50 protein-coding genes (1 of these 50 running past the window's edge) are annotated in these 56,504 nt (G+C 70.4%); 11 read left to right on the forward strand and 39 right to left on the reverse strand.

The window, feature by feature from the left end; all coding sequences use genetic code 11:
* Nucleotides 1–1,396 precede the first annotated feature (1,396 nt).
* On the reverse strand, nt 1,397–1,840 hold the full coding sequence (locus AB0B64_RS44505; RefSeq protein WP_357955476.1) for a MarR family transcriptional regulator: 444 nt from the start codon (nt 1,838–1,840) through the stop codon (nt 1,397–1,399).
* Between the two features lie 89 nt (nt 1,841–1,929).
* Between AB0B64_RS44505 and AB0B64_RS44510 the strand changes: the two genes are divergently transcribed.
* Nucleotides 1,930–2,313: a PPOX class F420-dependent oxidoreductase gene (locus AB0B64_RS44510; RefSeq protein WP_358187081.1), complete on the forward strand. Its 384-nt coding sequence runs from the start codon at nt 1,930–1,932 to the stop codon at nt 2,311–2,313.
* A 561-nt stretch (nt 2,314–2,874) separates the two neighbouring features.
* On the opposite strand, the gene AB0B64_RS44515 is transcribed toward AB0B64_RS44510, so the two are convergent.
* Complete coding sequence (locus AB0B64_RS44515; RefSeq protein WP_358187085.1) at nt 2,875–3,474, reverse strand: HAD family phosphatase; 600 nt, start codon at nt 3,472–3,474, stop codon at nt 2,875–2,877.
* 31 nt (nt 3,475–3,505) lie between these two features.
* Here AB0B64_RS44515 and AB0B64_RS44520 point away from each other — a divergent pair, with 31 nt between their 5' ends.
* Nucleotides 3,506–4,990: a glycosyltransferase family 39 protein gene (locus AB0B64_RS44520; RefSeq protein ID WP_357955482.1), complete on the forward strand. Its 1,485-nt coding sequence runs from the start codon at nt 3,506–3,508 to the stop codon at nt 4,988–4,990.
* A 91-nt stretch (nt 4,991–5,081) separates the two neighbouring features.
* Here AB0B64_RS44520 and tyrS read toward each other — a convergent pair whose 3' ends face one another.
* Nucleotides 5,082–6,347, reverse strand: coding sequence for a tyrosine--tRNA ligase (tyrS, locus tag AB0B64_RS44525; RefSeq protein ID WP_358187090.1), 1,266 nt, complete (start codon nt 6,345–6,347; stop codon nt 5,082–5,084).
* Between the two features lie 84 nt (nt 6,348–6,431).
* Here tyrS and AB0B64_RS44530 point away from each other — a divergent pair, with 84 nt between their 5' ends.
* On the forward strand, nt 6,432–6,833 hold the full coding sequence (locus AB0B64_RS44530; RefSeq protein WP_357955485.1) for a PH domain-containing protein: 402 nt from the start codon (nt 6,432–6,434) through the stop codon (nt 6,831–6,833).
* Here the strand turns inward: AB0B64_RS44530 and AB0B64_RS44535 are convergent.
* From AB0B64_RS44535 to argC, 9 genes are read right to left on the reverse strand one after another with little or no spacing between them, the layout of a single operon-like run.
* Nucleotides 6,773–7,552, reverse strand: coding sequence for a DNA-3-methyladenine glycosylase (locus AB0B64_RS44535; RefSeq protein ID WP_357955487.1), 780 nt, complete (start codon nt 7,550–7,552; stop codon nt 6,773–6,775). The genes AB0B64_RS44530 and AB0B64_RS44535 overlap by 61 nt on opposite strands.
* Before the next feature lie 8 nt (nt 7,553–7,560).
* Complete coding sequence (argH, locus tag AB0B64_RS44540) at nt 7,561–8,982, reverse strand: argininosuccinate lyase (protein ID WP_358187101.1); 1,422 nt, start codon at nt 8,980–8,982, stop codon at nt 7,561–7,563.
* A 32-nt stretch (nt 8,983–9,014) separates the two neighbouring features.
* Entirely contained in the window at nt 9,015–10,214 is a 1,200-nt protein-coding gene (locus AB0B64_RS44545; RefSeq protein WP_357955489.1) for an argininosuccinate synthase, read from the reverse strand.
* A 29-nt stretch (nt 10,215–10,243) separates the two neighbouring features.
* Nucleotides 10,244–10,750, reverse strand: a complete 507-nt coding sequence (locus AB0B64_RS44550; RefSeq protein ID WP_357955491.1) for an arginine repressor — start codon at nt 10,748–10,750, stop codon at nt 10,244–10,246.
* Nucleotides 10,747–11,718, reverse strand: coding sequence for an ornithine carbamoyltransferase (gene argF, locus AB0B64_RS44555; RefSeq protein ID WP_357955493.1), 972 nt, complete (start codon nt 11,716–11,718; stop codon nt 10,747–10,749). Before argF ends, AB0B64_RS44550 begins: the two co-directional genes overlap by 4 nt.
* Nucleotides 11,715–12,881 carry an acetylornithine transaminase gene (locus AB0B64_RS44560; protein WP_357955495.1) on the reverse strand — a complete coding sequence of 389 codons (1,167 nt, stop codon included), beginning with the start codon at nt 12,879–12,881 and terminating at the stop codon, nt 11,715–11,717. The genes argF and AB0B64_RS44560 overlap by 4 nt, the downstream gene beginning before the upstream one ends.
* Nucleotides 12,881–13,753, reverse strand: a complete 873-nt coding sequence (gene argB, locus AB0B64_RS44565) for an acetylglutamate kinase (RefSeq protein ID WP_357955497.1) — start codon at nt 13,751–13,753, stop codon at nt 12,881–12,883. Before argB ends, AB0B64_RS44560 begins: the two co-directional genes overlap by 1 nt.
* Entirely contained in the window at nt 13,750–14,901 is a 1,152-nt protein-coding gene (argJ, locus tag AB0B64_RS44570) for a bifunctional glutamate N-acetyltransferase/amino-acid acetyltransferase ArgJ (protein WP_357955499.1), read from the reverse strand. The genes argB and argJ overlap by 4 nt, the downstream gene beginning before the upstream one ends.
* Nucleotides 14,902–14,956: 55 nt before the next feature.
* A complete protein-coding gene (argC, locus tag AB0B64_RS44575) occupies nt 14,957–15,985 on the reverse strand; it encodes an N-acetyl-gamma-glutamyl-phosphate reductase (RefSeq protein ID WP_357955501.1) in 1,029 nt (342 codons plus the stop codon).
* A gap of 211 nt (nt 15,986–16,196) precedes the next feature.
* On the opposite strand from argC, the gene AB0B64_RS44580 reads away from it, so the two are divergent.
* Nucleotides 16,197–17,858 (forward strand): class I adenylate-forming enzyme family protein, encoded by a 1,662-nt coding sequence (locus AB0B64_RS44580; RefSeq protein WP_358187118.1) that lies wholly within the window; start codon nt 16,197–16,199, stop codon nt 17,856–17,858.
* A gap of 46 nt (nt 17,859–17,904) precedes the next feature.
* Here the strand turns inward: AB0B64_RS44580 and AB0B64_RS44585 are convergent, their stop codons facing one another.
* The 6 genes from AB0B64_RS44585 to nuoB are packed head-to-tail and all read right to left on the reverse strand — an operon-like array spanning nt 17,905 to nt 24,862.
* Nucleotides 17,905–19,368, reverse strand: a complete 1,464-nt coding sequence (locus AB0B64_RS44585; protein ID WP_358187123.1) for an NADH-quinone oxidoreductase subunit C — start codon at nt 19,366–19,368, stop codon at nt 17,905–17,907.
* Entirely contained in the window at nt 19,365–20,849 is a 1,485-nt protein-coding gene (locus AB0B64_RS44590) for a proton-conducting transporter membrane subunit (RefSeq protein ID WP_358187127.1), read from the reverse strand. Before AB0B64_RS44590 ends, AB0B64_RS44585 begins: the two co-directional genes overlap by 4 nt.
* The gene (locus AB0B64_RS44595) at nt 20,849–21,508 is read right to left on the reverse strand and encodes a hypothetical protein (protein ID WP_357654682.1); all 660 of its coding nucleotides are present in this window, start codon (nt 21,506–21,508) and stop codon (nt 20,849–20,851) included. The genes AB0B64_RS44590 and AB0B64_RS44595 overlap by 1 nt, the downstream gene beginning before the upstream one ends.
* 5 nt (nt 21,509–21,513) lie before the next feature.
* On the reverse strand, nt 21,514–22,440 hold the full coding sequence (locus AB0B64_RS44600; protein ID WP_357955510.1) for an NADH-quinone oxidoreductase subunit H: 927 nt from the start codon (nt 22,438–22,440) through the stop codon (nt 21,514–21,516).
* A 5-nt stretch (nt 22,441–22,445) separates the two neighbouring features.
* On the reverse strand, nt 22,446–24,428 hold the full coding sequence (locus AB0B64_RS44605) for a proton-conducting transporter membrane subunit (RefSeq protein WP_358187136.1): 1,983 nt from the start codon (nt 24,426–24,428) through the stop codon (nt 22,446–22,448).
* Entirely contained in the window at nt 24,425–24,862 is a 438-nt protein-coding gene (gene nuoB / locus AB0B64_RS44610) for an NADH-quinone oxidoreductase subunit NuoB (protein WP_357955514.1), read from the reverse strand. Before nuoB ends, AB0B64_RS44605 begins: the two co-directional genes overlap by 4 nt.
* A gap of 280 nt (nt 24,863–25,142) precedes the next feature.
* Here nuoB and AB0B64_RS44615 point away from each other — a divergent pair, with 280 nt between their 5' ends.
* The 3 genes from AB0B64_RS44615 to AB0B64_RS44625 all read left to right on the forward strand — a co-directional run bounded on the left by AB0B64_RS44615 (nt 25,143) and on the right by AB0B64_RS44625 (nt 27,455).
* On the forward strand, nt 25,143–25,541 hold the full coding sequence (locus tag AB0B64_RS44615; protein WP_358187142.1) for a hypothetical protein: 399 nt from the start codon (nt 25,143–25,145) through the stop codon (nt 25,539–25,541).
* An 82-nt stretch (nt 25,542–25,623) separates the two neighbouring features.
* Nucleotides 25,624–25,983 (forward strand): nuclear transport factor 2 family protein, encoded by a 360-nt coding sequence (locus AB0B64_RS44620; RefSeq protein ID WP_358187146.1) that lies wholly within the window; start codon nt 25,624–25,626, stop codon nt 25,981–25,983.
* Between the two features lie 176 nt (nt 25,984–26,159).
* Complete coding sequence (locus AB0B64_RS44625; protein ID WP_358187149.1) at nt 26,160–27,455, forward strand: MFS transporter; 1,296 nt, start codon at nt 26,160–26,162, stop codon at nt 27,453–27,455.
* Between the two features lie 102 nt (nt 27,456–27,557).
* Here the strand turns inward: AB0B64_RS44625 and AB0B64_RS44630 are convergent, their stop codons facing one another.
* The 17 genes from AB0B64_RS44630 to AB0B64_RS44710 all read right to left on the reverse strand — a co-directional run bounded on the left by AB0B64_RS44630 (nt 27,558) and on the right by AB0B64_RS44710 (nt 46,134).
* Nucleotides 27,558–27,791: a hypothetical protein gene (locus tag AB0B64_RS44630; protein WP_357654690.1), complete on the reverse strand. Its 234-nt coding sequence runs from the start codon at nt 27,789–27,791 to the stop codon at nt 27,558–27,560.
* A gap of 144 nt (nt 27,792–27,935) precedes the next feature.
* Entirely contained in the window at nt 27,936–30,491 is a 2,556-nt protein-coding gene (locus tag AB0B64_RS44635; RefSeq protein WP_358187158.1) for a phenylalanine--tRNA ligase subunit beta, read from the reverse strand.
* Nucleotides 30,491–31,531 carry a phenylalanine--tRNA ligase subunit alpha gene (pheS, locus tag AB0B64_RS44640; protein ID WP_357955858.1) on the reverse strand — a complete coding sequence of 347 codons (1,041 nt, stop codon included), beginning with the start codon at nt 31,529–31,531 and terminating at the stop codon, nt 30,491–30,493. The genes AB0B64_RS44635 and pheS overlap by 1 nt, the downstream gene beginning before the upstream one ends.
* Before the next feature lie 169 nt (nt 31,532–31,700).
* Nucleotides 31,701–32,789, reverse strand: a complete 1,089-nt coding sequence (locus AB0B64_RS44645; RefSeq protein WP_357955524.1) for a PAS domain-containing sensor histidine kinase — start codon at nt 32,787–32,789, stop codon at nt 31,701–31,703.
* Nucleotides 32,790–32,839: 50 nt separating this feature from the next.
* Nucleotides 32,840–33,643: an RNA methyltransferase gene (locus AB0B64_RS44650; RefSeq protein ID WP_357955526.1), complete on the reverse strand. Its 804-nt coding sequence runs from the start codon at nt 33,641–33,643 to the stop codon at nt 32,840–32,842.
* A gap of 199 nt (nt 33,644–33,842) precedes the next feature.
* Entirely contained in the window at nt 33,843–34,226 is a 384-nt protein-coding gene (gene rplT, locus AB0B64_RS44655) for a 50S ribosomal protein L20 (protein WP_219538506.1), read from the reverse strand.
* A gap of 23 nt (nt 34,227–34,249) precedes the next feature.
* On the reverse strand, nt 34,250–34,444 hold the full coding sequence (rpmI, locus tag AB0B64_RS44660; RefSeq protein ID WP_225298242.1) for a 50S ribosomal protein L35: 195 nt from the start codon (nt 34,442–34,444) through the stop codon (nt 34,250–34,252).
* A 124-nt stretch (nt 34,445–34,568) separates the two neighbouring features.
* Entirely contained in the window at nt 34,569–35,186 is a 618-nt protein-coding gene (gene infC, locus AB0B64_RS44665; RefSeq protein ID WP_357955860.1) for a translation initiation factor IF-3, read from the reverse strand.
* Nucleotides 35,187–35,686: 500 nt separating this feature from the next.
* Nucleotides 35,687–36,544 carry a shikimate dehydrogenase gene (locus tag AB0B64_RS44670; RefSeq protein WP_358187169.1) on the reverse strand — a complete coding sequence of 286 codons (858 nt, stop codon included), beginning with the start codon at nt 36,542–36,544 and terminating at the stop codon, nt 35,687–35,689.
* Nucleotides 36,545–36,875: 331 nt separating this feature from the next.
* Nucleotides 36,876–38,030: an endolytic transglycosylase MltG gene (gene mltG, locus AB0B64_RS44675; protein WP_357955529.1), complete on the reverse strand. Its 1,155-nt coding sequence runs from the start codon at nt 38,028–38,030 to the stop codon at nt 36,876–36,878.
* Nucleotides 38,031–38,256: 226 nt separating this feature from the next.
* Nucleotides 38,257–39,279: an endolytic transglycosylase MltG gene (gene mltG / locus AB0B64_RS44680; protein ID WP_358187176.1), complete on the reverse strand. Its 1,023-nt coding sequence runs from the start codon at nt 39,277–39,279 to the stop codon at nt 38,257–38,259.
* Between the two features lie 859 nt (nt 39,280–40,138).
* Entirely contained in the window at nt 40,139–40,621 is a 483-nt protein-coding gene (ruvX, locus tag AB0B64_RS44685; RefSeq protein WP_357955534.1) for a Holliday junction resolvase RuvX, read from the reverse strand.
* 1 nt (nt 40,622) lies between these two features.
* Entirely contained in the window at nt 40,623–43,295 is a 2,673-nt protein-coding gene (gene alaS, locus AB0B64_RS44690; protein ID WP_357955536.1) for an alanine--tRNA ligase, read from the reverse strand.
* A gap of 17 nt (nt 43,296–43,312) precedes the next feature.
* On the reverse strand, nt 43,313–43,543 hold the full coding sequence (locus tag AB0B64_RS44695) for a hypothetical protein (RefSeq protein ID WP_225298225.1): 231 nt from the start codon (nt 43,541–43,543) through the stop codon (nt 43,313–43,315).
* Complete coding sequence (locus AB0B64_RS44700) at nt 43,540–43,914, reverse strand: DUF948 domain-containing protein (protein WP_357955538.1); 375 nt, start codon at nt 43,912–43,914, stop codon at nt 43,540–43,542. Before AB0B64_RS44700 ends, AB0B64_RS44695 begins: the two co-directional genes overlap by 4 nt.
* A gap of 259 nt (nt 43,915–44,173) precedes the next feature.
* Complete coding sequence (locus AB0B64_RS44705) at nt 44,174–45,475, reverse strand: replication-associated recombination protein A (protein WP_357955540.1); 1,302 nt, start codon at nt 45,473–45,475, stop codon at nt 44,174–44,176.
* 179 nt (nt 45,476–45,654) lie between these two features.
* Nucleotides 45,655–46,134, reverse strand: coding sequence for a hypothetical protein (locus tag AB0B64_RS44710; protein WP_358187188.1), 480 nt, complete (start codon nt 46,132–46,134; stop codon nt 45,655–45,657).
* Between the two features lie 152 nt (nt 46,135–46,286).
* On the opposite strand from AB0B64_RS44710, the gene AB0B64_RS44715 reads away from it, so the two are divergent.
* Nucleotides 46,287–47,204, forward strand: a complete 918-nt coding sequence (locus AB0B64_RS44715; protein WP_357955544.1) for a peptidylprolyl isomerase — start codon at nt 46,287–46,289, stop codon at nt 47,202–47,204.
* Between the two features lie 67 nt (nt 47,205–47,271).
* Here AB0B64_RS44715 and aspS read toward each other — a convergent pair whose 3' ends face one another.
* From aspS to AB0B64_RS44730, 3 genes are read right to left on the reverse strand one after another with little or no spacing between them, the layout of a single operon-like run.
* Nucleotides 47,272–49,008: an aspartate--tRNA ligase gene (gene aspS / locus AB0B64_RS44720; protein WP_358187193.1), complete on the reverse strand. Its 1,737-nt coding sequence runs from the start codon at nt 49,006–49,008 to the stop codon at nt 47,272–47,274.
* On the reverse strand, nt 49,005–50,264 hold the full coding sequence (gene hisS, locus AB0B64_RS44725; protein WP_357955548.1) for a histidine--tRNA ligase: 1,260 nt from the start codon (nt 50,262–50,264) through the stop codon (nt 49,005–49,007). The genes aspS and hisS overlap by 4 nt, the downstream gene beginning before the upstream one ends.
* 10 nt (nt 50,265–50,274) lie before the next feature.
* Nucleotides 50,275–50,955: an MBL fold metallo-hydrolase gene (locus AB0B64_RS44730; RefSeq protein WP_358187198.1), complete on the reverse strand. Its 681-nt coding sequence runs from the start codon at nt 50,953–50,955 to the stop codon at nt 50,275–50,277.
* Between the two features lie 139 nt (nt 50,956–51,094).
* Here AB0B64_RS44730 and AB0B64_RS44735 point away from each other — a divergent pair, with 139 nt between their 5' ends.
* The 3 genes from AB0B64_RS44735 (at nt 51,095) to AB0B64_RS44745 (ending at nt 54,567) form a co-directional block, all read left to right on the forward strand.
* On the forward strand, nt 51,095–51,988 hold the full coding sequence (locus AB0B64_RS44735) for a peptidylprolyl isomerase (protein ID WP_357955552.1): 894 nt from the start codon (nt 51,095–51,097) through the stop codon (nt 51,986–51,988).
* A 60-nt stretch (nt 51,989–52,048) separates the two neighbouring features.
* Nucleotides 52,049–53,278: a DUF349 domain-containing protein gene (locus AB0B64_RS44740; protein WP_357955554.1), complete on the forward strand. Its 1,230-nt coding sequence runs from the start codon at nt 52,049–52,051 to the stop codon at nt 53,276–53,278.
* Between the two features lie 173 nt (nt 53,279–53,451).
* Entirely contained in the window at nt 53,452–54,567 is a 1,116-nt protein-coding gene (locus AB0B64_RS44745; RefSeq protein ID WP_358187205.1) for a cupin domain-containing protein, read from the forward strand.
* Between the two features lie 13 nt (nt 54,568–54,580).
* On the opposite strand, the gene AB0B64_RS44750 is transcribed toward AB0B64_RS44745, so the two are convergent.
* On the reverse strand, nt 54,581–56,504 hold the 3' portion of the coding sequence (locus AB0B64_RS44750; protein ID WP_357955558.1) for a bifunctional (p)ppGpp synthetase/guanosine-3',5'-bis(diphosphate) 3'-pyrophosphohydrolase. The gene runs 266 nt beyond the window's last position; the window shows 1,924 of its 2,190 coding nt (coding positions 267–2,190); the start codon falls outside the window, past its right edge; the stop codon is at nt 54,581–54,583.

Consider the following 56,504-nt stretch of genomic DNA (forward strand, 5'->3'; position numbering starts at 1 on the left):
CGCAGACATGACGGGGTTGTGCATCATGCACTGGCTTTTAACACACTGTTGAGTTCTCAAGAAACGGACGCGTACTCCCCAACCTGCGAGAGGCGTTCATTTCGTTGTGTCCTAAGCTTATCCAGCTTGTCAGCTTCGCGTCAAATCGGAGACTTGCTGGAAGCTGCGCAAACCGTCTAAGATTGTGCACCCTGTCTCCAGGGCAACCCTCATAACTTACCGTGCCATCCTGGGCTTGTCGAATCAACCGATTTTCCGGTGATCTGAGCGCACCCGAGACGACTCGTGCCAGCGAGCGCATGTAAGCGCCTGGCCGAGTGGCTCGTTTCTCAAGGGGTTCGCCCTGGGGGCCCGTCCGCCTGATCGGCGTCCGGCTCACTCCCGGGGCGAAGAGAAGATTAGGTCGCCGTTCGCCCCACGTCAAATCGGCGTTCACGCCCGCTCTCTAGGTGTCCACGGGACCTCCAGCAAGGCCGGTTCTGATCTGCGCAAACGCCGAGCAGATCGGAGACACGAAGCGTCCAAGCCGCGGCAACTAGCGACATGGCGGGACATATCCCTAGTTTCCTGGAGGGAGATGGCGGGACATGACGAGGCTCGGAACCCATTGCCGATATGCGGATGAGCAAGATGAGCAAGATGAGCTTTGGGGCGGGGCGGGCAACCCTGAGTCCGGTGCACCGTCCGGACCGACAGCGGTCCGGACCGACAGCGGACCGGATAGAGGGCGGGCCGAGCAGAGCTCGCACCGGACAGAACGCGGACCAGATAGAGGGCGAGCTGAGCAGAGGGCGAGCCGGACCGACCACGAAGCGGGCAGAAGGCAGAGAGCGCGGACCGGGAGAGCGGGCGGGGCCTAACGGAGGTGATGTCCCACCCAGGGGTGGGTCAACGATCTCGCCGTGCGTTTCCTACGCGGAGCCACAGGGCTGAGCGGGTGAGAAACGACGCCGCTCTGCGGGACGTCATCCGAACGGCTCGCGGGACAGGCCTCGTGCATGGCTGGGGTGAACAAGTAGACACCCATCAGCGTCAGGTCGCTCTTGCGTGCTGCGGTTTCTCCTCCACGAACGGATCCAGGACCCGACGGATCACGACCGGACGGACCCAGGACCGGACGGACCCAGGACCAGAGGGATGGCGACCGGACGGCGGCCGGACGGATCGCGACTGGACGGACCGGACGGACCGGACGGATCGGACGGATGGCGAGCCGAACAGGAGCGCGGACCGAACAGGTGAACGTGGTACCGCGGGGATGACATCCCACTAAGTGATGATCCACGATCTCGTTACATGGCTTCTACCAGGGATGATCGGGGTCGAGCGGCCGAGAATCCACACCGCGGGACGTCATCACTGCGGAACGCCCGGTGTAGGCGCCGAGGGCAAACCTTCACAGTTGCGAGGATGCCCGGTCGATCGCCGTTCCGCAGCGTCGGAGGAGGGAGCGCAGGGTGTCACGCTCCTCTGCGGTGAGTTCGTCCGCTATCGCCTGCTCTATCCGCACCGCCCGCTCGTCCGCCTCCTCCAGCGCAAGGCGGCCGGCGTCCGTGAGTCGGGTCTCCAGGACATTGCCATGCCATGGGTGCGGCGTACGTTCGACCAGGCCACGTGCCTCGAGGTTTTTCAGCACCACGGTCATCGCCTGCGGGGTCACCAAGCAGGCTCGGGCGAGAGCGGCGGCCGAGATGCCGGGGTTGGCCGCTAATACGTAGAGCGTCGCGTACTGCGGCACCGTCAGCCCCGCGGGCCTGACCGCGACCTGCTTGGCGGCGATCAGTTCCTGCTCGGCTCGCTTGATGTCGAGGCCGAGGCGCTCCTCCGCGGGCATGCCCATGACACGAGATGCTACAAGCAATCTAGCATTGACGACTATCAAAGCTTTGATAATGTGCAGAGCCGTACACACGAATGAGGAGGCGTCACGTGATTCCTGAGAGCCATCTGGACCTGTTGACCAGGCCGCTGTTCGCGCATCTGGCCACCATCGCGCCAGACGGGAAGCCACATGTGAACCCGGTCTGGACGGTGTGGGACGGCGAGTTCCTGCGCTTCACGACGACCACGGACCGTCAGAAATACCGAAATGTCGCGGCAAATGGGAACCTGGCGGTCTCCATCAACGACCCCGACAAGCCGTACCGGTACCTGGAGATCCGGGCCGTGGTGGAGCGGATCGACCCCGACCCGTCGGGCGACTTCTTCGACGTGCTCGCCACCCGCTACGGCCTGCAGTACGACCGGCCGGTGGGCGACGCGGAGCGGCGGGTGGTCATCGTCGCCCGGCCGACACGTACGACCAGCCAGTGACGACAACACATACGACCAACCAGTGAAACGATCAGCGACCAGCCCGTGAAGACCGGGGGCGGCCACCATGGCCCGAGCCGCCGCCGCCCGAGCGGGCCTGGAAGCGCGAGACCGCTGCGGGAAGACAAGACCGCCGCGAGTGAGTGGCGAGAGCTGCGGGGGTGCAAGACGGCTGCGGATGGGCGAGAACCGCGAGTGGGCGAGATGGCCGAGGGTGGGCGAGATGGCCGAAGCTGGGCGAAACCTGCGAGTGGGCGAGACCGCTGCGGGTGAGCGGTGCTGGTCAGGCTCGCCCGCGACCGCCCAGGGCGGGTGCCGGCTTGGCCAAGGCCCACGCGAGAGGCAAGCCCGGCGTCCCGCAGACCGGCGCCGCGGCTGTTACTACGCGAACGACGCTGCTCGAACGAATCAAGTGATGTCCCCCCAGCGGTGGGTCAACGATCTTGTTGTTCGTTTCCTACGTGGACGCACAGGGCTGACCGGGTGAGAAACTACACCGCTCTGCGGGACGTCACGCTCAGCGCCGACGGATCGAGACCCACCCGAAGACCCGGTGGACGGTCAAGACCCACCGGAAAGCGTGAGCGCGCGTACCTGCGCCGGCGAGACGAACAGTTCCGCCGCCATCCCCGCCTCCCGAGCCGCGACCACATTGACCTCGTTGTCGTCGAAGAACAGCGCCTCCCCCGGCTCCACTCCCAACCGCTGCGCGCAGATCTCGTACGCGCGCCGGTCCGGCTTCGCCACCCCGATCCGGCACGAGTACGTCAGCGACGCGAACCGGCCCAGCCAGTCACCGTGCCGCGCCTCCCACAGCGGCACCAGGTCCGGAACGATGTTCGACAGCAGCCCGAGCGTCCGTCCCTGATCGGCCAGTTCGTGCACCACTGCGACCATCTCGTCGTCCACGTGGCACCAGCTCTCCAGGTCGGCCGCCATCAGCGCGTCCACGTCGGCGAACCGCGTGCCCAGCCGTCCGGCGACCGCCGCCCAGTAGGCCACGGCGTCCTGACCGGCGTCATAGTCGGGCCGGCACCCCCAGTACGCCTCCCAGAAGCTCTCCCCCGGCACTCCGGCGAGGTCGACGAGGCCCTGTTTGGCGTCAGCGGTCTGAACGCGGGCGATAACTCCGTAAAGGTCAAACACGATCACTTCAGGCATAAATCTGAGCCTATGCGCGTATTCTGCCCCGGTGACCACCGCCTCCACCCTCGCCCCTCCAGCCCGGCCAGTCATACGTTCGCGCACGTCAAGCCCGTGGTGGGTGGCCGGAATCGCCGGAGTCGTGGCGTTCAGCGGCTCGGGATCCGCCTCTCTCAACGGTGACGAGCTGGCCACGATCAGCGCCGCGTCCCGGTCGCTGCCGGGGTTGTGGGAGCTGGCGAGGCACATCGACGGTCATTTCCTGCCGTACTACCTGTTCATGCAGCTCTGGGCGAAGGCCGGGACCGCGGAGCTGTGGCTGCGGCTGCCATCGGCGCTGGCCATCGGAGTCGCCGCGTGGTTCCTGGTGGACCTGGGGCGGCGGGTGCACAGTACGTGGGCGGGGGTGACGGCCGGCCTGCTGTTCGCGGCGCTGCCGTCGGTGTCGTACTACGGCGCCTTCGCCCGCTCGTACGCGCCCGCGGCCGCCGCGGTGGTCTTCTCGTTCTGGGCCCTTCACCGCGCCACGCGAGCCCAGGAACAGGAACAGACCACGCGAGCCCAGGAGCAGGCCGAGCGCGCGCCCTGGGTGGTCTATGCGGCGGCGGTGGCGTTGGTGTGCTGCACGCACCTGTTCGCGGTGCTCGTGCTGCCCGCTCAATTGGTCACCGCCGTAGCGCTGCTCCCCCGCCGCGCCGTGCTCCTGAGGTGGGCGCCCGCGGTCGCCGTCGGCTGCCTGCCCGCGCTCGTTCTCGGTCTGGTCGGGTACGGCGAGCGGCATGCGATCAGCTGGATCCCGCAGCGCGGGCCGGAGGTGCTGCTGAAGTTCCCGAAGATGGCGGCGGGGAGCACCGAGGTGGGGGTGGTGCTGTTCGTGGTGGCGCTGGCCGGTGTGGTGCTGCTGCGCAACAGGGCGTGGGCGGGGACGCTGTTGGGCTGGCTGGTGCTGCCGCCCGTCCTGCTGCTGGCCGTGTCGCATCTGGTGACGCCGGTCTATGTGGATCGGTACCTGTTCGTCGCCGCGCCCGCTCTGGCGTTGCTGGCGGGGATCGCGGTTGCGAGTGTTCCGCGTGGAGGGGTGGTGGCCTGCTGCGGGCTGGTGGTGGTCGCCGTGGCGGTGGGCGTACCGCAGCAGGTGGAGGTACGGGAGGCCAACGGGCGCTTCGAGGACTTTCCGTGGGCCGTGCGGAAGGTGGAGGCGCGGCCGGGGGACGCGGTCGTGTTCGGGCAGAGCTCGGTGCGTGCGGGGTTCGACTACTACCGTGACGGGTCGATGCCGGACGACGTGCTGCGGCTGGGGGCCGCTCCGGAGGCGGAGGGGTTCGGCTTTCCTGAGCGCGATGACGTCGCCGCCGCGCTGGCCGATCGAGAGCGGGTCTGGGTCGTGTGGCGCGGGGTCAAGTCCGCCGGGCAGAAGCTGCCGCGGGTTAAGGCCGTACTGGAGGCGGGTTACAAGCAGACCGGGGCCTGGCACTCGGCGGAGACGCCCGGCCTCACCGTGGCCGTGTTCGCCCACAAACAGGCCAGCAAATAGGCCCACAGATAGACCGGGCCCTTCCCACACAACCTGGGAAGGGCCCGCACAACTCACGCGAAAAGCGAAAGGCGAAAAGCGAAAGGCGCGGTCAGCCGACCTCGACGCCGCCGACCGCCTTCTTGCCGCGCCGGAGCACCATGAACCGCCCGTGGAGCAGGTCCGAAGCCTCAGGCACGTACGACTCGTCGGTGATCTTGACGTTGTTGAGGTACGCGCCGCCCTCCTTCACCGCCCGCCTGGCCGCCGACTTCGACTCCACCAGCCCGCTGTCCGCCAGCAGGTCCACGAACGGCGCCCCGAGAGCCGGAACCGTCGCCTTCGGCACCTCGGCCAGCGCCGCGGCCAGCGTCGAGCCCGGCAGCTCCTCGAGCGACCCCTGACCGAACAGCGCCTTGGACGCCGCCACGACCGCCGCCAGTTCGTCGGCGCCGTGGACGAGCGTGGTCAGGTCCTCGGCCAGCGTCCGCTGCGCCTCGCGGGCGAACGGGCGGTCGGCCACCGCCTTCTCCAGCGCCTCGATCTCCTCGCGCTCGCGGAAGGTGAACACCTTCAGGAAGCGCACCACGTCGCGGTCGTCGGCGTTGAGGAAGTACTGGTAGAAGGCGTAGGGCGAGGTCAGCGCGCCGTCGAGCCAGACCGACCCGCCCGCGGTCTTGCCGAACTTGGTGCCGTCGGCCTTGGTGATCAGCTTGCCGGTCAGGGCGTGCACGTGGCCGCCCTCGACGCGCCTGACCAGGTCGACGCCGGCCGTGATGTTGCCCCACTGGTCGCTGCCGCCGACCTGGAGCGTGCAGCCGTTGCGCCGGTAGAGCTCCAGGTAGTCGTTGGCCTGCAGGATCTGGTAGCTGAACTCGGTGTAGCTGAGGCCCTCACCGCCGAGCCGGGCCGCCACCGACTCGCGGGCGAGCATCCGGTTGACGGGGAAGTGCTTGCCGATGTCGCGCAGGAAGCCGATGGCCGACATCTCGGCGGTCCAGTCCAGGTTGCTGACCAGCGCGGCCGAGGTGGGGCTGTCGTCGAAGGTCAGGAACTTCTCCACCTGCACCCGGATCCGGGAGACCCATTCCTCCACGACCTCGGTGGTGTTGAGTACGCGTTCGGTGCTGCGGCCGCTGGGGTCGCCAATCAGGCCGGTGGCGCCGCCGACCAGGCCGATCGGCTTGTGGCCCGCCCGCTGGAAGCGGGTCAGGATCAGCAGCGTGGCCAGGTTGCCCATGTGCAGGGACGGCGCGGTCGGGTCGAAGCCCGCATAGACCGTGATCGGACCTTTCGACAGCGCCGCGCGCAGGGCGTCGATGTCGGTGGTCTGCGCGAGGACGTCGCGCCATTCGAGCTCATCGAGAATGTCGGTCACGGTGCTGGCTTTCCAGGAGACGTCGAGTGGTTACAGAGTGCCCGATCGCGCCGGATGACCGCTACTTGGATAATCTCGGTCGCCATGTGGAAGGTCCGTCGCGAGCTGGCCGTTTTCAAGATCCTAGGGGCTGTGGCGTGTGCCGGTCTCGCCCTGTTCTGGTATGTCCAGGGTGATGTACGCGGGGTGGTGCTGGCGGTGCCGGCCGCCCTGCTGGTGGGGGCCATGGGGCTGCGTGACGTCCTGGTCCCGGTACGGCTGGCGGCCGACGAGAGCGGCGTCACCGTGGTGCACGGCTTCGCCGGGCGGCGGCACGTCCCGTGGGAGGCGATCGAGGACATCCAGGTGGACGTACGCAGGAGGTACGGCCTGCGCAGCGAGATGCTGGAGATCGACACCGGCGACCAGCTGCACATCTTCAGCGCTCACGAGCTGGGTGCCTCCCCGACCGAGGTGGCCGCGGTGTTGCGGCGGCGCGGCGTGTGAGGCCGGAAGGGTGAGACGGTCGGGTCACCGTCGATCCAGAACCGCCACGGGGTGTCCTTGGCGGTCGAGATCCCGGTGCGCGGCCCCGACCTGATCCTGTCCGCCTCTGCGGGCCGCCCGCCGAGCATGGCCACGGTCCCCTTGGGGAGCCCGGTGAGCCACGCCGCGTGTTCGGGCTCATCGCCGCGAGAAGCGTCATGGAAGTGCGGCAGCACAGCCGGTGAGCCCTCCCATACGGCGTCGAGCCCATTGTGCTCGCGCGCCAGCCCGAGGGCGACCGCCAGCCGGGCGGGGCCGCGAGCGAGGTCCCGGTCCGCGATCGGCTTGCGCCCGGAGACGGGCGGGCCGTCGCCGTCTCCTGAGCGGCGCGAGCGGGCCAGGTCGGCCCGCGCCACCACCTCACCGGCCCGCAGCAGCACCGCCGACCCGTGATCCTCGGGCAGGCACACCAGGTTCGCGCAGAAGTGCATGCCGTAGGTGAAGTACACGTACAGATGCCCAGGTGGCCCGAACATGACCGCGTTCCTGGGGGTCCGTCCCCGGTAGGTGTGGGCCGCCGGATCCTCGCCGGGGCCGCCGTACGCCTCGACCTCGGTGAGCCGGACCGCGACCGGGCCGTGCACGAGCACGCGCCCGAGCAGGTCGGGCGCGACCTCGTGCGACGGCCGGTCGAAGAAGCTGCGCGGCAGGGGCGCCGAATCCAGGGTCCCGGAGTCCATGCCGGAGACTAGGCCCCCGCGGCCCACGCCGCCTGGGCGTCGACCGTCTCGCGCAGCGCGGCGAGCTGGTCGCGGACCCGGTCGGGCGCCGTGCCGCCGTGGGCCTTGCGGGCGGCGAGGGCGCCGGGGACGTTGAGCACGTCGCGGACGTCGGGGGTGAGGTGCGGCGAGACCTTGCCCAGCTCGTCGTCGGTCAGTTCGCCCAGGTCCTTGTCGTTGACCTGGCACCACACCACCAGGTGGCCGACCGCCTCGTGCGCGTCGCGGAACGGCACGCCGCGGCGTACGAGCAGCTCGGCGAGGTCGGTGGCCAGCGCGAAGCCGTCGGGAGCCGACGCCTCCAGGCGCGCGGTGTTGACCCGCATGGTGGCGACCAGGCCGGCCATCGCGGGCAGGACGAGCAGCAGCGTGTCGACCGAGTCGAACACCGGCTCCTTGTCCTCCTGCAGGTCGCGGTTGTAGGTGAGCGGCAGGCCCTTGAGCGTCGTGAGCATCGCCATGAGGTTGCCGATGAGCCGCCCGGACTTGCCGCGGGCGAGCTCGGCGACGTCGGGGTTCTTCTTCTGCGGCATGATCGACGAGCCGGTGGAGTAGGCGTCGTCCATCTCGATCCAGCGGAACTCCTGCGAGGCCCAGAGCACGATCTCCTCGCCGAGCCGCGACAGGTGCACGCCGATCAGGGCCGCGGTGAACAGGAACTCCGCCGCGAAGTCACGGTCGGACACCGCGTCCATGGAGTTGAGCGAGGCGAAGGAGAAGCCCAGCTCTACGGCCACGGCCTCCGGGTCCAGCGGCAGCGACGAGCCGGCCAGCGCGCCGGCGCCGAGCGGCGAGACGGCCGCGCGGCGGTCCCAGTCGGTGACCCGGTCGATGTCGCGGGCAAAGGCGTGCACGTGCGCGAGCAGCTGGTGTCCGAAGGAGACCGGCTGCGCGTGCTGCAGGTGGGTCATGCCGGGCGCGGCCGTGTCGGCGTGCTGCTCGGCCTGGGCCATCAGCGCCGTCTCCAGCTCGACCAGCCGGGAGACGATCGTGCGGGCGTGGTCACGCAGATAGAGGCGCAGATCGGTGGCGATCTGGTCGTTGCGGCTGCGGCCGGCGCGCAGCTTGCCGCCGAGCGAGCCGAGCCGCTCCAGCAGGCCGCGTTCGAGCGCGGTGTGCACGTCCTCGTCGGCGACCGTCGGCCGGAACTCGCCCGCCTTGCAGGCCCGCTCCAGGTCATCGATCGCGCCGATCATGCGTTCGAGCTCGTCGTCGCTCAGCAACCCCGCCTTGTGCAGCACCCGGGCGTGCGCCCTGGACGCCGCCAGGTCGTACGGCACCAGCCGCCAGTCGAAGTGCACGCTCACCGACAGCCGGGTCAGCGCGTCGGCGGGACCCCCTTCGAATCGCCCGCCCCACAGCCGCATCGGCTTGCCATCACTCAACGTCATCTCCTTCTCGTCCCCCGCGACCATAGTGCACATCATCCTTTCTTCGCGTCGCGCGCGGCGGCGATCTTGGAGGGCAGACTGAACAGCTGGACGAAGCCCTTGGCCAGCGACTGGTCGAAAGTGTCGCCGGTGTCGTAGGTGGCCAGCGAGAAGTCGTACAGCGACTGCTCGGAGCGGCGGCCGCTGACGGTGGCCTTGCCGCCGTGCAGAGTCATCCGGATGTCGCCGGTGACGTGCTTCTGGGCCTCGGCGATGAGCGCGTCGAGGGCGTCCTTGAGCGGCGAGAACCACAGGCCGTCGTAGACGAGCTCGCTCCAGCGCTGGTCGACGCCGCGCTTGAAGCGGGCCAGGTCCCGTTCGACGGTGACGTTCTCCAGCTCCATGTGCGCGGTGATCAGCGCGATCGCGCCGGGCGCCTCGTACACCTCGCGCGACTTGATGCCGACGAGCCGGTCCTCGACCATGTCGATCCGGCCGACGCCCTGCGCGCCCGCGCGGGTGTTCAGCTCGTCGATCACCTGGTACGGCGTGAGCGGACGCCCGTCGAGCTTGACCGGGACGCCCTGCTCGAAGGTGATGACCACCTCGTCGGCGTCACGGGGGACGGCCGGGTCGGCGGTGTAGGCGTAGACGTCCTCGGTGGGGCCGTTCCAGATGTCCTCGAGGAAGCCGGTCTCGACGGCCCTGCCCCACAGGTTCTGGTCGATGGAGAACGGGTTCTTCTTGGAGGTCTCGATCGGCAGGCCCCGCTGCTCGGCGTACTCGATCGCCTTGTCGCGGGTCCAGGCGAAGTCGCGGGCCGGGGCGACAACCTGCAGGTCGGGGGCGAGCGCGGCCAGGCCGGCCTCGAACCGTACCTGGTCGTTGCCCTTGCCGGTGCAGCCGTGGGAGACGATCGTGCCGCCGAACTGCTTGGCCGCGCTCACCAGGTGCTTGACGATGAGCGGGCGCGACAGCGACGACAGGAGCGGATAGCGGTCCATGTAGAGGGCGTTGGCCTGCAGCGCGGGAACGCAGAAGTCGGCCGCGAACTCCTCCTTGGCGTCCACGACGACGGATTCGACCGCGCCGCAGTCCATGGCCCGCTTCTGGATCACCTCCATGTCCTCGCCGCCTTGTCCGAGGTCCACGGCGACGGCGATCACCTCGGCGTCCATCTTCTCGGCCAGGAACGGGATCGCGACGGAGGTGTCCAGACCTCCGGAGAAGGCGAGTACCACTCTCTGAGTCATCGGTACCTCCAAAATCTTGGTAAAACGGGCTAAGTACGCCGGGCGGCGACCCTCAGCAAGGCCTCTGCCACGACGCTCCCGCCCTGGGGATCGCGGCTGATCACGAGGATCGTGTCGTCGCCCGCCACCGTGCCGAGGATGGACTCCCAGTCGGCGTGGTCGATGGCCGAGGCCATGAACTGGGCGGCGCCCGGCGGAGTCCTGACGATGACCAGGTTGGCCGACGCCTCGGCGGAGACCAGCAGTTCCTCGGCGATCCGGTGCAGCCGGGCGGCCGGGGACTCGCCGGTGCCCAGCCTGGCCACCCGGATGCGGCCGCCGCCCTCACCGGGCAGCGCGTAGACCAGCGAGCCGTCCTCGGCGCGCAGCTTGAGCGCGCCGAGTTCGTCCAGATCGCGCGAGAGCGTGGCCTGGGTGACCTCCACGCCGCTCTCGGCCAGCAGCTTGGCCAGCTCGGGCTGGGAGCGGACGGCCTGCCGCTGCAGCAGGTCGGTGATCTTCGCCTGCCGCGCGACCTTGGTCATCGGAATGGTCATGCGGGGCTCACCAGCCAGTGGAGCAGCGCCTTCTGGGCGTGCAGGCGGTTCTCGGCCTGGTCCCACACGGCGCTGCGCGGGCCGTCGATCACTTCGGAGGTGATCTCGTAGCCGCGGTAGGCGGGCAGGCAGTGCAGCACGATCGCGTCGTGCGCGGCGTGCTCCATGAGCTCGGAGTTGACCTGGTACGGCATGAGCGCGCGCACCCGCTCGTCCTTGCCGTCCTGGCCCATCGACACCCAGGTGTCGGTGGCGACGATGTGCGAGCCCTGGATCGCGGCGGCCGGATCGGTCAGCGAGATCACCGAGCCGCCGGTCGTCGCGGCGATGGCGGCGGCCTGGTCGAGGATGACGGCGTCCGGCTGGTAGCCGACGGGGGCGCCGATCCGTACGTGCATCCCGGCCGTGGCGCCGCCCAGCAGGTAGGAGTGGGCCATGTTGTTGGCGCCGTCGCCCAGGTAGGTCAGGGTCAGCCCGGCCGTCCTGCCGAACCGTTCGCGGACGGTCAGCAGGTCGGCGAGGATCTGGCAGGGGTGGAACTCGTCGGTCAGCGCGTTGACCACCGGCACGGCGGTGCCCGCGGCCATGCCGTCGAGGCCCGTCTGGGCGCCGGTGCGCCAGACGATCGCGGCGACCTGCCGTTCGAGCACCCTGGCGGTGTCCTCGATCGGCTCGCCCCGGCCCATCTGGGAGCTGCCGCCGTCGATGACCAGCGGGAGCCCGCCCAGCTCGCCGATGCCGACGGCGAAGGAGACTCGGGTCCTGGTCGAGGGCTTGTCGAACAGGACGGCGACGGTCTGCGGCCCTTCGAAGGGGCGGTATCCGTAGCGGTCCTTCTTCATCGCGGCGGCCAGGTCGAGAACGTCGGCCTGCTCGGCGGGCGACAGGTCATCGTCTCTCAGGAAATGCCGGACACGCGCCGCGGCCGCGCCCTGCTCGATCGGCCCCGAGCCCGCACGCGCCGTCATTTCGCCGCCTCGGCGAGGATCCCGGGGAACGCGGCGACGAGCGCGTCGACCTGCTCGGCCGTCACGACCAGCGGCGGCGCGATCCGTACGGCGTCCGGCTGCAGCGCGTTGACCAGGAAGCCCGCCTCGGCCGCCGCCTGCTGCACCTTGCCGGAGACCGGCTCGGCCAGCACGGCGGCCAGCCACAGCCCGCGTCCGCGCACGCCTTTCAGCAGCGGATGAGCGACCGTTTCGAGCCCGGCCCGCAGCCGGGCTCCGGTCGTCCGCACGTGGTCGAGGTCGAGGTTGTCGAGCACGGCCAGCGCCGCGGCGCACGAGACCGGGTTGCCGCCGAAGGTGGAGCCGTGGTCGCCCTTGTCGAACAGCCGGCCCGCGTCGCCGAAGCCGACACACGCCCCGATCGGCAGGCCGCCGCCCAGGCCCTTGGCCAGGGTCAGGATGTCGGGGGTGACGCCGTCGGCCTGGTGGGCGAACCAGTGCCCGGTGCGGCCGATCGCGGACTGGATCTCGTCGGCGACCAGCAGCGCGCCGGTCGAGTCGCAGATCTCGCGGGCCGCCGCGAAGTAGCCGTCGGGCGGCGGGACCACGCCTGCCTCGCCCTGAGTGGGCTCCAGGAACACCGCGATGCAGTCGCCGGTCACGGCCTCCTTGAGGGCGGTGGCGTCGCCGTACGGGACGAACTGGACCTCTACCGGGAACGGGCCGAACTGGTCGCGGATCGACTTCTTGCCCGTCAGCGAGAGGGCGCCGATCGTGCGGCCGTGGAAACCGTTCTCGGCGGCGACGAAGTAGGTGCGGCCGTCGCGCCTGCCGTACTTGAGCGCGAGCTTGTAGGCGGCCTCGTTGGCCTCGGTGCCGGAGTTGGCGAAGAAGACGCGGCCGGGGGCGTTCAGCAGGCCGAGGAGCCGCTCGGCGAGCAGCACCTCCGGCTCGTGCAGGTAGAGGTTGCTGGTGTGCGCGAGCGTCGCGACCTGCTTGGAGACCGCCTCGACCAGGGCCGGGTGGGCGTGGCCGAGCGAGCTGACGGCGATGCCGCCGACGAAGTCGAGGTATTCCCTGCCGTCGACGTCCCACACGCGGGTGCCCTCGCCTCGTGCCAGGGCGATCGGCGGGACGCCGTAGTTGGGCATGAAGGCTTGTTCGAACCTGTCGCGAAGGTTCATCAGGGCATCACCATGGTTCCGATTCCTTGGTCGGTGAAGATCTCCAGCAGCAGCGAGTGGGAGACCCGGCCGTCGAGAATGTGCGCTTGGGGGACGCCGCCCTGGACCGCCGTCAGGCAGGCCTCCATCTTCGGCTTCATGCCGCTGGACAGTGAGGGCAGCATGGCCTCCAGCTCGGCGCCGTCGAGCTTGTCGATCACGTCGGTGTCGTCGGGCCAGCCGGCGTACAGGCCCTCGACGTCGGTCAGGACGATGAGCTTCTGCGCCTTGAGGGAGACGGCCAGCGCGGCGGCGGCGGTGTCGGCGTTGACGTTGTAGATCTCGCCGTCCTCGCCGCGGGCGACGCTGGAGACGACGGGGACGCGGCCGTTGTCGATCATGGCCTGGACGGCGCCCGGGTCGACCTTGACGATCTCGCCCACCTGGCCGATGTCGACGTGCTCGCCGTCGACGAGCGCGTGCTTGCGCTCGGCGGTGAACAGGTGGGCATCCTCGCCCGACATGCCGACCGCGAGCGGGCCGTGCCTGTTGATCAGGCCGACGACGTCGCGGTTGACCTGGCCGACCAGGACCATCCTGACCACCTGCATGGCCTCGGGCGTGGTGACCCGCAGCCCGGCCGTGAACGTCGACTCGATGCCGAGCCGGTCGAGGTGCTTGCTGATCTGCGGGCCGCCGCCGTGCACCACGACCGGCCGCAGACCGGCGTAGTGCAGGAAGCCGATGTCCTCGGCGAAGCCCTCCATGAGCGATTCCTCGATCATCGCGTTGCCGCCGTACTTGATGACGACGGTCGCGCCGTGGAAGCGGGCCAGCCAGGGCAGGGCCTCGATGAGGGTGTCCGCCTTGGTGTGGGCGGTGATGGTCCTCATGAGGAGTACGCCGAGTTCTCGTGGACGTAGTCCGCGGTCAGGTCGGTGGTGTGGACGGTGGCCGAGTGGGTGCCGGCCGACAGGTCGATGGTGATCGTCACGTCGCGCGGGCGCATGTCCACCTTGTTCCGATCGTCGCCGACGGCGCCGCCGCGGCAGATCCAGATGCCGTTGATGGCCACGTTCAGCCGGTCGGGCTCGAAGACGGCGTCGGTGGTGCCGACGGCGGCCAGCACGCGGCCCCAGTTGGGGTCCTCGCCGTGGATGGCGCACTTGAGCAGGTTCGAGCGGGAGACGGTGCGGCCGACCTTGACCGCGTCGTCCTCCGACGCCGCGCCGACCACCTCGATGGCGATGGCCTTGGACGCGCCTTCGGCGTCGACCAGCAGCTGCCTGGCCAGGTCGGCGCAGACCTCGGTGACCTTCTGCCCGAACTCCGCCAGGTCCGGCTTGACCCCGGCGGCACCGCTGGCCAGCAGCAGGACGGTGTCGTTGGTGGACATGCAGCCGTCGGCGTCGAGGCGGTCGAAGGTCTTGGAGGTGGCCTCGCGGAGCACGGCGTCGAGCTCTTCCGCGGTCAGGTCGGCGTCGGTGGTGATCACGCAGAGCATGGTGGCCAGGGCCGGGGCGAGCATGCCCGCGCCCTTGGCCATGCCCCCCACCATGTAGCCGTCGGCGCGCTTGAAGGAGATCTTGGAGACGGTGTCGGTGGTGCGGATGGCGTCGGCCGCGGCCAGCCCGCCGTCGCGCGACAGCTGAGCGGCGGCGCGCTCCACCCCGGCCAGCAGCGCGTCCATGGGCAGCCGCTCACCGATCAGGCCGGTGGAGCAGACCGCGATCTCGCCCGCCGAGTCCTGGAGCACCTCGGCCGCCTTCTCGGCGGTGGCGTGCGTGTCCTGGAAGCCCTCGGGGCCGGTGCAGGCGTTGGCGCCGCCCGAGTTGAGGACGACCGCACGGACCCGGCCGCCGCGCAGGACCTGCTGCGACCACAGGACCGGGGCCGCCTTGACGCGGTTGGCGGTGAAGACACCGGCCGCGGCGTGGTTGGGTCCGTCGTTGATGACCAGGGCCAGGTCACGGGCGTCGCCGGACTTGATGCCCGCGGCGACGCCCGCGGCTCTGAAACCGAGGGGAGCGGTCACGCTCATGCGTTCTCCTCTGCCGGCCGCTGGACTGCTGTGTCGGTTGGTACGCTGCGCTCTCTCACGGAGCAACTCCTGTCAGGGGGAGGCCGAGCTCTTCCGGCAGGCCGAGTGCGAGGTTGACGCTCTGGATCGCGCCTCCGGCCGTGCCCTTGGTGAGGTTGTCGATGGCGATGACGGCGACCACGCGGCCCGCGCGCTCGTCGAGCGTCACCTGCAGGGCGGCGGTGTTGGCGCCGTAGGTCATCGCGGTGGCGGGCCAGGTGCCCTCGGGCAGCAGGTTGACGAACGGCTCCTTGGCCAGCGCGTTCTCGTACGCCTCGCGCACAGCGGCCTTGGTCAGCCCGGGCGCGGCGGGGGCGGAGCAGGTGGCCAGGATGCCGCGGCTCATCGGGGCCAGTGTGGGGGTGAATGACACCCGGACCGGCGTGCCCGCGACGGCGCCGAGCGCCTGCTCCATCTCCGGCGTGTGCCGGTGGACGCCGCCCACGCCGTAGGCGCTGACCGAGCCCATGACCTCGCTGCCGAGCAGGCTGGGCTTGAGCGACCTGCCCGCGCCGCTGGTGCCGCTGGCCGCGACGACGACCACGTCGGGCTCGGCCAGGCCGGCGGCGAAGGCGGGCAGCAGGGCGAGGATGACGGAGGTCGGGTAGCAGCCGGGCACCGCGATGCGCTTGGCGCTCTTGAGCACCTCGCGCTGGCCGGGCAGCTCGGGCAGGCCGTAGGGCCAGGTGCCGGCGTGCTCGCCGCCGTAGAACTCCTGCCAGGCGGCCGGGTCGGCGAGCCGGTGGTCGGCGCCGCAGTCGACGACGACCGTGCTCTCGGGGAGCTGGGCGGCGACGGCGGCGGAGTGGCCGTGCGGCAGGGCCAGGAAGACCACGTCGTGCCCGGCCAGCGTTTCCGGGGTGGTGTCCTCGATGATCCGGTCGGCCAGTTGCGGGAGGTGTGGCTGGTGGGCGCCGAGCGCGCTGCCCGCGCTGGCGGCCGCGGTGAGCGTGCCGATCTCGAGCTCCGGATGCCCGAGCAGCAGGCGCAGAAGCTCACCGCCCGCGTAGCCGCTGGCTCCCGCGATCGCCGCTCTCATTCCCAACCCCCTGCATAATCATGCACCTAAACTCATGTCCTTACTATGACGATGATGCACTCCAGGGCATGAACACGCAAGCTGGGCGCGCCATTGCGCTCACATAGCGAGACGGTTAACCCCCCGTTTCAGCCGGATTTCGCGCTCTAGCGCGACGTACCTACCGGTCGGTACTGTGATTTATCCGATAGCGCCGTCCACCGCGGGAGTACTTCGCATGACTCTTTCTCATGCCCAGGTCCAAGCCCAGCTCACCGGTCCTGGCCAGCTTTTCGAGATGGAGGAGATCGGCGATACGGGGGTGCGGACCTGGAAACACGCTCCGGCCCACTTCCGCGCCCTGCTGGAGATGAGCAGATACCACGGCGAGAAGGAGTTCCTCGTCTACGAGGACGAGCACATCACCTTCGAGGAGCACTTCAGGCGGGCGGCGACGCTGGCCAACCGCCTGGTGACCGACTACGGCGTGGCCAAGGGCGACCGGGTGGTCGTGGCCATGCGCAACTATCCGGAGTGGGCGGTGGCCTTCTCCGCCGCTCTCGCCGCCGGGGCTATCGCCGTGCCGCTCAACGCCTGGTGGACCGAGTCGGAGCTGGCCTACGGCGTACGTGACTGTGACGCCAAGGTGCTGATCGTGGACGGTGAGCGGGCCGTCCGGCTCGCCGGCACGGGCGTGCCGATGATCGTGGCCAGAGGCGAGGTGCCCGAGGGCGCGCGCTCGTTCGCCGACGTGCTGGGCGAGGTCAGCGGGGATGTGACGCTGCCGGACGTCCAGCTCTCCCCCGAGGATCCGGCCACGATCTTCTACACCTCCGGTACGACCGGGCAGCCCAAGGGCGCGCTGGGCAGCCACCGCAACCTGGGCCAGTCGCCGATGACCCTCGCCTACGGGCTGATCCGGGGGGTCGCGCTGGCGGGCAAGGACGTCGCCGCGGCGACGGGCACGCGCCGGGTGACGCTGCTGACCGTGCCGCTGTTCCACGTCACCGGCTGCTTCTCCGCGCTGACCACCACCATGTTCGCAGGCGGCGGGCTGGTCCTGATGTACAAGTGGGACCCTGGGCAGGCGCTGCGGCTCATCGAGCGGGAGCGGATCACCGCGATGATCGGCGTGCCGACCAACGCGTGGCAGCTGATGTCGCATCCCGACTTCGTCAAGTACGACCTGTCGTCGCTGACCACCCTCGGCTACGGCGGGGCACCGGCTCCGCCGAAGCTGCTGGAGCGCATCGGCGAGAACCTGCCCGACCGCGCCGCCTCCAACGGCTACGGCATGACGGAGACGACCGGCCTGGCCATCGGCAACGCCGGCCCCGACTACCTGGCCAGGCCCGACAGCATCGGCCTGCCCACGGCCGTGGTCGACGTCCGGGTGTCCGGCCCGCTGGGCGAGGAGCTGCCGCCCGGCCAGGTGGGTGAGCTGTGCGTACGCGGCGCGAACGTCATCATGGGCTACTGGAACAAGCCGGAGGCGACGGCGCAGACCTTCGTCGACGGCTGGCTGCACACCGGTGACCTGGCCAAGATCGACGAGGACGGCTTCGTCTACATCGTGGACCGGGCCAAGGACATGGTCATCAGGGCCGGCGAGAACGTCTACTGCGCCGAGGTGGAGGCGGCCCTGTTCGAGCACCCGGCGGTGGACGACGCCGCGGTGATCGGCGTCCCGCACGACGAGCTGGGCGAGGAGGTGGGCGCGGTGATCCGGCTCAAGCCGGGCACCTCGACCACCGCCGAGGAGCTCCAGTCCTTCCTGGCGGAACGCATCGCCAAGTTCAAGATCCCCGCGCACATCTGGTTCAGGGACGCGGAGCTGCCGCGCAACCCGGGCGGCAAGATCCTCAAGACCCACCTGCGTCGCGAGGTGCTGGGCGGCTAGAAGGCGCGAGGTGCCGGGCGGCTAGGGGCCGTGAGGTGCTGGGCGGCTAGAGATCGTTTCCCGCGTAGGACAGGTTGAAGCTCTTGTTGACCAACGGGAAGTCGGGCACGATCGCTCCGCCCAGCGCGACCGGCAGGGCGGGCCAGTTGAAGAACGACGGATCGGCGATCTTCACTCTGGCCAGCCGGCCGTCCGCGCCCAGCTCGACGCGGTGGACGATCGTGCCCCGCCAGCCCTCGACGATGCCCACGCCCGAGCCGCGCCGGCCGTCCGGCAGGCTCCAGTCACCCGAGGTGTGCGCCAGCCTCTCGATCAGCCCGATCGAGGCGGCGATCTCGTCGGCCCTGACCTGGAAGCGGGCCAGCACGTCTCCCCCGGCCCGCACCGCCACCGGGAACGGCCCCAGGTCGATGAACGGATGGTCGCGGCGGGCGTCGACGTCCAGCCCGCTGGCCCTGGCCACGTAGCCGAGCGTGCCCAGGTCCGCGGCGGCCCGCTCGGTGAGCACGGCGGTGCCGGTGAACCGGTCCGACACCACGCCGTGGCCGAGCGCGAGCCCGACGATCTCGGCCACCTCGGCGCCGAGCGCCGCGAGCCTGGCGGTGTCGGGCAGGGCCAGCGGCTCGGCGCCGCCGAGCCGGATCGCGCCGCGCAGCAGGCGGTGGCCGGTGACCTCCGCGTTGACGCGCAGCAGCTGCTCGCGGACGGTGCCGCAGTGGGCCTGCAGCACGCTGTGGGCGACGTCGTTGCAGAGCGCGCCCAGGTCGGTGACGTGGTTGTAGAGGCGTTCGAGCTCCAGCAGCACGGCCCTGGCGCGCTGCGAGTCGGGGTCGACGGCCGTGCCGGTGGCCTCTTCGACGGCCAGGCAGTAGGCCAGGGCGTGGCCGACCGAGGTGTCGCCGCTGACCCGCTCGGCCAGGGCCAGCCCCTCTTCCGGCCGGCGGCCCTCGAAGAGCTGCTCCAGGCCTTTGTGCACGAACCACAGGCGGGCCTTGAGCTTGAGTATCGTCTCGCCGACCACCGAGAAGCGGAAGTGGCCCGGCTCGATGCAGCCCGCGTGCACGGGGCCGACCGGGATCTCGTAGACGCCGTCGCCCTCCACGTCGCCGAACGGGTACGGGCCCTCGGGGTCGCCGAACGACGGGGGCGGGCCCGCGTCGGGGAGCATCGGGTACCAGCCTCTGGGCCAGTGGTGGTGGCGGACCAGGCGGCTGGGCAGCGGGTGGTCTTCGGGGGTGATGCCGTACAGGTCGCGGATCTCCCGCTCGAAGCGCCCGGCCGGGAAGGAGAGGGTGGCCAGGCTGGGTACGGCGGGTTCGGTCAGGCGTACGTGGAGCTCGGCCCGCCTCGCCGGACGGGCGGCGGTGAACAGGTAGACCAGCCGGAAGCCGTCGTCCTCGGCGTGCGCGGCCACGAGCGCGACGCGGTGTCCCAGAGCCAGCAGCTCGGCGGCGCACCCGGCGAGCTCGCCTGGGCCGATCTCGGCGACCAGCGGGAGCGTGGCCGTCATCGCGCACCTCCCATAGCGCTCAGCGGCGGTCCGGCGGTCGCGATGGTCACAGCGGACTCCAGGAGCGGCCGGAGCGGCCCCAGCGTCACTCCGAGCACCGCGCACGCCACCAGCCCGACGACCAGCGCCACACCCGCGCCACGCGACCGCCCGCCAGACCCCTCTTCCAAGCCCGGTGGCGCGGTGCCGAGCAGCATGCGGCCCGCCACCCTGCCCACCCCGGCGACGATCACCAGCATGAGCACCAGCGCGGGCGCCACCGCCCAGCCGAGCCCGGCCGCGAACCCCGCCCGCACGATCCCCAGCTCACTGGCGAACAGGCTGAACGGCGGCAACCCCAGCAGCGCCAGCAGCCCGAGCCCGAAGGCCGCGGCCAGTCCGGGCGCCCGCCCGCCGAGCCCGCGCACCGCGTCGACGCTGCTGCTCCCGGCCGCCTGCTGGATCCGTCCCGAGCCGATGAACAGTACCGACTTGCCCAGCCCGTGCCCGAGGATGTGCAGCAACACCGCGCCCAGCGCCAGCCCGTTGCCGATGGCCGCGCCGAGCGCGATCAGCCCCATGTGCTCGATGCTCGAATAGGCCAGCATCCGCTTGAAGTCGCGCTGCCCGATCAGCAGTGCCGCCGCCACGGCCAGCGACGCCAGCGCCACCACGATCAGCAGCATCCGGCAGAACCCCGCCCCGAGCGCCACGTCGGAGACCACCTTGACCCGCAGGATCGCGTAGAACGCCACCGACAGCAGCACCCCGGACATCAGCGCCGACACCGGCGCGGGCGCCTGGCTGTGGGCGTCTGGCAGCCAGGCGTGCAGCGGCGCGAGCCCGGCCTTGGCGCCGAAGCCGAGTACGAGCAGCACCACCGCGATCCGCGTCACCCCCGGGTCCAGCCGCCCGGCGTGCCCGGCGAGCGAGACCCAGTCGAGCCCTTCGCGCGAGGACAGCCCGGCGTGTACGGCCGCGTAGTGCACCATCACCAGGCCGAGCAGCGCGAGCGCGATGCCGACCGAGCAGATCACCACGTACTTCCAGGCCGCCTCGGTGGCCTTCCTGGTGCGGCGCTGCCCGACCAGGAACGCGGTCAGGATCGTGGTCGCCTCGACCGCCACCCAGAGCATCCCGAGGCTCGCGGCCAGCACGGCCGTCGCCATCGCCGCGACGAAGCACTGGGTGAAGATCCCGTAGCTACGGGCGGCCCGCGGCCCCGTATGGCCGGCGGCCGCCTCGGCCCGCAGGTAGCCGGGGCTGGCCAGCATCGCCAGCAGCGCCACGACGCCGATCACGATCAGCATGTACGCGCTGAGCGCGTCCACCCGCAGCAACCCCCACAGCCCGCTCCCCTCACCGGCCCGCGCGAGCAGGACGGCGGCGGCGAGCAGCCCGCCCGCGGACAGGGCGCCGAGCCACTCCGTCACGCGATTCCAGCCGAACACGGCATACAGACAGGCGGCCGCGAGCGGCAGCGCCACCGGGACGATCACCATCAGTCGTGCAGCTCCCGTAGCTCGTCGAGGTCGGTGCCGCCGAACGCGGCCCGCATCCGGGTGGTCAGAACCTGCAGCGCCAGTACGGCCAGCAGCACGTCGAGGGAGACGCCCAGCTCCACCACCAGCGGCACCCCGGTGGTGGTGAGGAAGGCGGCGGCGGTGATGGCGTTGTCCATCAGCAGGAACCCGACCACCTGCGACAGCGCCCGCCTCCTGGTGACGAGGACGAAGAAGCCCACCAGCAGCACGGTCAGCGCGATCGGCACGGCCTGGGTGGCGGGCGTGGGCGCCAGGCGTACGAGGGGCTGGGAGACCGCGTACGCGAGCATCGTCAGGACGGCCGTGACCAGCAGCGACGCGGCGACGCTGACGTGCGGCCGGGCCTCGCGCCCCTCCTCGCCGGCCGCCAGCGCGCGCCGCATGAGGTAGGGCAGGAGCACCGCGCGCAGCAGCCCCACCCCGAGCCCGAGCACGGTCAGCTCGACGTCGGCCTCGTGCAGCCCCCTGACCGCGATCAGGGCGCCCAGCGCCACCCCCTGCAGCCCGAACAGCCAGATGATCGCGGCCAGGTCGCGCCGCCACAGGACCAGCACCCCCGTCAGCAGGAAGGCGCCGCAGGCCAGGTCGAGCGCCTGCACGTACACGGGATCAGTCATCTCACTCACGCCAGGAAGAAGGAGGCGGCGACCGCCAGCAGGGCCATCAGGAACGAGCCGGCCAGCAGCTCGGGGATGCGGAACAGGCGCAGCTTGGCCATGAACACCTCACCGGCCGCCAGCGTGCCGCCCAACAGCGCCACCTTCAGGGCGAACGCCACCACGGCGACCAGCAGCATGATCGGCCCGGCGCCCGCGGTGGCGATGCCGACCGGCGCGAACAGCGCGGCGAACAGCCCGAGCATGACCGTGAGCCGCATCGCCGAGGCCCACTCGATGAGCGCCAGGTCGGGGCCGGCGTACTCCAGGATCATCGCCTCGTGGATCATCGTCAGCTCCAGGTGGGTCGACGGGTTGTCCACCGGGATCCGGCCCGACTCGGCGATCGTGACCACCGCGAGCGCGACGGCGGCCAGCAGGCTCACCGGGGAGATGACCGACAGCGGGCTGCTCGCGGTCTCGGTGACGATCGCGCCGAGGTCGGTGGTGCCCACGCGGATCGACAGCGCGAAGACGGCCAGCAGGATCGTCGGCTCGACCAGGGCGAGCACGGTCATCTCCCGGCTGGCGCCCATCCCGCCGAACGCGGTGCCCGTGTCGAGCCCGCCCAGGGCCAGCGCCACCGAGCCGAGCGCGAGCAGCGCGGCGACCGCGAACAGGTCGGCGACGCCGTCGAGCGGCGAGGCGGCGGTGACCAGCGGCACCGCCGCCGCGACCACCAGCGTGGTTCCGGCCAGCAGCGGCGGCGCCGCCCTGAACAGGTAGCCGGTGCCGCGCGGGGCGATGGGCTCCTTGCGGGCCAGCTTGCGCAGGTCGCGCCACGGCTGCCGCACCCCGGCGCCCGCGCGCCCCTCCAGGCGGGCCCTGACCTGGCGCATCAGGCCGGCCAGCAGCGGCGCTCCGGCGGCCACCACGAGTACTTGCAGCACCATGGCGATCACGAGATCACCGCCAGCACGATCAGCACGCCGGTCAGCGCGTAGAAGCCGTAGGACAGGTAGCGGTGGACGCTGCCGTCGGCCAGCCGCCGCGCCCGCGCGCCGAGCCTGACGGCGGCGGCCAGTACCGGCTCGTACAGCCGCCGTTCGACCCGGTCGGGCACCCTGGCCCGGAACCGTACCCGCTGGACCAGGTAGGCCGACTCTTTGACGGCCGTCACGTCGATGGCGCTCTCCGGTTGCAGGGCGTCGACGAAGACCCGTTGGAGTGGTTCGGCGAAGGAGGTGGCGGTGTACTCCATGCGGGCCGAGACCGGTCCCGCGCCGCAGTCCCACAGGCGGGCCGGCCGGCGTGGGCGCCGGGCGGCCACCGCGCGGACCAGCGACAGTACCGCCGTCACGGCCCCGGCCAGCGCCAGCGCGATGAGGACCGGCGAGATCGAGCCGGTGATCGCGCTCAGCCGGAGCGTCACCTCCCCGGTGACCGGCCGGCTCGCGGGGATCACACCCGTGACGGCCTCGGTGAGCGCGGGCAGGACCAGCGCGGGGTCGAGGGCGAGCAGCAGGCAGGCCGCCGCCGCCAGCGCCGTCCCGCAGATCGCCGTACGCGGGCTCTCCACCGCCCGTTCGGCGCCCGGGCTGCGCGGCCGGGCCAGGAACCCGACGCCGAACGCCTTCACGAACGTGGCCACCGCCAGCCCCGCCGTCAGCGCGATGGCGCCCACGGCCAGCGGCATCGTGACCGCGCCCGCCACCCCCGAGGCGGGCAGCGCGTGGATGAGGCTCTGCAGCAGCAGCCATTCGCTGACGAAGCCGTTGCCGGGCGGCAGCGCCGACGCGCACAGGGCGCCGACGGCGAACAGGGCCGTGGTGTACGGCATGCGGGTGCGCAGGCCGCCGAGCGCGTCGAGATCCCTGGTGCCCGTGGCCCGATGGACCGAGCCGGCCGCCTGGAACAGCAGCGTCTTGAACGCGGCGTGGTTGACGACGTGCAGCAGGGCCGCGGTGAGGGCGAGGGCGGCCAGCGGGCCGGCGCCGTCGGCCGCGAAAAAGCCGGCCGCGCCGACGCCGATGAGCACCAGGCCCATGTTCTCGGTGGAGGAGTAGCCGAGCAGCCGCTTCAGGTCGGTGGCCATGGCCGCGTGGAGCACTCCGTACAGCGCCGAGAGGGCGCCGAGCGCCAGGACGATCCACCACCACCAGACGGGGCCGCCGCGCAGCAGGTCGAGGCCGACCCTGACCACGCCGTAGACGCCCATGTTGACCATGGCGCCGCTCATCAGCGGCGACACGTGACCGGGCGCGGCCGGGTAGGCCCTGGGCAGCCACACGTGCAGCGGCACGATCCCGGCCTTGGCCGCGAACCCGGCCAGGGTGGTCAGGAAGATCACGTCCTTGGCGACGGGCGACAGCTCGGCGGCGCGCAGCTGGTCGAAGCCGTCGCCCGTGGCTCCGGCCGCCAGGTAGCAGAGGCCGCACATGATCGTCACCAGGCCGAGGTGGGTCATGACGGCGTACCAGAGCGCGGCCTTCCTGACCGACGGCCGGTCGCGGTGCTCGGCCGCCACGAGCAGGAGCGAGGTCATCGCCATCAGCTCCCAGCCGAACAGGAACGTGCTCACGCTGTCAGCCGCCGGCACCAGCAGCAGCGCGGCCACGAACAGCGGCGTGACCGCCCGCGTCGGTCTGGCCGCGCCGGAGCCGATGCCGTGGATCGCCGCGCACACCGTAACCGCGCCCGTGATGGCGGTGAACAGGCCGCCGAGCGGGTCGAGCGCCAGGCGCAGGCCGCTCAGAGGCAGCAGGTCGGGCAGCCAGGCCGACCAGCCGTGGCCGAGCGTCGCCCGCACCCCCGCCACGGCCGCCACCACGCCGGCCAGCGCGGTGATCGCTTCCGCCGCGACGGTGATCGCGCGTGGGCGCGGCAGGGCGAGGAGGGCGGCGGCCAGGCAGAGGCCCAGGGCGCACGCGTAGAGGATCATCGCCCGGTCATCCCGCGCAGCGCCTCGATGATCGCCTCGGGCGGCGGCGGGCACCCGGTCACCTCGATGTCGACCGGGACCACGTCACCCACCGCCCCCACGACGCCGTACGCGCCCGCGAACACCCCGCAGTCACGCGCGCAGTCGCCCAGCGCGATCACCATGCGCGGCTCCGGCACGGCCTCGTAGGTGCGGCGCAGCGCCATCTCCATGTTGCGCGTGACCGGCCCGGTGACCAGCAGCGCGTCGGCGTGCCGCGGTGAGGCGACCAGCCGGGCGCCGTAGCGCTCCGCGTCGTAGACCGGCCCGAACACCGAGGCGATCTCCACCTCGCAGCCGTTGCACGAGCCCGCGTCCACGTGGCGGATCTGCACCGATCCCGACAGCTCGGACGTTTCGCAATCTTTCCCGCGTTCCAGCGGCGGCTCGGCCATCCGCCCCGTCTTCCGGATTTTTCCCCACAGACCCACTGCGACCCCCCATCGCCCCGACCTGGGAGAACACCGTCCCGCGCCGGGCTGACCACTATGCCGCGCACGCGGGCGGCTCGGAGTGCGCACCGCTAAAGATCTCCCTCGGGACAGTCTTTTGAGAGCCGCGGCCCAGGTGGAGCCGGAGATAAGCGCGCGCATTACCTCTGGCGTAATCGCGGCGCCCGCACCCCCGCTGACATGGTTCTCATGTCCGAACGAACCGCTCGAAGGGAGCGCCGAAATGACCGCCCTCACTCTGACCGACCGGGCCAGGTTCCTGCGCCTGGCGCTGGCCTCCGACGCCGTCGTCACCGGTGTCAACGGGCTCGTCTACCTCGCCGCCGCCGGCCCCGCGAGCGACCTGCTCGGCCCGGACGCGGGCCTGCTCAGGGCAATCGGCGTCTTCCTTCTCGCGTACGGCGCCGCGGTCGGCCTGCTGGCGAGCCGCCACGTGATCAGCCCGGCGGCGACCAAGGCCGTGATCGCGCTCAACGCCGTCTGGACCGTGGGCAGCGTGGCCGCCGTGGTCACCGGGATGACGGAGTTCACCACGCCCGGCGCGGTGTGGGCGATCGGCCAGGCTCTCGTGGTCGGCGTCTTCGCCGAGCTGCAGATCATGGGCCTCCGCCGGCTCCGCTGACCCACTCTCAATATCACCTGAGCCTCCGCCGGCCCCGCTGACCCCCTCCTTCTCTCCATAACACCCGAAAGGTAGAAAGATCATGAGCAACGAACTGGTCGACCGCTACATCGCCGCCTGGAACGAGACCGACGCCGACGCCCGCGCCAAGGCCGTGGCCGAGGTCTGGACCGAGGACGCGACCTACACCGATCCGCTGGCCGAGGTCTCGGGGCACGCCGGGCTCGCCGCGCTGATCGAGGGCGCGCAGGGCATGTTCCCGGGCTTCGTGTTCAGCCCCGGTGAGGTGTACGACGCCCACCACGACATCGCCCGGTTCACCTGGCACCTGGGCCCGGCGGGTGAGGAGCCGGTGGTGGTCGGGTTCGACGTGGTGCAGTTGGCCGCGGACGGCCGGATCGCCAGGGTCCTGGGCTTCCTGGACAAGGTGCCCGCCGCCTGAAGACTGCTTCACCAGGCAACATCGCTTCGCCGGGCCCCTGGAGACTCTCCGGGGGCCCGGCCTTGTGCCGGAGCTTGCCCGTGCCATGGGCCACGGCATGAACCGCTTGCCCGTGCCATGGGCCATGGCATAAACCGTTTGCCCGTGCCGAGGGCCGCGACGCAGAATCAGATCTCGTGGCCGATCAACTGAAACGCCTGCTCCGCGGGCTGGCACCCGACCTGGGCCCGCTGCGCGACTCGCGTGACTATCGGCTGCTCATGGCATCCGGTGTCATCACGATGTTCGGCACGTTCATCACCATGGTCGCGGTGCCGTACCAGATGAAGGAGCTCACCGGCTCCTACGTGGCGGTCGGTCTGGTGAGCCTGGCCGAGTTCGTGCCGATGGTGGTGTGCGGGCTGTGGGGCGGCGCCATCGCCGACGCGCTCGACCGGCGCACGGTCATCCTGCTCAGCGAGCTGGGGCTGATGGTGACCTCGGGGCTGCTCATGGTCAACTCGCTGCTCCCCCACCCGCAGGTCTGGGTGCTCTATGTGGTCGGCGCCCTGGCGATGGGCGTGGGCTGCCTGCAGCGGCCCAGTCTGGAGGCGCTGATCCCGCAGGTGGTCAGGCACGACCAGCTCGCCGCGGCCGCGGTGCTGGCCAACCTGCGCTGGAACCTCGGCGCGATCGTCGCCCCGGCGCTCGGTGGGCTGCTGGTGTCGGCGTTCGGCACGGCCGTCGCCTACGGCCTCGACACGGTGAGCTTCGTCCTTTCCCTGATACTGCTGTGGCGGATCAAGGCCGTGCCGCCCGCCGAGGACGCCACGCCCGCGTCGCTGAGTTCGCTGGTGGAGGGTGTGCGCTACGCGGCCGGGCGGAGCGACCTGGTCGGCACCTACCTGGTCGACATCGCCGCCATGCTGTTCGCGATGTCGACGGCGCTGTTCCCGTTCCTGGCCGACCAGCTCGGCGCGCCTCAGGCGCTCGGGCTGCTCTATTCGGCGGGTGCGGTGGGCTCCCTCGTGGCCTCGCTCACCGGCGGCTGGACGGCGCGCGTCCACCGCCAGGGCATGGGCGTGATCATCGCCGCGACGCTCTGGGGTGCCGCGATGGCACTGGCGGCGGTGATCCCGAACGTCTGGGCGATCTTCCTCTGCCTCGCGCTGGCCGGGGCGGCCGACATGATCAGCGGCATCTTCCGCATGACGATGTGGAACCAGACGATCCCCAACGAGCTGCGGGGCAGACTGGCCGGCATCGAGCTGCTGTCCTACGCCAGTGGCCCGATGCTCGGCAACGCCCGGGCCGGGCTGATGGCGAAGTGGGGCGGCGCCCGGTTCTCCCTGGGCGCGGGCGGCGTGCTGTGCGTCGCGGCGGTGGCCGGGCTGGCGGCGGTGCTGCCGAAGTTCCGCGGGTACGACTCGCGCACCGACGAGCACGCGCTGACCGAGAAGGCGCGCCGAGAGAGCCGCCTCACCGCCTCCTAGGCGGGGCTGCCCGCCTGGAGCCACGGCTGTGGCCGGCCCGCCGCACCGCCTGGAGCCGCTGTCTGTGGCCGGCCCGCTCCACCGCCTTGAGGCACGCTGTGGTCAGCCCGGCTCGCGCCAGCCGTCGTGGTCTTCCACGAGGGCGTCGACCTCCGGCAGGCCGCCCTCGTCGAGCCCTTCCAGGACGACCAGCCACTGCGCGTCCTCGGCGTCGTCCTCTCCGGCGAGCGTCTCCCGCACCACCTGGGGTGTCCCCAGCGCGGGGAACCGCTCGCCCAGCGCCTCCGCCACCTCCTCGGCGTCGTCACGCTCGGCGAACACCAGCAGATGCCTCATCTCCGGCCTTTCATGCGTGCGGCCCGATACGCCGGGCTCCTGCGCGAGGTCGCGTACACCGGACTCATGCGCGAGTCTGTTTGGGGGACTCATGCGTGAGGTCCGGTACGGCGGACCGTACCGGACCTCGTGGCGACTGGACGGTCAGGCGCTGCGGAGCTGGGCGCCGACGCGGTCGGCGGCCATGGCCACGGCGGCGTCACGAGCCGCCGTCGTCTCCTCCACCGTCAGCGTCCGGTCGGCGGCGCGGAAGCGCAGGGTGTAGGCGAGCGACTTGTTGCCCTCCCCCACCTGCTCCCCCGCGTAGACGTCGAACAGCCGGATCGACTCCAGCAGCTCGCCCGCCCCGTCACGCAGCGCCGCCTCCACGTCGGCGACCGGCGTGAAGTCGGGCACGATCAGCGCCACGTCCTGGGTCGCGACCGGGTAGGACGAGACGGCCGGCGCGTCGACCGGGCCCGGCATGGCCGAGTCCAGCTTGGACAGCTCCAGCTCCATCGCCGAGGTGCGCGGCGGCAGTCCGTAGGCCTCGGCGACGCGCGGGTGCAGCTCGCCGGCGTGGCCGACGAGCGTGTCGCCGACGTAGAGGGCGGCGCACCTGCCGGGGTGCCACGGTTCGTGCTGGTCGGCGATGACCGACAGCTCGACTCCCGCCTCGGCCGCCACCAGCCGGGCCGCTTGTACGGCGTCTGCCCAGCACTCCTGGCGGCCCTGGCCCCACCAGCCGGACCGCTCGAACTCGCCGGCCAGCACGACCGCGACCCGGTGCGGCTGGTCGGGCAGAGCCGTGGCGATCGAGGCCAGCTCGTCGTCGCTGGGCCGGCGCTCGACACCCAGCACCGGCGCGGTGTCCGGCGCTCCCTCGCGCGGCCGGTAGACCAGCCCCGACTCGAACAGGGCCACGTCGGAGAAGCCCCGCCCGGCGTTGCGTACCAGGGTCTTGAGCAGCCCCGGCAGCAGCGTCGTGCGCAGCAGCGGCTCGTCCTCGGCCAGCGGGTTGGCCAGCCGCAGAGCGCGGCGGCGCGCGTCGTCGGCGGGCAGTTGCAGCGCGTCGAAGTCGCCCTCGCTGATGAACGGGTAGGCGAGCACCTCGACGTAACCGGCGGCGGCCAGGGTCCGGCCGACCCGCCTGCGCAGCCGCTGCCCCTCGGTCAGCCCGGCGCCGGCCGGAGCCTTGGGCAGCACGGAGGGCAGCCGCTCGTAGCCTTCGAGGCGGATGACCTCTTCGGCCAGGTCGTTGGGGTCGGTGAGGTCCGGCCGCCAGGACGGCGGGGTGACCGTGAGCATGTCGTCGCCGGTGACGGCCAGCTTGGCCGCCAGCTCGCCGCCGGTCACGACCCCGGTCGGGTCGACGCCGCCCCTGCGCACGGCCGGGTCGTCGCCATCGGTCACGACGCAGCCGACCTGCTCCAGGCGGCGTACGACGGTCTCCTTGGAGTAGGGCACGCCGGCCACGTCGCCCGGGTGGCTCGCCGGAATGGCGATGCGCGCCGGCTCGACGTCGACCTCGGCGTGCGTCAGACCCGGCCGTACGGTGGCGCCGCCCAGCTCGGCCAGCAGGCTCACCGCCCGCCACGAGGCCACCAGCGGCAGCTCGCGGTCGACGCCGCGCTCGAACCGCTTGGACGCCTCGGACACGAGGTTGTGCCTGCGCGACTCCCGGGAGATGCCGGTCGCCGAGAAGTGCGCGGCCTCGATGACGATGTCGGTCGACTCGCCGGAGATCTCGGTCTCCAGTCCGCCCATCGTGCCCGCCATCGAGATCGGGCCCGACTGGTCGGTGATCAGGATGTCGTCGGGGTCGAGCTCGCGGGTGACATGGTCGAGTGTTTCGAGCCGCTCGCCCTGCCCGGCCCGGCGTACGACGATCTCGCCGCTGAGCTTGGCCCGGTCGAAGGCGTGCAGCGGCTGGCCGAGCTCCAGCATCAGGTAGTTGGTGATGTCGACGGCCAGCGACACCGGCCGCATGCCGGCCCGCGTCAGGCGTACGCGCATCCAGAGCGGGCTCTGGGCGGCCGGGTCGAAGCCGGTGACCTCGCGCAGCACGAACCTGTCGCAGGCGGTCGGGTCGCCGATCGAGGCGGGCCATGCCTGCTCGTCGGCGGCGGGCAGCTCGACGTCGGCGGGGTCGTGGAAGGGCACCTCGAAGGCGGTCGCGGCCTCGCGGGCCACGCCCCTGACCGACAGGGCGTAGCCGATGTCGGGGGTGATCTCCAGCTCGATCACGTCGTCGCGGAGCCCGAGCAGCTCGACCACGTCGGCGCCGATCGGGGTGCCGGCGGGCAGGACCATGATGCCGCCGTGGTCGTCGCCGAGACCGAGCTCGCGCTCGGAGCAGATCATGCCCTCGGACAGCCGCCCGTAGGTCTTGCGCGCGCCGACCTCGAAGCCGCCCGGCAGCACGCCGCCCGGCAGCACGACCGGCACGCGGTCACCGACGGCGAAGTTGGTGGCGCCGCAGACGATCTCGCGCGGCATCGCCTCGCCGACCTCGACCTTGCAGTGCCTGATCGGCTTCTTGAAACCGGTCAGCTCCTCGATCTCGAGCACCTCGCCGACCACGACGTTCTTCACGTCGTGGCCGTGGGAGGTGATCGACTCGAGCTTGAGCCCGGCCGCGGTGAGCTTGTCGGCCACCTCTTGTGCGGTGACCGCCGGGAGATCGGCGTGCTCCCGCAGCCAGGAGAGCGGGACCTTCATCAGATCTCCAATCCGAACGGAAGCGTGAAGCGCACGTCTCCCTCGACCATGTCGCGCATGTCCTCAGCGTTGTGGCGGAACATCAGCGTGCGTTCGATGCCCATGCCGAACGCGAAACCCGAGTATCTCGACGGGTCGACGCCGCAGGCGATCAGCACGCGCGGGTTGACCATGCCGCAGCCGCCCCACTCGATCCAGCCCTCGGACTTGCAGGTGCGGCACGGCGGGTTGCCGGGGATCGCCGAGGCGCCGCGGCAGACGAAGCACTTGAGGTCCATCTCGGCCGACGGCTCGGTGAACGGGAAGTAGTTGGGCCGGAACCTGGTGGTGATCCCCTCGCCGAACATGACCTCGGCGAACCGGTCGAGCGTGCCCTTGAGGTGGGCCATCGTCAGCCCCTCGTCGATCGCCAGGCCCTCGACCTGGTGGAAGACGGGGGTGTGGGTGGCGTCGAGCTCGTCGGTGCGGAACACCTTGCCCGGCGAGATGACGTAGCACGGCGCGCCCCGCTGCAGCAGCGCGCGGATCTGCACCGGCGAGGTCTGGGTGCGCAGGACCATGCCCGACTCGGTGGACTCCACGAAGAAAGTGTCGTGGTCGGAGCGGGCCGGGTGGTCCTTGGCGATGTTGAGGGCGTCGAAGTTGAACCACTCACCTTCGAGCTCGGGGCCCTCGGCCACCTCGTAGCCCATCGCGACGAAGGTGTCGGCGATGCGCTCCTGCATGGTGGTCAGCGGGTGGCGGGCGCCGCGCGGCTGCCGGTCCCACGGCAGGGTGACGTCGACGGCCTCCTCGACGAGCACCCGGGCGTCGCGCTCGGCCTCCAGCTCGGCCTGCCGGGCGGCGAGCGCCTCGTTGATCGCCTTGCGGGCGCCGCCGACGCGCTTGCCGGCCTCGGCGCGGGCCGCGGGCGGCAGAGCGCCGATCTCGCGGTTGGCCAGCGCGATGGGCGAGCGGTCGCCCGCGTGGGCCAGCCGCGCCTGCTTGAGTGCGTCGAGGTCGCCGGCCGTCTTGATCGCCGCCAGGGCGTCGGCCTCCATGCGGGACACCTCGTCGGCATGCAACGGTGTCACCTCGACGGGGTCGTAGTCAGACAAGAGTGAGCTCCGTATCCAGGGCTTGAGCGTGACAGAGTCTAGTGGGATCCGCCCACCGGGCCCGACTCCCGCCGCTTCCCGTAATCGGGCCGCGCGGACCGCACCTGGCTAACTACACCGTGGCGAAGTCGGGTGTGCCGGTAGGCACGGTAAATCGGAACTCCGCCCCACCCTCGGGCGCGCGCTGCACGGTGATCGTGCCACCATGCGCCTCGACCAGGCCCTTCACGATGAACAGGCCGAGCCCGGTGCCGCCGCGCCGGCGGCTGTTGCCGCGCCAGAACTGCCGGAAGACGCGCGGAGCCAGCTCGGGCGCGATGCCCTCGCCCTCGTCGCGCACCGACACGGCAACTCCCCATCCGACGGACTCGATGTCTATGGTGACGGTGCCGCGTCCGTGGCGCACCGCGTTTTCCATCAGGTTACCGAGGATTTGGTCGACCTTGTCCTGGTCCAACCACATTTCGGGGAGGTGGTCGCCGACGACGAGGCGGAAGCGGTCCTCGGCCTCCCCCGCCGCGACGCGGCCCGCGATGATGCGCCGCGCTCTGGCGGGCACGTCGACGACCTGGCGGTGCAGCTCCAGCCGGCCCGACTCGATGCGGGAGACGTCGAGCAGCTCCGTGATCAGCCTGGTCACGCGGTCGGCGTCGTTGTTGACGGTCTCGAGCATGACGCGCTTCTGCTCGTCGGTGAAGCGGGTCCACTTGGCCAGCAGCGTCGCGGTGAAGCCCTTGACGCTGGTCAGCGGCGAGCGCAGCTCGTGGGCGACCGTGGAGACCAGGTCGGCGCGGCTGCGCTCCAGCCGGGCGCGGGCGCCGCCGTCACGCAGGGTGATCGTCACCCGGTCGACGTCGCCGCACCGCTCGGGCTCGCGGGACAGCCGGGCCGCGACGTAGAGCTCCTGCCCGCCGGGCAGGTGGATGGGGCGCTCGGGCACCCTGCTGCGAGTGCGCAGGCCGCCCTCGGGGTCGAGGGCCTTCCACCACTCGCGGCCGTCGTGGTCGCGGAAGGGGAAGACCTCGTTCATGTCCCTGCCGACCGCCCGCTCGACGGTGACGCCGGTGAGCCGCGCGGCGGCCCGGTTGACGGCCAGCACGCAACCGAATCTGTCGGTCACGATGAGGCCGTCTGGAAGATCGTCAATGGCTATCGTGCACGCGGAGGCGACCACTCGACCATCGGTGTCTGCGCCGTGCACGAACTCGCCTCCTCCGCCTACAAGGCCGACAATAGCGGGTTTCCAGCCGCCTAGGGCACTCGCTGAGCCCTGGCGGAGGAGTAAAGGCATACCGCGGCCGCGGTGGCCAGGTTGAGGCTTTCGGCCTGTCCGTAGATGGGCACTCTGACCACATCGTCGGCTTCGGCGAGAACCTCCTCGGGCAGACCCCATGCCTCATTTCCGAAGATCCACGCGGTGGGGCCCGACAGGTCGACGTCGTCGAGCGTGTGCTTGCCCGCGCCGTCGGCCGCCAGCACGCGAAGTCCGCGCTCTCTGAGCTGACGCACGGCCCCTGCCACCGGAGTACCGATGGTGACGGGCAGGTGGAACAAGCTGCCCGCGCTGGCACGTACACACTTGCCGTTGTACGGGTCGACGGAGGCGTCGGTGAGGATCACGGAGTCGGCGCCCGCGGCGTCGGCGGCGCGCATGACGGTGCCCGCGTTGCCGGGGTCGCGCACGTGCGCCAGGACCGCGACCAGGCGCGGGTCGCCGGACAGGGCTTCGTCGAGCGGCACGTGCACCAGCCGGCAGACGGCCAGCAGCCCCTGCGGGGTGACGGTCTGGGAGAGCTCGGCCATGACCTCGCCGCTGGCCCGGTGGATCGGGATGCCCTTGAGCGTCGCGTCGGTGATCAGCTCGGGGTGGCGCAGCTCGGCTTCGGCGGTGGCGAACAGCTCCAGCGTCACCCCTTCGAGCTTGAGCGCCTCGCGTACGGCCTGGGGCCCCTCGGCCAGGAACTTGCGGTCCTGCTCCCTGAAGGCGCGCTTGGCGAGCCGTCTGGCGGCCTTAACGCGCGGCGACTTCACGTTGGTCAGCTCGGATCCGGCCATGCTCTCCCCTGATGATCTGTACGGCCGGTCGCACCGGCCGCGTGCCCGGTCGTGGCGCCCGCGCGTACAGCGGTCGTGCCCGTACACACAGCAGTCGTGCCCACGCGCGCAGCGGTCGTGGCTCCTGTGCACACAGCAAAGGGCCCACCATCAGGTGGGCCCTCGGCTAGAGCCTCGCCGGGCTCCTTTGTCAAGCGCCTCAGCTCGCGGCCGGGGCGTTCACGTTCGCCGGCAGCGCCTTCTTGGCGGCCTCGACGAGCGTGGCGAAGGTCTGGCTGTCGTTGACCGCGAGGTCAGCGAGGATCTTACGGTCGACCTCGATGTTGGCCAGCCGCAGACCCTGGATCAGACGGTTGTACGTCATGCCGTTCTGGCGGGCAGCGGCGTTGATCCGCTGGATCCACAGACGACGGAACGCACCCTTACGGTCCTTGCGGTCCCGATAGGCGTACGTCATCGAGTGGAGCATCTGCTCCTTGGCCTTGCGGTACAGACGTGACCGCTGGCCACGGTAACCGGAAGCCCGCTCGAGAACGACCTTGCGCTTCTTCTTGGCGTTGAGCGCCCGCTTCACGCGTGCCATGTTCTATCTCCCCGGGGGTCGCGCTACTTGGCGAGCAGCTTCTTGATTTTCTTGGAGTCAGCGTCGGACAGGACGACTTCGTTCTTGAGACGGCGCGTCAGCGTGGACGACTTCCACTCGTTGTAGTGCGCGCGATTGGCCCGGCGGCGCACGACCTTGCCGGTGCCGGTGAGCCGGAACCGCTTCTTCGCACCGCTGTGCGTCTTCATCTTCGGCATTCGCCGTCTCTCCTCAATTCGTCCGTGCCGGTGGCCGGGCCGGTGCTGGCCGACCCGGTCGCGGCGTCTTCGTCTGGCGGGGTGGCTGTCGGGGTGTGCTGTTAAGGCTAACCCCAACCGCGGGTCACGCTTCCTGTATGGGAGCTTCCTGCTCGGAAGTCTCCAGCTCGGAAGGCTCCTCGCCGCCACGCTGTGCCTTGGCTGCGGCCTTTTCGGCCTTTGCCTCGGCCTTCTTCTTGTGCGGACCGATCACCATGATCATGTTACGACCGTCCTGCTTGGCGTGGGACTCGACGAATCCCAACTCCTGGACGTCGTCCGCGAGCCGCTGCAGCAGCCGGAAGCCGAGCTCCGGCCGGGACTGCTCGCGACCACGGAACATGATCGTGACTTTGACCTTGTCTCCCGCCTTGAGGAACCGCACCACGTGACCCTTCTTGGTCTCGTAGTCGTGCGGGTCGATCTTCGGCCGGAGCTTGATCTCCTTGATGATCGTGTGCGCCTGATTCTTGCGCGCCTCGCGCGCCTTCATCGCGGACTCGTACTTGAATTTGCCGTAGTCCATGAGCTTGCACACGGGCGGTCGAGCCGTGGCCGCGACCTCGACGAGGTCGAGGTCGGCCTCCTGAGCGAGCTTGAGGGCATCGTGAATGGAGACGATGCCTACCTGCTCGCCGTTCGGGCCCACGAGGCGAACCTCGGGAACTCGGATACGCTCGTTGATGCGGGGCTCAGTGCTGATGGGGCCTCCTAGGTTTGCGTTCCCGTACGTGCTCGGTGCCGAGGAACTCCGCGCAAACGCGAAAAGCCCCGCACGTCGCGCATGCGGGGCCACTGAGCTCTTTGGCATCGTGGCCGTAAGCTCCCCGGAGTAAGTCCGGCGTGATCCTGGACCCGGCCGCCTCTCGGCGACTCAGGTGGGAGGGAGACCTCCGCTTGCGCGTCCAGCAAGGCATGCCGGACCGATCAGTGAGCTACGCTACCACAACAACGAGACTTCTTCGAATCATCCCCGCTGGCCAGGGGTCTGAGCGGTAAATTCTGTCCAGAAAATTAGCCAGAAGGAGGGCATGTGACCGATCTCGAAGAGAGCAAGTGGCAGCCGTAGGACGCTCGGGGCCCGACCTGAGCGCGCTCGACCTCACCCGCGACAAGAGCGGCATGATGCGGGATGTCGACCTCGAGGGCATCAAGTGAGCTACGTTCTCGACACCGCCTGGTTGATCCTGGCCGCTCGCTTGATCAACCCGTTCGACTGGCCGACCGTCTGAGGATCTCCGCCTCGCCGGCCGCGCGCATGGCCTCCACCGGCACATCCGTCCGGCCCGTCATCAGCTCCACCTGCCGTACCGCCTGGTGCAGCAGCATCCCGAACCCGCCGACCACGGTGCCGCGCCCAGCCTGGACGGCCGCCGCCGCGCTGGTCGGCCAGGGCGAGTAGACCACGTCGAAGAGCGCCGGAACCCGCGCCAGCCGCGCCGCGAAGGCGTCGGCCGCCCCGCTCGGCAGCGTGGACACCACCAGATCCACCCGCGTCGAGACATCGAGCTTGTCGAACGTCTCGATCGCCAGCGCCATCCCGAGCCGCTCGGCCACCCCGGCCGTGTCCCCCGCCCTGGCGGGATCGCGTACCAGCAGGGTCGCGGAGTGCAGCCCCAGGTTGCGCAGCGCGGCCAGCGTCGAAGCGGCGGTGGCGCCACCGCCCAGCACGGTCGCCGACCTCGGCGCCGGCACCCCCGCCTCTGCCAGCGCCCGCTCGATGCCGTAGACGTCGGTGTTGTCCCCATGGCTCGCGCCGTCGCGGAACACCACGGTATTGGCTCCGCCCACCTCGACGGCCAGGTCGGAGACGGTGTCGAGCAGCGGCAGCACGGCCCGCTTGAGCGGCATGGTCAGCGACAGCCCCGCCCAGGCCCCCTCGTCCCCCGGCACCTCTCCGCGGCGCGGCCTGAGCTCCCGCAACAGCCCGGGCAGCCGGGCCTCGTCACACTCGCGGACCTCGTAGCTCCACCCGTCGAGCCCCATCGCCTGATAGGCCGCCCGATGCAGGTAGGGCGACAGCGAATGCGCGATCGGCGACCCCAGCACCCCTGCCCGCACGCGGTTCTCCTCTCCATGCCTTACTGCCTGCTGTTTTTCGTGGCTTGTCTTCTGTGCAGCCGCTTTTGTACGGCATGCCCGTCCGTACGGCATGCCCGCTTTGGTGCGGCATGTCGCACGAAAGCGGCATGCCGCCCGTGCCGTTTGCCGCCTGTACGGCCGCCTTCGTACGGCATCCCTGTCTGCGGTACGGCATGCCCAGCCGACCCCAGTCGCCGTACAGGGCTCAGGGCCTCCAGGGAGACGGCCGCTGAGCCCGCACATGGCCGGGCGCCATTACGAGACGGTGAGACCGGTGGCGTGGCCGGCTTCCGCCGTTTACCCGGCGGCGTCAGCCACCGTTTCGGCGGTATTCGTTGAGCAATACCTGGAATTCCGCGTCCGTGACGGCGAACTTGGTGATGTGGCTCTTGGGGTCGGTGGCGACGAAGTAGAGCCAGGGACCCTTGGCCGGGTTGAGAGCCGCCTCGATCGCCGCGTCGCCCGGGTTGGAGATGGGGCCGGGCGGGAGACCCAAGTATTTGTAGGTGTTGTACTTGGAGGTGCTCTGCAGCTGCGCGTGCGTCGCGGACGTGCCCTTCTTGTTCGTCGCGTACATCACCGTGCTGTCCATCTTCAGCTGCATCTCCGGCTCATGGTCGAGCCGGTTGTAGATGACGCGGGCGATCTTCGGCATGTCCTCGTGCCGGCCGGCCTCGGCCTGGATGATGCTGGCGATCGTGATGATCTCGGCGGGCGTGCGCCGCAGGGCCTTGGCGCCGCCCACGAGGTCGGCCTTCTCCGCCGCCTGGTTGAACCGTTCGACCATCTGCGACAGCATGTCGGCTGGCGTGGCCTTCGGCTGGAACTCGTACGTGGCGGGGAAGGCGTAGCCCTCCAGCCTGCCCTTCGCGTAGGACGGCAACTCCATCTCGCTGGTGTCCTTGGCGGCGGCGGCGAAGTCCTTCAGCGGCTTGCCGGTCTTGTCGGCGAGCCGGGCGAGGACGTCGGAAAGGCGCAGCCCCTCCTCGAACGGGATCCTGACGATCAGCTTGTTGGCCGAGCCGAGCATCGTCACCGCGTTGGCGGCGGACATCCCCTTGCGCAGGGTGTATTGGCCCGGCTGGAGCGCGCCGCTCTTGTTGGCGTTGGCGATCGCGTTGGTGAACGCCCTGGCGCTGGCGACGACCCCCTGCCGCTCCAGCTCCACCGCCACGTCGGAGGCGGTCTGGCCGTCCTTGATCTCGATGGTCACGTCGCCCTTGCCCTGGCCGGTGAAGTCGTCGGGCACCAGAGCGCCGCTGATCCACTGATAGCCGAAGTAGCCGCCGCCGCCGAGGATGCCCGCCAGGACGATGAAGGCCAGCAGCGGTGCGATGAAGCCGCCTCGGTTACGGCGCCTGCGACGTCTGCGGCTGCCGCCTTTGCCGTTAGCTCGGCCGCGGCGCCGGGAGGAGCCTTCGTCGTCCTCGGCGCCGAGCAGGAAATCCATGTCGAGATCGTTCATAGGTGCGCAGGCCAATCTCCCGGTACGTACGGCCCGGCGTCAAGTGGCACTGCCGAACCGTTGGGGGTCACCGAGCGGGGGGTTCGCCGGCCGTGCACCCACGACCGGCGAATATCACTCTGGGTAGCCATGCTAGAGGACAAGGAGAGCGCGCGGGCCCCCTCCCGGGGGCTCCGCTCGGGGATTTCGAAGATCCCTCGCGGGAAGTGGGGGGTCCCGGCAAGCATCATTTCGTCCCGAGGTTTCGGTGCAACTCTTCCCGGTATCTCACGAACTCGCTCTCTTTGTCGGTGAATTTGGTGATTCTATGCGCCGGATCCGTCGTCACAAACCAGCGCCAATCACCGCTCGCCGGATGCAAGGCCGCTATCAGCGCCTTCTCTCCGGGATTGGCGATGGGCCCCGGCGGCAGTCCGGTGTGCCGGTAGGTGTTGTACGGCGATTGGACCTTGGTGTCGCTCTCGGTGACCTTCAGGGTCCGCTTGCCCAGGGCGTACAGGACGGTGCTGTCGATCTGGAGCCGCATGTCGCGCTTGAGCCTGTTGTAGATCACTCTGGCGATCTTGGGATAGTCCTCGTCCCTGCCGCCCTCGGCCTGGATCATGCTGGCCACCGTGACGGCCTCCAGCGGGCTCAGATGCACGTGCGGGGCCTTCTTCACCAGCTCCACCTGCTTCGCCGCCGCGCCGAACCGTTCCACCATCGCGGTCAGCAGGTCGACGGCCTTGTCCCCGGGCTCGACCTCGTACGTCGCCGGGAACAGGAACCCTTCGAGCCCCTTGGCGTATTTGGGCAGCCCGACGAGAGCCGTGTCAACCGCCCGCAACTCCTTGAGAGCCAGCCCGGACTGCGCGGCCAGCCGGACGAGCGTCTCGGACGCCCGCATGCCCTCGGGCACGGTGACCCGCCTGACCATCCTGGAGGCGGGCGCGAGCAGCAGGTCGAGCGCGGCGCCCGCGGCCATGCCCTTGCGCAGCCGATAGTGCCCCGGCCGCAGGTGTCCCGCCACGGCACGGTCCTCGGCCACGTTCACGAACGACCGCGCGCTGGCCACCACCCCGGCCTCGGCCAGCACCGCGCCGACGTCTCCCGCGTTGGCACCGGGCGGGATCCGCACGGTCACGAGCCCGCCGCCGGTGCCCTCGAAGTCGTCGGGGGTCAGGTACGGCTTGAGCGCCACATATACGCCTACGCCGAGCGCGGCGATCGACGCCGACACCACCACGCCGAGCAGCGCCACCGTACGCACGGCCGACCGCTTCTCCCGCCGCCGAACCCCACGAACGTCCCCGCCGCCCTCGGTCCCGGCTCTGCCCCCGGTCCCGGCTCCGGCCTCAGACGCGCCACTGCCACCGCCCCGGGCCGCCCCGGCTGCCAGGCCACCGACGCCCGGCGATTCGCCCGGATCGGTGCCAGCGACGCCACCATCGGAGGCCTGGCCGTCAGAAGACGCGCCGCTGTGGGACGTGCCACCACCAGAAGGCCGCCCGCCGTAGGAAGGCGCGCCATCGTCGGGCGACGCACCACCGGAAACCCCGCCGCCGTCCGACAAAACGCCACTAAAAGGCGCGCCACCGTCGGATGGAGCACCACCGGGAAGCCTCCCACCGTCGGACAAGCCGCCGTCGAACGGCGCACCACCCTCCGACGACGCACCACCAGGAAGCCGCCCGCCCTCCGACAGCGCGCCATCAGAGCGCGCGCCACCATCAGACGGAGCACCACCGGGAGGCCGCCCGCCGTCCGCCGGGGCGGTCGCGCCCAGGTCGTCCGCGCGGCACTCTCGTCCGTCCGCTGCGTACTCCCCCGTCACCGGCACGTCCAGAGCCTCTGACGCGTCCGGCCCCAAGGGACCGTTGGAGTCCGAGAACACGCCGGTTCCCGAGGACATATCGGCGTCTGAGGACATATCGGTGTCTGAGGGTGTCGCGGAGTCCGAAAGCGCTTCGGTATCCGAGGGCACATCGGCGTCCGAAGACGGTGCTGTGTCCGAGGACGGGAAGAAGGGTTCCGGGACGAACGGGATCAGGTCGTCATCCTCGTCCGGAGGTGGCCCGCTCATGCGGCCACCCCCGCCCGTTCCCCGCCGCCCCCGGTGAGACGCCCGGTCATGAGGCGGGTCCGCCGTCCGCCCCGGAGGGCGGATCGACGGGCCTGCCGGGTGGTCTGTCCGTGGCTCTCTCGACGTCGAGCGCGTCCTGCAGCAGCACGACCGCCGCCGCCTGGTCCACGACCGCGCGCTGCTTCTTGGCCCGCACGCCGCTGGCCCGTAGTCCCTGCTGCGCCGCGACCGTGGTCAGCCGTTCGTCGAAGAGGCGGACGGGCGTGGGCGCCAGTCGCCGGGCCAGCGCTGTGGCGAATTCGCGGGCCAGCGCGGCGGCCTGCCCTTCGCGGCCCGACAGCGAGGTGGGCAGCCCGACCACGACCTCGATCGCCGAATGTTCGTCGGTGATCGCCGCGATGCGGTCGAGGTCGCCCTGGCCTCGCCTGACGGTCTCCACCGGAGTGGCCAGCAGGCCCGAGGGGTCACTGCGGGCCACTCCGATGCGTACGGACCCGACGTCCACGCCGATACGTGAACCGAACCGCATGTCAGCCGAGCTGCTCCGCGATGGCCTGCTCGACCAGTCGCAGCGCGTCGCCGACCGCCTCCGGTCGTGTGCCGCCGCCTTGCGCGACATCGTCCTTGCCGCCACCGCCACCCCCAAGCGCCTTGGCGGCGACGCCGACCAGTCGCCCGGCCTTGAGCTGACGCTCACGTCCCGCCTCGTTGACCGCGGCAACGACCACGGGCCGGTCGGAGGGGACACCCGCGATCACGATGACCGCCGGTCGGTCGGCCGGGAATCTGCCACGCACATCAAGCGCGAGCTTACGCAGGTCATCGGCTCCGGTGCCGTCAGGCGCGCGGTGCGTCACCACGAAGACTCCGCCCAGGTCACGAGCCTGCGCCGCCAGCTCGCCCGCCACTTGGAGCACCTGCGCGGACCGAAGCCGCTCCAGCTCCTTCTCGGCGGTGCGCAGGCGGGTGACGATGCCCTCGACGCGCTCGGGCAGCTCCTCGCGGCGCGCCTTGAGCTGCTCGGTGAGCTGGGCGACCAGCACGCTCTCGCGCGCCAGGAAGCGGAAGGCGTCGATGCCGACGAGCGCCTCGACACGGCGCACACCGGCGCCGACCGACTGCTCGCCAAGCACCTTGACCAGGCCGAGCTGGCCGGAGCTGTGCACGTGGGTGCCGCCGCAGAGCTCGCGCGAGTAGTCGCCGATCTCCACGACGCGGACCTCGTCGCCGTACTTCTCGCCGAACATCGCCAGCGCGCCCATCGCCCTGGCCTCCGTCTGGGAGGTGTAGAAGGCGTTGACCTTGAGGTCGTTGACGAGGACCGCGTTGACCTCGTCCTCGACGTCGCGCAGCACGCTCGGCGGCACCGCGCCCGCCGCGGTGAAGTCGAAGCGGAAGCGGCCGGGCGAGTTTTCCGAGCCGGCCTGCGCCGCCGTCTCACCCAGCGCGTTCTTGAAGCCGCGGTGGACGAGGTGGGTGGCGCTGTGGCTGCGCGAGATCGCGCGGCGCCGCTCGATGTCGATCTCCGCCTGGGCCTCGTCGCCGACCTTGAGCTCGCCCTTGCGGATCCGGCCGCGGTGCACGACGAGGCCCGCGAGCGGCGTCTGCACGTCGCGAATCTCCACCTCGGCGCCGCCGGTGCGGATCACGCCCTGGTCGGCGAGCTGGCCGCCGCCCTCGGCGTAGAAGGGGGTGCGGGAGAGCACGATCTCCACGTCGGTGCCCGCGCCCGCCGCGGGGACCGCGCCGCCGTCGACCAGGATGCCGACGATGCTCGTGTCGGCCTCGGTCTGGTCGTAGCCGAGGAACTCGACCCGGCCCGCCTTCTCCAGCAGCTGCCCGAAGACGGAGATGTCGGCGTTGCCGGTCTTCTTCGCCGCCGCGTCGGCCTTGGCGCGGTCGCGCTGCTCCTTCATCAGGCGGCGGAAGCCCTCTTCGTCGACCTGGAGCCCGTGCTCGGACGCCATTTCGAGCGTGAGGTCGATCGGGAAGCCGTAGGTGTCGTGCAGCTGGAACGCCTGCTCGCCGGAGAGCATCGAGCCGGACTTGCGCTTGGTCTCCTCCACCGTGACGTCGAACATGGCGGTGCCGGTGCGCAGCGTGCCGAGGAAGGACGCCTCCTCGGCGTCGATGACCCCGTGGATCTGCGGCGCGTCCGCCTTCAGCTGCGGATATTGCTCGCCCATGACCTCGATCGCGACCTCGGTCAGCGCGTGCATGTAGCGCTCGTCGCCGGAGCCGAGCAGGCGCAGGTTGCGGACCGAGCGGCGCAGGATGCGGCGCAGCACGTAGCCGCGGCCCTCGTTGCCGGGCATGACGCCGTCGGCGACCAGCATGGTGCCGGTGCGGACGTGGTCGGCGATCACTCGCAGGCTGACGTCGGAGCGGTGGTCACGGCCGTAGCGGGTCTTGGTGAGCTCGGCGGCCTTGTCGAGGATCTTGTAGGTGGTGTCGATCTCGTAGATGTTGTCGACGCCCTGCAGGATCGCCGCCATGCGCTCCAGGCCCATGCCGGTGTCGATGTTCTTGGCGGGCAGCTCGCCGACGATGTCGAAGTCGACCTTGCTACGGACCTCGCCGAGCTGGTCCTGCATGAAGACGAGGTTCCAGACTTCGAGGTAGCGGTTCTCGTCGGCGATGGGGCCGCCCTCGCGGCCGTATTCGGCGCCGCGGTCGTAGTAGATCTCCGAGCACGGTCCGCCGGGGCCCGGCACGCCCATGTGCCAGTAGTTGTCTTCGAGGCCGCGGCGCTGGATGCGCTCGAGGGGCAGCCCGACCTTGTTGTGCCAGATGTCGAGCGCCTCGTCGTCGTCGAGGTAGACGGTCGCCCACAGGCGGTCGGGGGGGAAGCCGAAGCCGCCCTCGGACTCCGGCTTGGTCAGCAGCTCCCAGGCGAACGGGATCACTTCGGCCTTGAAGTAGTCGCCGATGGAGAAGTTGCCCAGCATCTGGAAGAACGTCGCGTGCCGGGTGGTCTTGCCGACCTCGTCGATGTCGGGGGTGCGCACGCATTTCTGCGCGGTGGCCAGCCGGTCCGCCGGAGGCTTGCGCTGCCCCAGGAAGTACGGCTTGAAGGGCACCATACCCGCGTTGACCAGGAGAAGCGTCGGGTCCTCAGCGATCAGGCTGGCCGAGGGCACTACCTTGTGCCCACGCTCCTCGAAGAAGCGTAGGAAGCGGCGCGCGATCTCTGCCGACTCCATGGTGGCCATCCTTTGCGTTAGTCGTTGCTTTCAGGGTTGTCGAGCCCGAAACGGGCCCGCAACTCGATTTCGCGCTCCGCGGCCTCGCCGAGCGCGTCAGAAGTAAAGTCTCTCACCCGTCCGAGCATGCTCGCGGCGCCGCCGACGGTCCTGCGGGCCACGTGGTTGGGGTGGAGCGCCTGCAGCCTGCGCATCACCCAGAGGGTCAGCAGCGCGCCGAGCGACAGGTAGAACAGCCGTCTGATCATCGCCCTCGGCCCGCCTTGCGCGGCCTGCGGACCTCGATGGCCCTGCGTACACCGTAGCCGATGGAGGAGACCTTGATCAGCGGTCCGGTGAAGACGGTCTGGGTGACGGCGCTGAGCTTGGCGGCGTGGGAGCTCACCTGCTTGACGTCCTTGGCGATGGCCTCGACGGCCACCAGCTGCCGGTTGGTCTCGTTGACCGTCAGGCTCATGTCGTCGAGCAGCGGCGCCATGCGGGCGCTCAGGTCGGCCACCGCCCTGCTGGTCGCGGTGATCAGCCGGGTGAGCTTGACCAGCACCATGACGAGCACGCAGACCAAGACGATCCAGCCCGTGGCGGCGATCAGCCCGGCGACCTCTCCAGCGGTAAGCATCCGCTCATCTCCCTCGTACGCTGGGCCGGAACGGCAAGAACCCTATCGCGTTCGACGGCCCAGATTACTGGTGACGCCCGGCTCCATCAGGCCGCCACGTCGGCGGCCCCCGTTTCCCCGCTCGAACGGACCGGCCCGCGAGCGACACCGACCCCGAGGCCGACCAGCCGAACCCCGGCCCGTGCCGGACGGCCAGAAGTTCGTCTAGAGCCCGCCAGAAACCCGTCGACGGCCCGCCCCGGAGCCCGCCAAGCGACCGTCAAGAGCCCCGCAGGAAGTCACGTATCCGAGCCCACCGCTCGGCCAGCACGCCCTCCCCGCCGTGCTTGGTGGGCTCGTAGTAGCGCTTGCCGCGCACCTGCTCGGGCGCGTAGTCCTGGCGGACCAGCCCGTGGTCGAAGTCGTGCGGGTATTTGTAGCCGTCGCCGTGGCCCAGCTTGGCGGCGCCCGGATAGTGGGCGTCGCGCAGGTGGCCGGGCACCTGGCCGATCAGGCCGCGGCGTACGTCGCCGATCGCCGCTCCGATGGCCTTCACGACGGCGTTGGACTTGGGCGCCAGCGCGCAGTGGAGGACCGCGTGGGCCAGGTTGATCTGGCCCTCCGGCAGGCCGATGAGCTGCACGGCCTGGGCCGCGGCGACCGCGGTCTGCAGGCAGGTCGGGTCGGCCAGGCCAACGTCCTCCGAGGCGAAGATGACGATGCGGCGGGCGATGAAGCGCGGGTCCTCGCCCGCCTCGATCATGCGGGCCAGGTAGTGGAGCGCGGCGTCGGCGTCGGAGCCGCGCATCGACTTGATGAAGGCGCTGATGACGTCGTAGTGCTGGTCGCCCTGCCGGTCGTAGCGTACGGCCGCCTTGTCGACGGCCTTCTCCACGACCTCGACCGTGATGTCGTCGGACAGCAGCGCGGCGGCTTCGAGGTAGGTCAGGGAACGGCGGGCGTCGCCGCCGGCCAGGCGTACGAGATGGTCGACGGCCTCGGGGGCGACGGTGGCGCGGCCGCCGAGGCCGCGTTCGTCGGCCACCGCCCGCTCCAGGACCGCGCGGATGTCGTCGTCGGTCAGGGACTCGAGCGTGAGCAGCAACGAGCGCGACAGCAGGGGGGAGATGACCGAGAAGAAGGGGTTTTCGGTGGTGGCGCCGATGAAGGTGACCCAGCGGTTCTCGACGGCGGGCAGCAGGGCGTCCTGCTGGGCCTTGTTGAAGCGGTGGACCTCGTCGACGAAGAGCACGGTCTGCCGGCCGCTCATGCCCAGCTCGCGCTTGGCGACGTCGATGGCGGCGCGTACGTCCTTGACCCCGGCCGAGACGGCGGAGACCTCGACGAAGCGCCGCTTGGTGACGTTGGAGACGACGTAGGCGAGCGTCGTCTTGCCGGTGCCGGGCGGCCCCCACAGGAAGAGCGACATCGGCGCCTCGCTCTCGACGAGCCTGCGCAGCGGGGTGCCCGCGCCGAGCAGGTGACGCTGGCCGATCACCTCGTCGAGCGTGCGCGGCCGCATCCGGACCGCGAGGGGCTGGGGTGTGGCCTCCTCAGCCGCCGAATCGAACAGACTCTCCACAACGCGAGTTTACGGGGTGGACCGCGTCCAGCGGTCCACCATCAGGCAAGCGGGCTTCGGTCCACCACCAGGCACACGGGCTTCGGTCCAAGGAGCGGGCCAGGCATCACAGACAACCCTTTCACCACAAGCGAGCGGCCCGGGCATCCCAGACAGCTCTTCCACCACCAGGGAGCGGGCTACGCGCCCCAGACGGCTCTCGCGCCCGAGTCACCGGCCCGGAAGACGAAGTAGCCGACCACCACGGCCAGCAGCACCGTCACGCCGGACAGCACGAGGGTGACAGGGCGGCCGAACCTGTCGCCGAGCGAGCCGCGACTCGGGCTCGTGGCGTAGACGAGCAGCAACGCGGCGACTCCGAGGCCGGCCGTCGACAGGAGCAATGGGTTGGCGAAGCTCTCATGGGTCTCGATCCGCTGGCCCAGGGTGCCGTCGACCGAGGCGAAGCGGGACGCCTTGAGGCTCTCGCCGCTCTCCTTGGCCGCGAAGACGGCCACAGGCGCCCCCAGGGAGAGCAGTACCACCGCCCAGGCCAGCAGCGGCCGCCAGCGGTGCAGGACCGTGTACGCCACAGAGGCGGCCGCGAGGAGCGGGGTCAGCACCACGGCGAAGTGGATGATCAGCGGATGGGCGGGCAAGCCGAAGATCTCGTCGAACATGTCTGCACTCCTAGTTCTCATTTCAACTACGAATGGCGACACGATATGGTTCGCGGTCCATCCCGTCACTACGAGTGGTTTCCTCCTCTTACGTCCGGCACATCGCAGGGCCGGTAGCATTCCCGGAGTTGTTTGGTCATGTACTGGCAAAAGTGGAGGACATACCGGTGAGCGGCGAGGACGACCGCCAGAGCCAGTTGGCTCGGGAACACAAGGAGCGGCAGGAGCAGCGCGCGGCGGCGGACAGCGCCAAGGGGAAGCGGAACGTCTTCATCGGCGCGGGCTTGGCCGTGGTCGTGGTGGCGGGCGGCATCTTCGCCGCGACCACGCTGGTCAACAAGGATGACGCGGGCAAGAAGGTCTCGGCCGAGAGCACTCCGTCGGCCTCCACGCCGCCCAGCGCCGCACCCTCGCCGACGCCGTCGCTGTCCTCGATACCGAAGAAGACCGGCAAGATATCCTGCACCTACAAGCGGGACACCTCGGACGTACCGATGAAGTACGTGGGCCTGCCGGGCAGCCACCCGAACATGAAGCTGAAGACGATGACCGTCTTCACCAACCACGGCAAGATCGTCATCGACGTCGACCCGGCCGCCACCCCCTGCTCGGTCAACTCGATGGACTTCCTGGCCAAGAAGAACTTCTACAACAACACCAAGTGCCACCGCCTGGTGACGCCGGAGACGGCGGGGCTGTTCCTGCTGCAGTGCGGCGACCCCAAGGCCAAGGCCGACGGCAAGAACCCGACAGACGGCCAGGGCACGGCGGGCTACGTCTACCAGGACGAGGCCGTCGGCGCGATTCCGTACACCCGCGGCGTGGTGTTCCTCACCCAGCCGCAGGACGCGGCCGGGCAGAACAGCAGCCAGTTCGCCATCTCACTGTCGGACGAGAACTCGCAGATCGAGGGCCAGTACTCGGTGCTCGGCATGGTCCGCTCGGGCCTGGAGATCATCGAGAAGGTCGCCAAGGACGGCGTCATCGTCAACGACCAGGACATCGTCGGCGACGGCGGCTCGACCGCCCCGAAGAACCCGATCATCATCGAGAAGGTCACGCTCCGCTAGCCGGACACGAAGAGGGCGCCCCGCCTCTCCTGAACCGGAGAGGCGGGGCGCCCTCTTTCGTCGTCGGTCAGCCTTCGTTCTTGGGCTTGGCGTCGACGCCCGCCTCCTTGCGCTGGTCCACCGTGATGGGCGTGGGCGCGCCGGTGAGCGGGTCGAAGCCCGAGGCGGTCTTCGGGAAGGCGATCACGTCGCGGATCGACTCACCGCCGGACAGCAGCATGCAGATGCGGTCCCAGCCGTAGGCGATGCCTCCGTGCGGGGGCGGGCCGTACTTGAACGCCTCCAGCAGGAAGCCGAACTTGTTCTCGGCCTCCTCCTTGGAGATGCCCAGCACATCGAAGACCCGCTGCTGCATCTCCGCCCGGTGGATACGGATGGAGCCGCCGCCGATCTCCATGCCGTTGCAGACCATGTCGTAGGCGTAGGCCAGGGCCTCGCCGGGGTGGTCCTGGAAGTTGTCCGCCCATTCGGGCTTGGGGCCGGTGAACGGGTGGTGCACGGCCGTCCAGCCGCCCTCGCCGTCCTCCTCGAACATGGGCGCGTCGACGACCCACAGGAACGACCACAGCGACTCGTCGATGAGGCCACAGCGGCGGCCGATCTCCAGCCGGGCCGCGCCGAGCAGGTCGCGCGCCGCGTTGCGCGCGCCGGCCGCGAAGAAGACCGCGTCGCCCGGCTGGGCGCCAACCTTCGCCGCGAGTCCGGAAATTTCCTCTTCTGAGAGGTTCTTCGCCACCGGGCCGCCGAGCGTGCCGTCCTCCTGGACGAGCACGTACGCCAGGCCCTTGGCGCCGCGCGAGCGCGCCCAGTCCTGCCAGCCGTCGAGCTCCTTGCGGGTCTGCGAGCCGCCGCCCGGCATGACGACCGCGCCCACGTAGTCGGCCTGGAACACGCGGAAGGAGGTGCCGGCGAAGTAGTCGGTCATCTCGACGAGCTCCTGGCCGAAGCGCAGGTCGGGCTTGTCGGAGCCGTAGCGGGCCATCGCGTCGGCGTAGGTCATGCGGGGCAGCGGCGTCGGGATCTCGTAGCCGACCGTCTCCCGCCACACGCGGCCGATGAGCTTCTCGCCGACCGCGATGACGTCTTCCTGGTCGACGAACGACATCTCGACATCGATCTGGGTGAACTCCGGCTGCCGGTCGGCCCGCAGGTCCTCGTCGCGGTAGCACTTGGCGAGCTGGTAGTAGCGCTCGAGCCCGCCCACCTGGAGCAGCTGCTTGAACAGCTGCGGCGACTGCGGCAGCGCGTACCAGTTGCCCGGCTGGAGCCGGACCGGCACCAGGAAGTCGCGCGCGCCCTCAGGCGTGGACCTGGTCAGCGTCGGCGTCTCGACGTAGACGAAGCCGAGCTCGTGCATGACCTCGTTGGCCAGGTAGGTGGCCTTCGAGCGAACCCGCAGGGCATTGGCCACCTGCGGGCGGCGAATGTCGAGATAGCGGTATTTGAGGCGGGCCTCCTCGGAGACGCCCGCGCTGCCCTCGATCGGGAAGGGCAGCGGCGCGGACTCGCTGAGCACCTCGACCCGCTCGGCGACGACCTCGATCGCGCCGGTGGGCAGCTCGGGGTTCTCGTTGCCCTCCGGCCTGACCCGGACCTGGCCGACCACCTGCACGCAGTATTCGGCGCGCAGGTCGTGGGCGTGGTCCTCCTCGCGGAAGACCACCTGCGCCGAGCCGGAGGCATCGCGCAGGTCGATGAAGACCACACCGCCGTGATCACGGCGCCTGGCCACCCATCCTGCCAGCGTCACCTGCTGCCCGGCGTGCTCCTCTCGGAGCGACCCGGCGGTATGCGTGCGCATCACTGCACTTTCCCCTTCAAGACATCGACGACCTGGGCCAGCGGCACCTCGGTCTGCTCAGCGGTGGTCAGGTCCTTCAGTTGTACGGCCTGCGCGGCCAGGTCACGCTCGCCCAGGATCAGCGCGAACCGGGCACCCGAGCGATCGGCGCCCTTCATCGCGCCCTTGAGCCCCTTGCCGCCGTAAGCAAGGTCGGCGCTGACGCCCGCCTGGCGCAGCTCGGTCACGAGCAGGAACATCCGGCGGCGGGCTTCGTCACCCAGCGGGACACCGTACACCTGGACGCGTCCCGGTGCGCTCTCGCCGATCAACCCCTCGGCCTCCATGGCGAGGAACGTGCGATCGACGCCCAGCGCCCAGCCGACGCTGGGCAGGGGCGGCCCGCCGAGCATCTCGCTCAGCCCGTCGTAGCGTCCGCCGCCGCCGACCGCGGACTGCGAGCCGAGCCCGTCGTGCACGAACTCGAACGTGGTGCGCGTGTAGTAGTCGAGCCCGCGCACCAGCCGCGGATCGTCCTCGTAGGCCACGCCGGCGGCGCTCAGCAGCCCGCGGACCTCCTCGTGGTAGGACTTGCAGGCGGCGCACAAGTGGTCGACGACCAGGGGCGCGCCGGTCAGCTGCGCCTGCACCTCGGGCCGCTTGTCGTCGAGCACCCGCAACGGATTGATCTCGATCCGGGCCCTGGTGTCCGCGTCGAGGTCGAGCCCGCGCAGGAACTCCTGCAGCGCGGCCCGGTAGGCCGGCCGGCAGGTCTTGTCGCCCAACGAGTTGATCAGCAGCCGGACGCCCGTCAGGCCGAGCGCGGCGAAGCCCTGGGCGCCCAGCACGATGATCTCGGCGTCGAGCGCGGGATCCTCGGAGCCGAGCGCCTCGGCGCCGACCTGCCAGAAGTGACGGTAGCGGCCCTTCTGGGAGCGTTCGTAGCGGAACTGACTGCCGGAGTACCACAGCTTGACCGGGAGCTGGCCGTTGTGCAGACCGTGCTGCAGGACGGCGCGTACGACCGACGCGGTGCCCTCTGGACGCAGCGTCAGGGAGCGGCCCGCCTTGTCGGGAAAGGTGTACATCTCCTTGGACACGATGTCGGTCGACTCACCCACGCCCCTGGCGAACAGCTGGGTGTCCTCGAACACCGGCGTCTCGATGTAGCCGTAGCCGGCCAGCCGCGCGGGCGCGACGAGTGCCTCGCGCACGGCGAGGACCTGCTCGGAGCGGGGCGGCAGCCAGTCGAAGGTGCCCTTTGGCGCTTGGAAACTCATGAGATCCCTGTTAGATGCCTCGTGTGGGACCGGCGTGCGGCGCGGCTTCCTTCAGATATGGATTGGTGGCGCGCTCGTGGCCGATCGTGGTCTGTGGTCCGTGGCCCGGCAGGACGACCGTATCGTCAGGCAGCGGCAGGCACTTGCCGGCCAGGCTGCGCAGGATCGTCGGGTAGTTGCCGCCCGGCAGGTCGGTGCGGCCGATGGAGCCGGCGAACAGCAGGTCACCCGAGAACAGGATGTCGTCATCGGGCAGCCGGAAGCTCACCGACCCCCTGGTATGGCCGGGGGTGTGGTCGACCACGAGCTCCAGCCCGGCCAGCGGCAGCACGGCGCCGTCGGACAGCTCCCGCACGTCGTCGGGCTCGCTCAGCGTGATGCCACCGAACATCGCCGAGCTCGACGGCGACCAGCCCGCGGCCGGATCGCTCAGCAGGTGGCGATCGTCGGGATGGATCCAGGCGGGCACGTCGCGCGCGCCGCAGACCGGGGCCACCGACCAGACGTGGTCGAGGTGTCCGTGGGTGAGCAGCACCGCCACCGGCTTGAGCCGGTGTTCTCTCAGCAGTTCCTCGACCCCGTCGACCGCGTCCTGACCTGGATCGACGATCACGCACTCCTCGCCCGCTGCGGGCGCGACGACGTAACAATTGGTCTGGAAGGCCCCTGCGGGGAAGCCTGCGATGAGCATCTGCCTCAGCTGATCTCGTCAAAAAAGCCAATGGGAATGTAACCGAAGGGTACCGGTGCGGGTCGCCGGGCTGCGAATCATTACCCGTTGGCCGATACGATTCGCCCACCTCAGTTGATTGACTATGGGAGGCAAAGCGGTGGCCACGGGGAAGGACCGGCAGAAACAGCTGGCACGCGAGCACCACGAGCGGCAGCTGGCACGCCGTCTCGAACGCGAGCAGCGCGCCAAGCGCACGGCGATCATCGGCTCCACGGTAGGCGTGGTCGTCGTGGTGGGGGGCATCGTGGCGGCGGTCGCGTTGCTGGGCGGCGGCGATGACTCGAAGACCGACGCCGCCGCGACGGCGCAGCCTTCGACCTCCGCCCAGGACACGGCGGCGCCCACGGCCTCGGCTTCGGCCGCCGCCGGGCCCAAGCCGTTCGACGCCAAGACCGGCACCTGCGACTACGTCGCCGAAAAGGGCGGCGGCGTGGTCAAGGACGTCGGGCTGCCGCCGAAGAAGGTGAAACTCAAGCCGGCGACCAAGACGATGACGCTCAACACCAACCTGGGCGACATCGAGGTGCAGCTCGACAACGCCAAGGCGCCGTGCACGGTCAACTCGCTGGCCTACCTGGCGGAGAAGAAGTTCTACGACGGCAGCAAGTGCCACCGGCTCGGCAGCGCCCAGTTCCCGATGCTGCAGTGCGGAGACCCGCAGGCCAAGGCCGACGGCAAGGGCGAGTCGGACGGCGCGGGCGGCCCCGGCTACGTCATGGCCGAGGAGAACCTCAAGGGCGCCACCTACAAGCGCGGCGTGATGGCGATGGCCAAGACGCAGGCGCCGGGCAGCACCGGAAGCCAGTTCTTCCTGGTCTTCGGCGACCTCGGACTCACCCCGGATTACACACCGGTGGGTACCATCACCAAGGGTCTGGACATCCTAGACAAGGTGAACAAAGCAGGTGTCATCACTCCCATGCAGGATGGTACGGGCGCACCTAAGGAAACCGTCGAAATCAAAAGCGTGACATTCTCTGGCAAGAGCTGACGTAATACAAACTAGGGACAGTAGTCCCGAAGGGTCTGATGGATAGTGCGGGAGGACACGGTGAGCACCGACCCGTGGGGCCGGGTAGACGACGACGGCACCGTCTACGTGCGTACGGCTGAGGGAGAGCGAGCCGTCGGGTCCTGGCAGGCCGGTGAACCGGACGAGGCGCTGGCCTACTTCCATCGCAAGTACGACGAGCTGGCCGGCCAGGTCACGCTGCTGGAGCAGCGGCTGAAAGGCACCGACCTGGCCCCGGCGCAGGCCGAGGCCAGCATCGTCAAGCTCCGCGAAGCGGTCGCCGACGCGCACGCCATCGGCGACCTCGCCGCGCTGACGGCCCGTCTCGACGGCCTGACGGAGGCGGTCGCGCAGCGGCGCGAGGAGGTCAAGGCCGCGCGCGAGCACGCGCGCGCCGAGGCCAGGACGGTCAAGGAACGCATCGTCGACGAGGCCGAGCGCATCGCCGACGAGACCACCCACTGGAAGTCGGGCGGTGAGCGGCTGCGCCAGCTGGTCGAGGAGTGGAAGGCGGCCGACCGCATCGACCGCGTCACCGAGGCGGCGCTGTGGAAGCGGCTGTCGGCCGCCCGCACCGCCTTCGCCAAGCGGCGCAAGCAGTACTTCGCGGGGCTCGACGAGCAGCGTGAGGGCGTACGCGCGGAGAAGGAGCGCATCGTCGCCGAGGCGGAGGCGATCGCCGACTCGACCGACTGGGGCACGACGGCGGCCGTCTACCGCGACCTGATGCAGCGCTGGAAGAGCGCGGGCCGGGCGTCGCGGGAGGCCGAGGACGAGCTGTGGGCGCGCTTCAAGGGCGCCCAGGACCTGTTCTTCCAGGCCCGCTCGGCGGTGTTCGCCGAGCGCGACGCGTCCCTGGCGGCCAACGCCGAGCTCAAGGAGGTGTTGCTGACGGAGGCCGAGAAGATCCTTCCGGTCACCGACGTCCGCACGGCCAGGGCGGCGCTGCGCCACATCCTGGAGCGCTGGGAGGCGGCCGGTCCGGTGCCGCGCGAGCAGCGCGACCGCCTCGAAGGCGGCCTGCGCAAGGTGGACGACGCCGTGCGCAAGGCCGAGGACGCCGAGTGGAAGCGGTCCAACCCCGAGGCCAGGGCCCGCGCCCAGAGCACGGTCGACCAGCTGCGCACCTCGATCGAGCAGCTGGAGAAGCGCCTGGCCAAGGCTCAGGCGGCCGGACGCGCCAAGGACGTGAAGGAGGCCGAGGAAGCCATCACGGCCCGCCGCTCGTGGCTGGAGGAGGCCGAGCGGACGCTGGCCGAGTTCAGCTGAGGTTCGCGAAGATCCACTGAGGGCCGATCCACTGAGGTTCGCGCCGATCCGCAGGCGAAGGGGGTCGCCTGCGTACCCGGCGCCCGGCATGTCCTGCGTTGGGGCTGTCCGGCGTCGGGGATGCCCCGTGTTCGGGGTGCCCGGCCGGCTCGGGGAGTTCTAAGGTGTTGGGCATGGAACCTGTGCCCGCCGCGCGCGCCCTGGTCGCCGAGCTGTTCCCGGACGCGCTCTACGCCTTCCTGGGCGGCAGCGCGCTGACCGGCCACCGCACGAGCCGGTCCGATCTCGACGTGGTCGTGGTGCTGGACGGCCTGGCCGTGCCCTACCGCGAGTCGCTGCGGTGGCATGAGTGGCCGGTCGACCTGCTGGTGCACACCGAGCTGAGCCTGACCGGCTGGGCCGACCGCGATCTGGCCGCCCGCTGGCCGACCCTGCCGCGCCTGTGCGCCGAGGGCGTGGTGCTCACCGACCGGGCGGGCCGCGCCGCCGAGGTCCAGGCGGTCATGCGCGAACGCCTCTCCGCCGGTCCCGCCCCCGCCGCGCCCCGGATGCTGGACCGGGCCCGCTACGTCCTGTCGGACCTGCTCGACGACCTGGCGGGCGCGACGGACCCGGGCGAGCTGGCGTTCATCCGCTGGCAGGTCGTCGAGGAGTCGGCCCGGCTGGCGCTGACGTCCGCGGGCCGCTGGCACGGCTCGGGCAAATGGCTGCTGCGCGAGCTGCGCGCGTACGACGCCGCGCTCGCCGACGAACTGCTGTCCGCCCACGACGATCCGGCACGCCTGGCCGCCACGGCAGGAAGCGTGCTGGAGCAGGCCGGAGGGCGCCTGTGGGAGGGCTACCGGGCCGATGGGGACCCGTTCCACCAGCGGCTGCGCCACATCGCCTCAGGCGATCTGACGTCCGAGACCGCCCAGAGCTCCGGCATGCACCGCCTGGCCGCCGTCAGCGGGCGTACGGCCGGGTCCGGCAAGCTGTGGATGGGCCAGACCCACGTCGCCCCGTCGACGCGCTCGGCCGATCACCACCATGGGGAGTCGGAGACGGCCATCTACGTGGTCAGCGGCACGCCATCGTTCGTGTTCCTCGACCCCCAGGACGCACGCGAGACGCGGCTGGAGACGAAGCCCGGTGACTATATCTTCGTCCCGCCCTATGTCCCGCACCGCGAAGAAAATCCCGATCCGGAGCAGGAGGCCGTGGTCGTCATCGCCCGCAGCACGCAGGACGCGATCGTGGTCAACCTGCCCGATCTGTCCACCCACCTGAGCCGCCGGCCCGGCACCTGATCTCCTGGTCCGGCTACGTGCTCGCGCCGCTGACCCGGTAGACGTCGAAAACGCCCTGGATGTTGCGGACGGCCTTCAGCACATGACCGAGATGCTTGGGATCGCCCATCTCGAAGGTGAACTTGCTGACCGCCACCCGGTCCCGCGACGTGGTCACCGAGGCGCTGAGGATGTTGACGTGCTGGTCGGACAGGGTCCGGGTGACATCGGACAGCAGGCGGGGCCGATCGAGGGCCTCGACCTGGATGGCCACCAGGAAGACCGAGTCGTCGCCCGGCGACCAGCTCACCTCCACCAGGCGGTCGGGCTGCGACTTGAGCTGCATGATGTTGGTGCAGTCGGCGCGGTGCACGGACACGCCGTGCCCCCGGGTGACGAAGCCGACGATCTCGTCGCCGGGCACCGGGGTGCAGCACTTCGACAGGCGTACCCAGACATCGGAGTCGCCCGCGACGACCACGCCCGCGCCGCCGCCCCGGGGACGGCCGCGCAGGCGCGTCGGGAGCGAGGTCTCGGCGATGTCCTCCTCGGCGCTGTCGACGCCGCCGATGGAGGCCACGAGCTTCTGCACGACCGTCTGCGCGGCGACGTGCCCCTCCCCCACGGCCGCGTAGAGCGCGGACACGTCGGGATAGCGCAGGTCGCGGGCCAGGGCCAGCAGCGACTCGCCGGACATCAGGCGTTGCAGCGGCAGCCCCTGCTTGCGCATGGCCCGGCCGATGGCCTCCTTGCCCGCCTCGATCGCGGTCTCGCGGCGCTCCTTGGAGAACCACTGGCGGATCTTGTTGCGGGCGCGGCCGGACTTGACGAACTTGAGCCAGTCGCGTGACGGACCGGCGTCGGGCGACTTCGAGGTGAAGATCTCGACCGTGTCGCCGTTGCCCAGCCGCGATTCCAGCGGCACCAGGCGGCCGTTCACGCGGGCGCCGATGCAGCGGTGACCGACCTCGGTGTGGACCGCGTAGGCGAAGTCGACCGGGGTCGCCCCCTCCGGCAGCGCCACCACCTGGCCGCGCGGGGTGAAGACGTAGACCTCGGAGACCGACAGGTCGAAGCGGAGCGATTCCAGGAACTCGCCCGGGTCGGAGGTCTCCTTCTGCCAGTCGAGGAGCTGGCGCAGCCAGGCCATGTCGCTGCCCGGCTTGACCTTGCCGGCGGGGCCCGGGGCGCCGACCTCCTCTTTGTACTTCCAGTGGGCGGCCACGCCGTATTCGGCCCTGTGGTGCATGGCGTGCGTGCGGATCTGCAGCTCGACGGGCTTGCCCTCGGGACCGATCACCGTGGTGTGCAGCGATTGGTACATGTTGAACTTGGGCATCGCGATGTAGTCCTTGAACCGGCCGGGGACCGGGTTCCAGCGCGCGTGGATCGTCCCGAGGGCCGCGTAGCAGTCGCGCACGCTGTCGACGAGGACTCTGATGCCCACCAGGTCGTAGATGTCGTCGAAGGCCACGTCCCTGGCGATCATCTTCTGGTAGACCGAGTAGTAGTGCTTGGGCCGGCCCTTGACCAGCGCGCGGATCTTGGCGTCGCGCAGGTCGCCGGAGACCTTCTCGATGACCTCCTGCAGGAACAGGTCCCTGCGCGGGGCCCGCTCCGACACCATGCGCGCGATCTCGTCGTAGCGCTTGGGGTAGAGCATGGCGAAGGCGAGGTCCTCGAGCTCCCACTTGATGGTGTTCATGCCCAGGCGGTGGGCCAGCGGGGCGAAGATCTCCAGGGTCTCGCGGGACTTCTGGTGGCGCTTGTGCTCGGGCAGGTAGCGCATCGTGCGCATGTTGTGCAGCCGGTCGGCCAGCTTGATGATCAGCACCCGGATGTCGCGCGACATCGCCACGACCATCTTGCGCACCGTCTCGGCCTGCGCGGCGTCGCCGAACTTGACCTTGTCGAGCTTGGTGACCCCGTCGACCAGCGAGGCGATCGTCTCGCCGAAG

Source organism: Nonomuraea sp. NPDC049129, from assembly GCF_040648495.1.
In the GTDB taxonomy this organism is placed as follows: domain Bacteria; phylum Actinomycetota; class Actinomycetes; order Streptosporangiales; family Streptosporangiaceae; genus Nonomuraea.

What these genes read in the sequence shown, in the direction of transcription:
- AB0B64_RS44635 (WP_358187158.1), bottom strand. Translation starts at nt 30,491, where the DNA reads ATGAAGGTCCCGCTCTCCTGGCTGCGGGAGCACGCCGATCTCCCGGCG.
- AB0B64_RS44545 (WP_357955489.1), bottom strand. Translation starts at nt 10,214, where the DNA reads ATGACTCAGAGAGTGGTACTCGCCTTCTCCGGAGGTCTGGACACCTCC.
- AB0B64_RS44710 (WP_358187188.1), bottom strand. Translation starts at nt 46,134, where the DNA reads ATGTTCGACGAGATCTTCGGCTTGCCCGCCCATCCGCTGATCATCCAC.
- AB0B64_RS44505 (WP_357955476.1), bottom strand. Translation starts at nt 1,840, where the DNA reads ATGGGCATGCCCGCGGAGGAGCGCCTCGGCCTCGACATCAAGCGAGCC.
- AB0B64_RS44580 (WP_358187118.1), top strand. Translation starts at nt 16,197, where the DNA reads ATGACTCTTTCTCATGCCCAGGTCCAAGCCCAGCTCACCGGTCCTGGC.
- AB0B64_RS44560 (WP_357955495.1), bottom strand. Translation starts at nt 12,881, where the DNA reads ATGAACCTTCGCGACAGGTTCGAACAAGCCTTCATGCCCAACTACGGC.
- argB (WP_357955497.1), bottom strand. Translation starts at nt 13,753, where the DNA reads ATGAGGACCATCACCGCCCACACCAAGGCGGACACCCTCATCGAGGCC.
- argF (WP_357955493.1), bottom strand. Translation starts at nt 11,718, where the DNA reads ATGACGGCGCGTGCGGGCTCGGGGCCGATCGAGCAGGGCGCGGCCGCG.
- nuoB (WP_357955514.1), bottom strand. Translation starts at nt 24,862, where the DNA reads ATGGCCGAGCCGCCGCTGGAACGCGGGAAAGATTGCGAAACGTCCGAG.
- AB0B64_RS44550 (WP_357955491.1), bottom strand. Translation starts at nt 10,750, where the DNA reads ATGACCATTCCGATGACCAAGGTCGCGCGGCAGGCGAAGATCACCGAC.
- AB0B64_RS44585 (WP_358187123.1), bottom strand. Translation starts at nt 19,368, where the DNA reads ATGACGGCCACGCTCCCGCTGGTCGCCGAGATCGGCCCAGGCGAGCTC.
- AB0B64_RS44745 (WP_358187205.1), top strand. Translation starts at nt 53,452, where the DNA reads ATGGAACCTGTGCCCGCCGCGCGCGCCCTGGTCGCCGAGCTGTTCCCG.
- AB0B64_RS44600 (WP_357955510.1), bottom strand. Translation starts at nt 22,440, where the DNA reads ATGGTGCTGCAAGTACTCGTGGTGGCCGCCGGAGCGCCGCTGCTGGCC.
- rpmI (WP_225298242.1), bottom strand. Translation starts at nt 34,444, where the DNA reads ATGCCGAAGATGAAGACGCACAGCGGTGCGAAGAAGCGGTTCCGGCTC.
- AB0B64_RS44700 (WP_357955538.1), bottom strand. Translation starts at nt 43,914, where the DNA reads ATGCTTACCGCTGGAGAGGTCGCCGGGCTGATCGCCGCCACGGGCTGG.
- mltG (WP_357955529.1), bottom strand. Translation starts at nt 38,030, where the DNA reads ATGAACGATCTCGACATGGATTTCCTGCTCGGCGCCGAGGACGACGAA.
- argH (WP_358187101.1), bottom strand. Translation starts at nt 8,982, where the DNA reads ATGACGTTGAGTGATGGCAAGCCGATGCGGCTGTGGGGCGGGCGATTC.
- ruvX (WP_357955534.1), bottom strand. Translation starts at nt 40,621, where the DNA reads ATGCGGTTCGGTTCACGTATCGGCGTGGACGTCGGGTCCGTACGCATC.
- AB0B64_RS44595 (WP_357654682.1), bottom strand. Translation starts at nt 21,508, where the DNA reads ATGACTGATCCCGTGTACGTGCAGGCGCTCGACCTGGCCTGCGGCGCC.
- AB0B64_RS44695 (WP_225298225.1), bottom strand. Translation starts at nt 43,543, where the DNA reads ATGATCAGACGGCTGTTCTACCTGTCGCTCGGCGCGCTGCTGACCCTC.
- AB0B64_RS44590 (WP_358187127.1), bottom strand. Translation starts at nt 20,849, where the DNA reads ATGGTGATCGTCCCGGTGGCGCTGCCGCTCGCGGCCGCCTGTCTGTAT.
- AB0B64_RS44730 (WP_358187198.1), bottom strand. Translation starts at nt 50,955, where the DNA reads ATGCTCATCGCAGGCTTCCCCGCAGGGGCCTTCCAGACCAATTGTTAC.
- AB0B64_RS44650 (WP_357955526.1), bottom strand. Translation starts at nt 33,643, where the DNA reads ATGGCCGGATCCGAGCTGACCAACGTGAAGTCGCCGCGCGTTAAGGCC.
- hisS (WP_357955548.1), bottom strand. Translation starts at nt 50,264, where the DNA reads ATGAGTTTCCAAGCGCCAAAGGGCACCTTCGACTGGCTGCCGCCCCGC.
- AB0B64_RS44605 (WP_358187136.1), bottom strand. Translation starts at nt 24,428, where the DNA reads ATGATCCTCTACGCGTGCGCCCTGGGCCTCTGCCTGGCCGCCGCCCTC.
- rplT (WP_219538506.1), bottom strand. Translation starts at nt 34,226, where the DNA reads ATGGCACGCGTGAAGCGGGCGCTCAACGCCAAGAAGAAGCGCAAGGTC.
- AB0B64_RS44630 (WP_357654690.1), bottom strand. Translation starts at nt 27,791, where the DNA reads ATGAGGCATCTGCTGGTGTTCGCCGAGCGTGACGACGCCGAGGAGGTG.
- AB0B64_RS44620 (WP_358187146.1), top strand. Translation starts at nt 25,624, where the DNA reads ATGAGCAACGAACTGGTCGACCGCTACATCGCCGCCTGGAACGAGACC.
- alaS (WP_357955536.1), bottom strand. Translation starts at nt 43,295, where the DNA reads ATGGAGTCGGCAGAGATCGCGCGCCGCTTCCTACGCTTCTTCGAGGAG.
- AB0B64_RS44515 (WP_358187085.1), bottom strand. Translation starts at nt 3,474, where the DNA reads ATGCCTGAAGTGATCGTGTTTGACCTTTACGGAGTTATCGCCCGCGTT.
- AB0B64_RS44535 (WP_357955487.1), bottom strand. Translation starts at nt 7,552, where the DNA reads ATGGACTCCGGGACCCTGGATTCGGCGCCCCTGCCGCGCAGCTTCTTC.
- AB0B64_RS44615 (WP_358187142.1), top strand. Translation starts at nt 25,143, where the DNA reads ATGACCGCCCTCACTCTGACCGACCGGGCCAGGTTCCTGCGCCTGGCG.
- argJ (WP_357955499.1), bottom strand. Translation starts at nt 14,901, where the DNA reads ATGAGCGTGACCGCTCCCCTCGGTTTCAGAGCCGCGGGCGTCGCCGCG.
- pheS (WP_357955858.1), bottom strand. Translation starts at nt 31,531, where the DNA reads ATGGAGGCCGACGCCCTGGCGGCGATCAAGACGGCCGGCGACCTCGAC.
- AB0B64_RS44530 (WP_357955485.1), top strand. Translation starts at nt 6,432, where the DNA reads ATGTGGAAGGTCCGTCGCGAGCTGGCCGTTTTCAAGATCCTAGGGGCT.